The organism is Microcoleus sp. B3-D2 (assembly GCF_036705345.1).
In the GTDB taxonomy this organism is placed as follows: Bacteria; Cyanobacteriota; Cyanobacteriia; order Cyanobacteriales; family Microcoleaceae; genus Microcoleus.
Genome location: NZ_JAUBUG010000053.1, coordinates 1 through 53,131 on the forward strand (window position 1 = coordinate 1; position 53,131 = coordinate 53,131).

Consider the following 53,131-nt stretch of genomic DNA (forward strand, 5'->3'; position numbering starts at 1 on the left):
TCTTGCACTTTATTCTCGCTCGCGCGCTCGAAACCTTTCGCGACGCAATATGCACTCGATTATTCAGCAAGCCCTATATATAGCGTGACACAAGTTACGATCGCCCGTTCAAGAAAAGTGAGCGATCGTCGTAAGATTCAAATTGAACTGCCCAAAGAATCACCGACTTTCCTGTTAAACAAGTACGCAACGTATAGTTGGGTCTTTCAGTTCGTGTTTGAGGTAGTCTGACAGTAATTCCTGCTTTAAGTGGTCTACGGTTTTTTCAACCATTCGCGCTGTTTTTTTTAGGAAGTTATACGCTAAAATTGCACAAGCAATATGATTCCTTTGAATCAATGCTTTGCGGCATTGACAGGCTTCTATACCCTCTTGTAAGTCACTGTAATTGATTAAGTGCGATCGTACCAACTTTGCAGCGCCAAGCGGTGAACTTCCCGCCAGCTAATATTTCTAAGTCTGGCAATTTCCGCGCAATCTTCGTATTCCGGCTGTACGTTAACAATCGTTTCTCCAGACTTCGCAACTTTTATCTTGACTTCGCCGTATTCTGTTTGAACTGTCTGGATTTCCCGCTGCAAAATAGTTCTCTGTTGAGTCGATCGCCTAATTCCCAGAGTAGTAGTTTCGCGAAAGATCACTGCTTCGCAAGCATCCTGAAATTCGGGATGACAAATCGCAGTTAACAAAACCCCCAGCCGCGACTTTTTCATCACAATTGGGGCAGTAAAAACATCCAGAGCTCCGGCGGCAAACAAAGCATCAAAAACATAGCCGATCGCCTGCGGACTCAAATCATCAATTTGCGTTTCCAATACCGTAATAGTTTCTATGGCATTGGGCATTGGGCATTGGGCATTGGGCATCGGGAATGGGGAATTGTTTAAAAACTTCTCTCTTCCTTCTTCCCTCTTTCTGACATCCGTTACATCCTGTACAGTGCTCGTTGCCGAACTTGCTTCTGACTTCTCCCCAATCCAGAGGCGCAAAATATTAGGAATTGCCAGCATTCGAGAACCTGCACCCAAACCGATCGCCTGAATTTGCATCGGCGGTGGCGGGCCGAAAGCAGAGGCTAGAGTACAGGCGATCGCAGTTCCCGTAGGAGTGCACAATTCGCGATCAATCCCATTGCTATAAACTGGCACTCGGTGCGTTTCCCACAACCGCATCACCGCCGGCGTCGGCACCGCTAACTTACCGTGGGCCGCCTTCACCGTACCTGCACCAGTCGGCATCGCCGAAAAGTAAAACTCCTGAATATCCAACCAATCCAAACCCAAACAAGTACCCACAATATCAATAATTGCATCCGCCGCCCCTACCTCGTGAAAGTGAACCTCGCTTGGGGGGATACCGTGTACGGCCGCTTCTGCCTCTGCTAATTTGCCAAATACGGCCAAACTCCAAGCTTCCACGCGCGGAGGCAATTTTGCAGAGACGATGATTTGCTCAATTTGTGGCAAGTGGCGGTGATGAGTGTGGCTAATTTCGGCATCTGGTTCGCCGTGATGGTGAGAATGTTCTTCCCCGTGATGATGGTGGTGGCGGGCGTCAAAAGTCGAAGATTCCGTTTCCGAGGGATCGAGTTCGGTAGCGGAATTTTTGGGTTTTAACCACAAATCCGCAGCTAAATCTACATAAAATTTAGTTGCTTGTTGAGTATTCCGGTGGACTAATTCCGTCCGCAACTGGTACTCTGTCGAAATGCCGAGCAAATTGAGTTTTTCGATTAGGTAGTCTAAAGGAACGCCAGCGTGGATGAGAGCTCCGATGCACATATCGCCAGCAATGCCAGTTGGACAGTCAAAATAAGCTATTTTATTCATTGTTAACAATTAATTTTCAACATTGATTGTTTCACTGGATATTTCGATCGCCCACTTAGCCTGCAATATCTTAACATGGCAACTATTTATGAAGTGCATCCAGTTGCACCCCAAAGAGACCGGATCGAGAAGATTACAAAAGCTCTAAAAGATGGGGCCGTGATGCTTTATCCGACTGATACAGTTTACGCGATCGGCTGCGATATCAACTCCAAGCCTGCAGTAGAACGAGTCAGGCAGATCAAGCAACTATCCAATGATAAGCCTTTAACGTTCTTGTGTTCCTCTCTGTCAAATATCACCGACTATGCGGCAGTCAGCGATGAAGCATACAGAATTATCAAGCGGTTAATACCGGGGCCTTATACATTTCTGCTACCAGCTACCAAGTTAGTGCCACGGTTGGTAATGAACCCAAAACGGAAAACCACTGGAATTCGCGTTCCCGACCAGCGGCTTTGTTTTACACTGTTGGAAGCTTTGGGAAATCCAATTATTTCAACATCCGCTCACATTACCACGGATGATGAAGGTGCAGCACCAGTCGCTGCATCTAAAGCAGAAAGCTTTGGCAAAGCTGAGCTGTTTGACTGTTTTTCAAAGCTAGTGGATGTCATTGTCGATGACGGTTCCGATCCGGGATATCAAGTTTCTACCATTCTTGATTTGACACAAAGCGAACCGATTGTTGTTCGCCGTGGTTTGGGTTCGGAAGCTGTCGCCGTTTGGGAAAAAGATTAAAATTTTAAGGGGCAGGTTAAGCGCTAAATTCGCCCACAACCCGCCCCCTTTTTTTAGTTCTAAACTGCTTTAAGCCTCTACCTTAACTCCTTTCCAAAAAGCAATATATCCGGCAATATTTTTAGCAGCATCTTTCGGAGTAGGATAGTACCAAGCAGCATCTTTATTAACTTGTCCGCCGACTTCGACACTGTAGTAACTAGCAACACCTTTCCAACCGCAAGTAGTGTGAGTGCTGCTGTCCTTGAAATACTCGCGGTTGATGGCATCGGCGGGGAAATAATAGTTGTTGTCTACAATTTCGCACTTGTCGCTCTCGGCCAAAACGGCACCATTCCAAATTGCTTTCGGCATCAGTTTTTCTGCTTAAATTGAGATTCTCAATTATTGTAACTGTATTTGTGCTCAAAAGGCATAGAATAGTTTAGAAGCCAACAACCAACTACTGCAAATGTCAGCGTCTAATCCGCCAATATCTTCTGTGCCGCTGCCCCTGGAACAAGCACTCAAACATTTTTTTGGCTATGACTCTTTCCGCCCGGGGCAGCAGGAAATTGTCGAAGCTGCTTTACAAAAACGGGATATGATGATTGTCATGCCGACGGGCGGTGGCAAGTCTTTGTGTTTTCAATTACCGGCACTGTTGAAACCGGGATTGACAGTGGTTGTTTCGCCGTTAATTGCTCTGATGCAAGACCAGGTGGAAGCTTTGCAGGATAATGGAATTGGGGCGACTTTTCTCAACAGCACTTTGAGCAGTCAGGAAACCCGATCGCGCGAAACTGCGATTCTCGAAGGTAAGATTAAATTGCTTTATGTTGCACCCGAACGCTTGCTGGGTGAGAGATTTTTACCGTTTTTAGATATAGTAGCAAATAAGTTAGGAATTTCGGCATTTGCGATCGACGAAGCCCACTGCGTTTCGGAATGGGGGCACGACTTTCGACCAGAATACAGGCAAATGCAACGAGTGCGCGATCGATATCCCGACATTCCCATTATGGGACTAACCGCCACCGCCACCGAGCGCGTCCGCCAAGACATTATCCAGCAGCTAACTCTGCGAAATCCCTACATCCACGTCGCCAGCTTCAACCGCCCCAATTTATACTACGAAGTCCGCCCCAAAACCAAGCACAGTTTTGCCGAAGTTTTGCAAATTATCCAAAAAAAAGGCGGTTCGGGAATTATCTATTGCCTCAGCCGCAAAAAAGTTGACGAAGTTGCCTATAAATTGCAACAAAGTGGCATCCAAGCCTTACCCTACCACGCCGGCATGAACGATGTCGATCGCGCCACCAATCAAACCCGCTTCATTCGCGACGACGTGCAAGTAATGGTAGCCACAATAGCCTTCGGTATGGGCATTAACAAACCAGACGTGCGGTTTGTAATTCACTACGACTTACCCAAGAATCTCGAAGGATACTATCAAGAATCAGGCCGCGCAGGCCGAGACAACGAACCCGCCCATTGCAGCTTATTTTTCGGCTACGGCGATGTCAAAATGATCGACTACATCATCGAGCAAAAACCTGATCCACAAGAACAACGAATTGCCCGCCAACAGTTGCGTCGAGTAATCAACTATGCAGAATCCACTGAATGCCGTCGCACAATCCAGTTAAGTTATTTTGGCGATTCATTCCCCGGAAACTGCGGTACTTGCGATAACTGTTGCAACCAAAAACCCGTAGAAGATTGGACGATTGAGGCAATGAAATTTCTTTCTTGCGTCGCCCGATGCCAAGAAAAATTCGGCATGAATCACATTATTGACGTGCTGCGCGGTTCAAAAAATCAAAAAATATTGCAATACCAGCACAACCAACTTTCTACTTACGGAATTGGCAAAGATAGAAGTGCCGACGAGTGGAAAAAATTGAGTCGTTCGCTGTTAAACCAAGGTTTTTTAGACGAAAAAACCGACGGATTTCCCATTTTGAAACTGAATGAAAAAAGTTGGGAAATTATGAAACGTCAGCGCACAGTTGAAATCGCCATTGAACCGCAGCGGGAAGTACAGGCGAAAGTACGGTCTTTGGCAGTAGAAGTAGAAGCTTTATTTACCATACTGCGGACGCTACGCAAGCAAATTGCCGACGAACAATTTGTGCCACCTTACGTAGTTTTTGCCGATAAAAGCTTGCGAGACATGGCAGAAAAACGCCCGCAAACTCTCACCGAATTCGAGGAGGTTTACGGCGTGGGTAGCAACAAGCGAGATAAGTACGGTAAAGTTTTTTTGGAGGCAATTCGCACTTTTTGCCAAGAACAAGGATTGCCAAGTGGTGCTGCATCTTCTGATGTCGCTAATCTTCCCAATCTTGCTAACGTTGCGTCTTATTCGCAGATGCAAACCTGGGAATTATACCGACAAGGTTTGACAGTTCAAGGAATAGCTAATGCGCGGGGCATGAGCCCTAATACTATTTCTGGGCATCTGATAGAATTGATGGAAATGGGCAGGGAAGTTGATATAAATTTATTGGTAGAATCGGAACGCCAGCAAGCGATAGTGTACGCTATTGAAGTTATGGGGGATGAGAAACTGAGAGCAATTTATGATTTCTTGGAAGAACGTTATACCTTTGAGGAGATTAAGTTTGTGCGCGCTTGGTGGCGGCAAAATTATGTCGGTTTTTAACCGCAGATGTAGGCAGATGAACGCAGATAAACGCAGATAATTGATGGGAGGAAGGCTACTCTTCGGCGCACATTACGGCTATCATCTGTTGTTTAGTTCACCCTACTTCATGCAGCTTCACCTGAGTTCGGCTAACTCCAACCAACTCGTAGTAATTGAGCAGCCTGCAGGTTACTCATTGCGACTTCCCAAATGCCTTTTGCAGAATAGCTGTAAAAGTTACGAACAGGCAGAAAGCATGAAAGCTACTGGTAAGCTGTATACAATTGATTTGGCTGGGAATCAGTATCAAAACCCTCGCTACTTGCAAAGTCGGGCCAGGATTAACTCGCTCATCGACCATTATATGTCATTGGAAGTTTTGAGCGATCGACTTTCCGATCTGCCCCAGCAATTTTCTGCCCCGCATCCCCGCCCTTGGGAGCCCATAGATTGGCAAGGAATCAATCGCGACCAAATTATTGGTGTCAAGCCAGAAATATTTTTACAAATTTTGGCAAGTGCGGCAGAAATTGAAGCTCCCATCCGCAGCTACGGTAGAGAAAGTTGGTGCTACTTACAGCATATTTACCCGCAAATGGCGCGCTTTATGGGAGGAATGTTTGATGATAACGGCAACATTCTAGAGATAGGTGTCTGGGAAAAAGAAGAACGCCAACATTGCCCGACATTTAGGAAAATTTACCAGCAACTTACAGCAGAAAAACTGCAAGTTAAACCCAATTCTGTGAATGGCTGTCAATCCACAGGTGACGCTTGGCAAGATACCTACAAACACGTGATTAGTCGCCTGAGTACCGAGTGGGGAGCTACTTCTGTTTATTTATGGTTGATGGTACACTCAACAGGAGCGTTGCAACAGGCAATTTCCCAGCCTTTACAGGATGAAATCAATCATTTGGCTAAGTTTTGGGGTTTCAGCCGTTGGGTATTCTCCCAGAGTTATTTCAATCAACTAAAAGGCTCTACCAAAAACCTGATTGCTTTGCTGAAACACCATCAGATTGAACGCACGCACGGCAATGATGTGTTTAATACTTCACTCAGTCTCAAACAGATTTCTTTGGTGTTGGAATTGACTTTTACATTCACGCGAGTGATGGTGCGGCTGCGGCGCTGGAACCGCGAACTCAGTCGCAGTTATCTCAGACATTTGTTTGGCACAGCACCGATGGTGGATGCACCGCGCAAGGTCGCTTAAATAGGACTTATGCAAGGGAGCAATTTTTACACTATTTGTGGGGATAAGGTGCGGTGTGCTTCGCCCTACAGATAGTGTCTGTGGGTAAGTCCTGTTAACAAAATCAAACCCGAATTGCCAAATTAAACGATCGCACTTCAGAGACTATCCAAATTAAAAGGTAGTATAAATCATGCAAATTACGATCGACCTTCCCGACAATCTCCCCCTGACAGAAGCCGAGGTACGGATAGAATTGGCGATCGGACTTTATCAGCAACACAGCCTCAGTTTAGATAAAGCCGCTCAACTGGCTAAAATTTCAGCGGACGATTTCTACCAAATATTAATCGATCGCAATATCGTCACCCCGCCTGCCGCTCCCGATGACGAACCGACAGAACTCATACTAGCGAGCCTTCGCAACTCTATGCAGCAAGTTAAAGAAGGTAAATTACATCCTATTGCCGCACTGTGGGAGGGGATTATCGATCGCGTTTGAAAAAGTAACCAAATTCCTAAAAGTTTGAGCATTTAATTTCAGATTTACCACTCACAGATAGACTCTGGCTTGAGCGGGCAGGTTTTGAGCGCGATCGGATTGTCGATGAGGCGGAGCACAGTCAGTTTAGTCAAGGATGCTAGCGGTTTGATATCGCCGATCACATTGCCGTCGAGGGAGAGCTCACTCAGGTTAGTCAAGGATGCTAGCGGTTTGATGTCCCCGATTTTATTGCCGGTGAGGGAGAGCGCTATCAGGTTAGTCAAGGATGCTAGCGGTGTGATGTCGCCGATCACATTGTGGCTGAGGTCGAGCGAACTTAGGTGAGTGAAGGATACTAGCGGTTTAATGTCGCCGATCACATTGCCGCTGAGGTCGAGCCAACCCAGGTTAGTCAAGGATGCTAGCGGTGTGATGTCGCCGATCACATTGCCGCTGAGGTTGAGCGAACTTAGGTTAGTCAAGGATGCTAGCGGTGTGATGTCGCCGATCACATTGCCGCTGAGGTTGAGCGAACTCAGGTTAGTCAAGGATGCTAGCGGTTTGATATCGCTGATCTTATTGTCGTAGAGGATGAGCGTCGTCAGGTTAGTCAAGGATGCTAGCGGTTTGATGTCGCCGATTTTATTGGCGCTGAGGAGGAGCCCAGTCAGGTTAGTCAAGGATGCTAGCGGCTTGATATCGCTGATCTTATTGTCGCTGAGGATGAGTTCCGTGAGACTCGAAAGTTTCCGATCGGCTGCATCGCAATCATTAGTCTCTGCTTGCTCCAACAACACGTCAACAGTATGTTTGGTTTGAGGACTCAAATCAGCTTTTTGGCGGCACCAATCCGCAAATGTTCGTCTACTATCTTCTGGTTGCGTCTGTGCAACTTCGGCGGCAAGTAGATTTCCACATGATGCTAGGACGATCGCACTCAAAGCAACTACTATCAACCTTGGTAAATTCATCTGTTTCTGTGCAACTATAATTTTCATCATTTTGTATCCCTAATTTTCTAAATAGACAATGGCAAGTTTACAAACTGTCACGATACTGCCACAAAGTTCTAAAATAACTGTGATATTAAACTAAAATCTCCAATAATTTTATCTCCGAAAACTCAGGAAAATACCCTATGAACAGCCCAGCATCTTACACATCGTCTCAAATGACCGATCGCGATCGCGCTAACCTCAGCCGCCTGATCGATTACAGTTCCATTCAATCGATACCCGAATTTTGGGCGATCGTCAAACAAAAATTCGGTCAAACCGTCGCCCTCCACGACCCCCACAGCCAGCCAGAAATCAAACTCACCTACACCGACCTCTACCAGCAAATCCAGCAATTCGCCGCAGGCCTCCAAGCCCTCGGCATCGAACCAAATCCAGGAGAACCCATCCCTCCCCGCGTCGCCCTCTTCGCCGACAACAGCCCCCGCTGGCTGATAGCCGACCAAGGTATCATGATGGCCGGGGCAGCCAACGCCGTTCGAGGCGCCACCGCCGACCCCGAAGAACTTTTGTACATCATCCAAGACAGCGGCAGCACCGCCTTGGTAGTCGAAAACCGGGCATTACTCAAAAAACTGCAACACCGCCTCCCGGATTTGCCCATCCAACTCATCGTCCTCCTCTCCGACGAAGAACCGGAAACCAGCCAAACCCTAAGCACAGTCAAATTTTCCCAAGTCATGACCACAGGGGCAAACCGCCCCCTCAAACCCACCAACCACAAGCCTCAAACCCTCGCCACCCTCCTCTACACCAGCGGCACCACCGGCAAACCCAAAGGCGTCATGCTGACTCACGGCAACCTGCTGCACCAACTCACGACCTTGGGCACAGTTCTCCAGCCCGAAGCCGGCGAATCTGCCCTCAGCATTCTGCCCAGTTGGCACGCCTACGAACGCAGCGTCGAATACTTCCTGCTTTCCCAAGGATGCACGCAAATTTACACCAATATTCGCTATTTCAAACAAGACTTTAAAACTTACAAACCCCAGTACATGGTCAGCGTTCCGCGCATCTGGGAATCGATTTATGAGGCCGTACAAAAGCAATTTCGGGAACAGCCACCTAACAAACAAAAATTGGTGGATTTCCTGTTATCTGCCAGCCAGCAATACATCGAGACCCGCCGCATTTTTCAAGGATTAACTCTCAATTTAAAACCTGCTTCTGCTACTGAAAAACTAATCGCCCGGACCAAAAGCATTCTGTTGTCGCCCGTGCACGCCCTCGCCGAAAAACTGGTTTACCAAAAAGTCAGGGAAGCTACAGGGGGACGCTTAAAATGGGCGATTAGCGGCGGCGGTTCTTTGGCCGCGCATATAGACAATTTCTTTGAAATAGCGAATATCGGTTTATTAGTGGGATATGGTTTAACCGAAACGTCCCCGGTTTTAACCGTCCGCCGCCCTTGGCACAATCTTAAAGGTTCCGCTGGACAGCCTCTAGCCCATACGGAAATTAAAATAGTAGACCCAGAAACCAGACAGCAACTGCCAACAGGCCAGCGCGGTTTAGTATTGGCGCGGGGGCCGCAAATTATGCAGGGCTACTATCTCAATCCCCAAGCGACTGCCAAAGCCATAGACCCCGAAGGCTGGTTCGACACCGGCGACTTGGGCTGGCTGACACCGGGAAACGACTTAATCTTGACCGGGCGGGCCAAAGATACGATCGTCCTCAGCAACGGCGAAAACATCGAACCCCAGCCCATAGAAGACGCCTGCCTCCGCAGCCCCTACATCGACCAAATTATGCTAGTAGGTCAAGACCAGAGATCCGTCGGCGCCTTAATTGTCCCCAATGCAGAAGCTGTGCAGAAATGGGCAGAAACTCAGAATCCCCCCTTACACGAAATTGACTGGAATAGCAAGACCATTCAAGATTTATTCCGCAAAGAATTGAACCGAGAGGTGCAAAATCGCCCTGGATACCGCGCGGACGATCGCATCGGCCCGTTCCGGTTGATTCAGGAGCCATTTTCGATGGAAAATGGAATGTTGACCCAGACCCTTAAAATTAAGCGCCCGGTTGTGACGCAACACTACCGCGATATGATTGACGGGATGTTTTGAAATATTCGCAGGACTTGGGGAATGGAAAAGAAAAAATTATCCCAACACCCGAGTCCCGAGTCCGAGTCCTCAGTCCTGGGCCATTAGTTCATGTTTACCAACTAATGACTAATGCCTAATTCCTAATTGACAAGCAACAACTTTATGGAACCACAATTACTCTTGAAGCGATCGATTAACGTTAAAGTCGTCGTTACTCCCCGCTGGAAAGAAGAAGCTCAACAGCAACTCCAAGCCCAAATCAACCAAATAGACTCTCAGCTACAACAGCTCGAAATGCAAGGGCAGCGGATGGTTTCAGAAATCCAAAAGCAAAATCTGCAGCCCCCAGGCCCGCAAGTAATGCAGCAAATAGAAAACATTCAAGTGCAGGTGAATCAAAGAAAAAGCGAACTGCTAGAACAGAAAAACCAAAACCTGCAACAGCTTCAGCAAGTGCAGGTGCTAGACCTGGAACAAGAAGTGAGTCAAGGTCAAATTGACGGCACATTCACTGTCGGGCTGGGAGAAAACTTGATTCAAAAAATGCAAGTAGAAATTCTCCTCCGAGACGGCATAGTCGAAGAAATTCGAGGTGATATTTAGAAATTGGTAAGTGGTAATTGGCGATCGGTAATTGGCAATTGATTGTGAGTCAACAGTCACACATCAAGAATGCGAGAGACTGGCATAATAATAAGTATTGCCCGTGGCCGATCGCCAATGATCAATTGCCAAATACAGATTACCTATTACCAACACACAAGGACTTTTTACAGATGATTCGCGAAGTTTTCATGCCAGCCCTGAGTTCGACAATGACAGAGGGCAAAATTGTTTCCTGGGTCAAATCCGCCGGAGACAAAGTAGAAAAAGGCGAAACGGTGGTAGTCGTTGAATCCGACAAAGCCGACATGGACGTGGAGTCTTTCTACGAAGGCTATTTAGCAATAATTATCGTACCTGCAGGCGAAGTTGCTCCGGTGGGAGCAGCAATCGCCCTAGTAGCAGAAACGGAAGCCGAAATCGCCACAGCTCAGCAGCAAGGAGCCGGCGCCCCAAGCGCAGCAGCAGCCCCCGCTCCCAGCCCCGCTCCTGCCAGCGCACCTACAACATCAGTAGGTTTGCAGCAAAATGTCAGTCGCCAAAACGGCCGCAGCGTCGTTTCTCCCCGCGCTCGCAAGTTAGCCAAAGAATTTAAAGTAGATTTGAATTCTATCAAAGGCAGCGGGCCCAACGGTCGCATTGTCGCAGAGGATGTGGAAGCAGCAGCCGGCAAAGCCCAACCCGCTCCGGTTCAGCAACCCGTAACAGTCCCCGCAGCACCCGCACCGGCACCCGCAGCACCTGCAGCGCCCGCCCCCGCAGCAGCCAAACCCGCCCCCGCAGCAGTCCCGGCGGTGGCACTTTCTGGTCAAACAGTACCGATGAACGCGCTGCAAAATGCGGTGGTGCGGAATATGGAAGCAAGTTTGAGCGTGCCGTCTTTCCGCGTCGGTTACACAATTACTACTGATAATCTGGACAAACTCTACAAACAAATTAAGTCGAAGGGCGTCACGATGACGGCTATGCTGGCGAAGGCTGTAGCAGTAACTTTACAAAAACATCCTCTGCTGAATGCTTCTTATGTGGAGTCGGCGATTCAATACCGCGCTGATATTAATGTGGCGGTAGCTGTGGCGATGGACGGCGGCGGTTTGATTACGCCGGTGCTGCAAAATGCCGATCGCCTCGATATTTATTCGCTCTCGCGCACTTGGAAGGATTTAGTCGATCGCGCCCGCACCAAGCAGTTGAAGCCTGATGAATACAGCACGGGAACTTTTACTCTTTCCAATTTGGGAATGTTTGGAGTAGATAAGTTTGACGCGATTTTACCGCCGAATCAAGGCTCGATTTTGGCGATCGGCTCTTCGCGGCCACAAGTAGTGGCTAATGAAGATGGTTTGATGGGAGTGAAGCGGCAAATGCAGGTGAATATTACTTGCGATCACCGGATTATTTACGGTGCTGATGCGGCGTCTTTCTTGCAAGATTTAGCGAAATTGATTGAGACAAATCCTCAGTCTTTGACGCTTTAATTAGTTAACTGTTGACAGTTGACTGTTGACAGTTGACTGTTGACAGTTGACTGTCAATGTTTGGCAATCAACTATTCAAAGGAGCTCATCTGGGAAGCTTCCAACAGCTAAGAGTTTATCACTTAGCAGAAAAAATATCAAACTAAATATGGTTTTTTCTTAAAAAGTGGGACGACTTTGCTAAGGATACGATGGGTAAACAAAACAAATAATGCGATCGGCTGATAGTGTTGGTTTTAATCTTGCAGAGGGACATGGACGCTATAGCTATCAAGAGATAATCAGCGTTTTGTGAAAATTGCTCTTGGGTTCATTAAACGAAGCAAGACATTGGTTGAGACTTGACGGATATCGCAATCTTTTGACTCAAGAACAGAGCGATCGACTGCATCCGTTATTAAATGAACTTTCACCAAAACTTAATGCCTATCTTAACTCATTAAAACAAAAACCCAAAGGTTAACAGTCAACCGTTAACACTCAACCATTAACCACCAACTAATTACTCGATCGCACAGTCAAAACTTGCGGCGGCGTCGCATCCGGCGGATACAAGAAATCCACCTGCACCAAACGGCGTTCCCCCGGCTTCATATTCACATTCACCAAAGGTTCCCCCTGCTGTCCCCTGCGCTGCACAATGTGAATGTAGCGCGTCAAAGTCTTGCCCGTATCATCATTAAACATCACCCGCACCGTACCTCGGAAAAATATCCGATTTTCGGGAGGATCGTAAAACATCAATCCCCCCGATTCTGTATTTGCTTTAATCGGTGTTTGCAATTTAATGCTAACAGATTGGGATTCACGAGATTGGTTGTAAAGCGGAAAAGTTAAGTTGTATTGAATCCCGTAATTACCGTGAGCAAAATAAGCAGTATCGGGATAGCGAGCTAACATTTTAGCGCTTTGAACTTGACCAGTTCCAAAAGTACCCGTATCAGTAGTGCTCAAAGCATAAGAAAATGACTCGCCGCGCTTGGGAATAGTTAAATAATCCGTTCTCGAATTGTCCGTAATTTTAGCTTGCCACTGGGAACCTTCAGCTACTCCTGCCACGCGGCCATAAATTTTTTGCACCGGATTTTCGCCTCTCGGAGTTGGTGCTAAATCTCTCGGCCCCGCTAAACCTTTGGTATTTAAAATATTTTCCCACTGTTCTAATGTGGGATATTGCTCGACTCCTCCTTGACTTTTAGGAGCAAACATGGCTAATGATGCTACATAAACCGAATTGCTGCTCGACATTCGCATCAAGGTCGATCGACCATTGGAAGAAGGCGTCACATTCCCCACAGGTATCGGCAAATTCATCAGCATTCGGCTCTCATTCGCCGGAATCTCGATCGCAGCCGGCAAAATGGCTTGTCTGTATCCCCGCAGCACATCGCTCGTGATGCGGCTTCCAGGCCCCGCAAACACAGTGCCAAATCGATTCTCTAAATACGACGGTAAATCGATAAACAAAGCATCCGGGCGAGTTAAATAAGTCGCTCCTTGCAAGACATTTAAAGTAACAGGTTCGGAGTTAGGATTGTGGACAATTATTCCTTGAAATAAGGTGCGAGTTTCTTCGCGATTTTTAGCTTTGGCGATGTGGTGGGCGAAGATGTCAAATCGGCCTTTGAAAGGAAAGTTTAAGTGTGCAGAAGGTACTTGTTTTCCTTCGGGCCCAAATGTGGATAGCAAAATGCCTTCGGTTTGCACAACTTCGGGGCTGTTGCTGTTGAAAACCGGGATGTTGTCGAGTTGTCCCGGTAAAACGCGCACTTGCTGGGGCACAGTTACCGTTTTTAGCAAGCTGCTGCTGGGCTGTGGCGGTAAATCCAGTTCGTTTTCGGGTAGGGGGACTTCTGGCTGGATCAGCAGTTGCTGTTGGGTGGGAGGTGCGGCGATTGTTTGAGCGAGGGGGAAAATTGGCAAAAACATTGCTGTAAGCGCGTTTAACTGAACTTGTGTTGATATTTAGCCGATCCTCTTCGAGGGCTCCGCTAACGGGCGATCGACACAAAACTTTACCACAAGTTGGTTGATGTGTTTGAGGAATGTTGGATTTTAGGTGAATGTTTGCGGTAAATTGGGCGATCGCCCAATTTATGACTTTGGAGAAGTCGCGTCCAAGGAAGGCAATGCAGCGAGCCTCTTCGTCTCGATCGACTACACCCCCACTATACAAGTCCGGTGCAACCGGACTTGATATGACCAATTACCAATTACCAATTACCAATTACCAATTACCAATTCCCAATTCCCAATTCCAAACTTGCGTTATTTCTGTTTTAGAACTACCAACGTAATGTCGTCAAAAACTTTATGTTTGTCAATATGTTGCCGCAGATGATCAATTACTGCTTCTCGAATTTCTTCAGCCGTTTTGTGGCGATTTTCTTTGGCGACTTGGCACAATCTTTCTATGCCGTAATACACTTTATTTATATTTACAGCTTCGGTAATTCCATCTGTGTAAAGCACTACTACATCCCCTGGATTAAGATGCACTTGAACTTGGGAAACAAAATCAGCAATATCTTCCTCTAATCCCACAGGAAAGCCGAGTTCCATTGTATCGATCCGTTCGATATTACCATCAGTACGGACTACAATTATTTCTTCATGTTGACCGCTGATGGTAAAGTTACTATCTTGATAATCTAACAAAGCCAAGGTCATGTTTTTAGACGAGTCGATGCGCTCGATATTGGCATAAAGGGTGCGGTTTAACACATCAAGAAACTTCACCGGATCGGTTTCGTTCATTTGTTGGAGAGTGCGGACGGCGGTTTGCGCCATAATCATTAATACGCCACTTTCTAAACCATGTCCCGTAACATCGCCGATGCTAATTTTTACCTTATCATTTTGGGTTAGCACGTCGTAGTAGTCGCCGCCAACTTCATCGGCAGGTTGCATATATCCAGCTATTTCTAATCCTTTAATTTTATCAAGTTCTGATTGTTTGGGCAAGATCATTTGTTGCAGTCGTTTGGTGACTTCCAACTCAGCACTGAGGCGGATGTTTTCGGCTTTAAGTTTGTTGTTGAGGGCGCTAATTTCCTGGTTTGCTTGGGCGAGTTGGGCAGTGCGCTCTTCTACTTTTTGTTCCTGCGTGTGGTAAAGTAAGGCATTTTCTAGCGAGATTGCTGCTTGAGAAGAGATCAGTTTTAAAACTTCCAGCCGCGTCGGAGTGAAAGCGCTAGTTGCCAAATTATTTTCAAAGTAAAGTAAACCCATCATTTTGCCTTGATTGATGATGGGAATACATAAGACTGACTTGGGTTGATGCGTCCTAATATAAGGGTCTGTTCTAAAAGCTCCTTCAGCCTTAGCATTATTTAAAACGACAGTTTTGAGAGTCTTTTCCACATAATAAATAACGCTTAAGGGAACAACTTGCTCTAGTTCAATCTGGGGAGATAACAAGACATTAATATCGCTGTCCTCAACTTCCCCAGCGGCTGCGATCGCAAAACCTTCTGACTGATTCAAAATCAGAAATCCTTTTTGAGCGCCAGCATTATTGAGCGCAATTTTCATAAATTGTAAAATCAGTTCGCTTAAAACAATTTCCCCAGAGATGATTTTGGAAAATTTAAGCACAGAAAGTAGCTCTAATCCTTCCAAGCTACCTCCTGTTGTTAATGTCGTGGTATTAAAATCAAGACCGAGATTTTTTTGAGCTGTTATTCTCCCAAATATTTTTGGATACCTTGACTCTAAATCTTGGGCTTTTGCCGTAGCTCCCCAGCGAATATAAGCGTAGTAGGATTCGTTCAGATAGAACCGACTCATATGTTCGCGATCGCAAGCAAAATGAAATTCTCCAGCCAGTTCTTTAGCAATAGCTTCATCTTCCATGCGTTCGTAGTCTATCGCTCCCGATATCGCTCTTTCGTACAAGTTAATTGCTTGCTCATTTTGCCCCAAAATCCGCGCTTTTTCTGCCTCGATCAGGTCGTACTTGTGCTGATAGTTCATCGGCGCGTCTTGCGCCCAGCATTTCATTTTTTCCTGATGAGATTCTACCAATTCCAGATATTGCTGTTGCTCCCTCGGCGCAGCGCTGTTGTAATTAGCGAGCAGGATCAGCGAATAATAGAAGTAGTGAGCGGGAAACGTCATCATGCCGCTATCGCCTCTGAGGTGTTCGTGAGCTGCCAAAATGCAGGCAAGAGCCTGGGAATAATCTTTAAATAAATAACAGAGAAAGGCTTTGGCCTGGTAAACTAATAACAGCGTTGTTGCATTTTTCGTTTCCTGCAAATATACCAGCATCGCTGCTTCATCAAAACTTTTGCCTTGCAGCAGCATTTTATCTGATGATAATCCTTGCAAATTTAAGGTCAGTTGATGCCATACCTTAATGAAATTGAGCGGAAATTCCTGTTTGATTTTATTTAAAAGTTTGATATAGTCGCTAATGTTTACATCGACAATTTCTAAGCGTTTGCCGCTCAAGAATAGGTTGGTACAATAGTGGAGTACGCAATAGCCTGCATATTGGTAATCTCCCGTTTCCAAACCAGCTTGAATCGCCTCTTCTAACGGTGCAATACTTTCCTTAGCCTGCTCTTTCCAATGGGATATCAAACCGTAAAATGGCGCATAAACTCGACATTTGAGTTTGTTGTCAGGAAAAATATCTAGGAGTTTAATCGCCCACTGCCCGCAGTAATATCCCGCCTCCAAGTCTGCCATCGGCCCGCACAAAATTATGCCGTAATTTGCGTAAGCGATCGCTGCCAGAGCTGAATAACCCCGTTCCACACAAAGATTGACCTTCGTTAAAACGATCTGAACAAAGGTTGAAGGCGCTGAGATCGAAGCAGCTGCCGTTGCCGTTATCAAGATTCGCAGAGCTGCTAGCAAATAGGGATCGGTCATTTCGGGAAGGTTTTCTAACTCTTCTAATCTCGGCATCTGCACGGAACTGCTGCCCTCGCTGGGCAGAGGAGCTAGGGAAACTCCGAGCATCTCTACCGCTTGCAGTCCGGTTTCAAGGGCTTTGGATAGCTGGTTTTGAGCGATATAAAATTCAACTTTTAGCTCGTAAACTTTCACCTTTTCGAGCAGGGTTGTTGCCTGTTGCAGCGCTATTTCTGCCAGTGCAGCAGCTCTCTCGAAGTTGGTACACAAGTATTCTGCTTCTACAGCTTCTATATAGAGGTTGAGCGTGAGTTCGTAATTGCTTTGCCAGCTAGAAGCTGCCAGGAGTTCCATGCCCGCATTAAAATAATTGGCAGCCGCTTCGGAGGCTGTTGCTGCTTTAGCTTTCCGACCTGCGGCGAGATTCAGGGCAGCGAGTTGGTTTTTTTCTGACTGCTCGGTGATGAACTCGCTGCCGATATTCAGTTGATTGACGATCGCAAAAATGTTTTCTTCTTGCTGAGATGGGGTCGTATTTTTCAGCAGCAGTTGACCAATTTTGAGGTGAGTTAATTTTTTTTGGTCTTCGGCAATGAGAGAATAAGCTGCTTGCTGTACGCGATCGTGCAAAAACTTGTAAGGAATTTGCACAGATGCAGTTTGACGGCTGGCGATATCGTCAAGGTGCATCTGTGCCAATTCGCGGTCAAAAAAGAGCGGAATTTTGTAGGCGTCGTTCAAGGGGAGAATCAAACCTGCCTCTAGGGCAGACCACAGTTGATTTGCCGTTTCTACAGGAGATTCTTCATTGACGATCGCCAAAACATCTAAATAAAATCTGCTGCCGATACAAGCTGCTAACTGCAAAATCTTTTGACTTGCTTCCGGCAGCCTTTGAATCTGCTTTACCATTAACTCGACAACGTTATAATCCGCAATTCCTATCGCTTGAATTTCATCTATTTCCCACTCCCATTGGCGACTATTAAAATTGTAAGCTAACAGCTTTTCTTCATAAATATATTTTAGCAGTTGATTTAAAAAGAAAGGATTGCCTTGAGTTTTATTAAATAGCAGAGCGGATAAACTTTGGGATTTTTGGCTTTCCTTGAGAGTGTCGGCAACTATTTGATTGACATCTGTACTACTCAAAGGTGCGAGAGTAATTGTTGTTAAGTTAGCTGAATTTTCTTGATTATTTTTCAAAGTTTGCATCAAAGGATGCGTCGGACTAACTTCATTATCTCGATAAGCACCAATCATCAGTAGATATTGGCTGTCGGGGTTAGTCACTAGCAGTTGAATTAACTTGAGCGACGATAAATCAGCCCACTGCAAATCATCTAGAAAAATAACCAGCGGGTGTTCTGGTTGAGTAAAAACTTGAATAAAGCTGGCAAACACCCGATTAAATCGATTTTGAGCTTCAGTTGCTCCCACTTCTGGCACGGGCGGCTGTTCGCCAACGATCAGTTCAACTTCGGGAATAACTTCTGTAATAATTCGGCCTTGCTGGCCTAATGCGTTTAAGAGTTTTTGTTTCCAATTCTCTATCTGTTGCGGACTATCCGTTAATAGTTGGCGCATCAGATCCGAGAAAGCTTCTATCAGAGAAGCGTAGGGAATGTTGCGCTTAAATTGGTCAAATTTACCCGAAATGAAATAGCCATGCTGCCGGACAATCGGTTTGTGAACTTCATTAACTACAGCAGTTTTCCCAATGCCTGAATAGCCAGCTACTAGCATCATTTCCGCTGTCCCATTACTGATGCGGTCGAAGGCGGCTAGGAGTGTCTGAACTTGTTCAAATCGACCGTAGAGTTTCTGCGGAATTTGCAATTGACTTGATAAATCTTCTTGACCAATTTGAAAGTTGTCAATTTTCCCTGTAGTTTCTAATTGAGTTAAACACTGTTCTAGATCGAATTTCAAACCTTCAGCACTTTGATAGCGTTCTTCAGCAGTTTTAGCCATCAATTTCATCACAATTTCTGAAATTGCTTGAGGAATCTGGCTGTTAATTTTTGCTGGTGGTACGGGTTGAATGGCAATGTGGGAGTAAATTAATTCGAGGGCGTCAGTGGTCGGAAAGGGCAGTTTCCCTGTTAGCATTTCATAAAACGTGACGCCTAAAGAGTAGAAATCCGTTCGGTAGTCGATTGCTCGATTCATCCGACCTGTTTGTTCTGGGGATAGATAGGCAAGAGTTCCTTCTAATAAGTTGGGGTGGCTGAGGGATTGATTCTCTTTAGACAGGCGGGTGGCAATACCAAAATCGGTAATTTTTACTTGATTTGTGGTAAAATTGACGATGATGTTTTGGGGTTTGATATCTTTGTGAATAATGCAACGATCGTGCAACTGAGCGAGGGTAGATGCTAGCTGAATCGCGATCGCTAGAAAATCTCGTATTTGTGGCTGCTTAAATTTTTCGCTATCTGAGAGAGCAATTCCGCCAAAATCTTCCACAATTAGGATAAATTTGCGGTTCCCCAATTCTTGTAATTCTAAAGGTTTAACTATACCCTCTATATTAAGGTTTTTGGAAACTTCATATTCCTGTCTTAAACGGGTAATTTCTTCTAGATGAGGATACTCGTTTTTGAGGATTTTAAATATCGCTGGCTGTCCGTCTGACTCTTTGATCCCTCGATAAATAACAGTATTAAACCCTTGGTAAATTTGTGAAGTAATTTTATATCCGCGAATTGCTAACATAGGTGTCTTAATCTTGAAGTGATCTCAGTGCCATCATATATAAAATACAATATAGCGATCGCGCCAACTGCTAGTCAGTTGAAACAGCGATCACTTTTGAGTTAGCAATCTGACTTGCGGAGCTAACTAAGGCTACAGTCACCGCTGTCTTTTGGTTCTCGCTTCGGATATACCCACTCGTTAAAGAACTCCTGAATTTCTTGAGGTTGCTGTTTGACTAAATATTCGTAATCTTGTTTCACCGGAATATTATAACTAGCCGTCCGTTTGCCAATCTTGGACAACCAAGTCGTGTGTACGGAAATCCCAAAATTAAGTTGTGGATGCCAGAGTTTGCATAGGGGGCCGCTCTTCAAATCCGCAGCGTCGAAAATCCAGATTTCATTGCCGTTGTCAGGTTGCTCATCTGTACCATTATAAACTACACATACAATATAGCCGTCTGTTGAGCCGCCTGTTCCGCCCGCGCGGGGGACAAATTGCGGCGAGTTGCCGAAATAACCTGTGTCAAATTCGTATGAGTCTTGAATCTGCAACCGATTTTCATTTGCTTCAAGGGTATCCAGATCTGCTATGTGCAGTCGTAACAAGTTAGATTTGATGCCTTTTTTGGTCAGATGGCGCACTTCATCGGCTGGTATTTCCCGATATTTATAGTTTTGATACATTTTGAGTCCTTCTTCGGTGAAAATATCTTCCCAGCATCCAAAAAAGCTCCAGTATATATTTTCAAAGTGTCCAGAAGGCGGATTTTCACGGTAAGCATAAAGTGCTGGTCCCCAAGTGTATTTGCAATATTCTTTACCGTTGGTCTGAGTATCCTGGCAATATTTGTTAGGCTGGTTGTCTGCATAAACTCCTGTCAAATCGCTTCTGGCAACTTTGATTTGTTTGGCATCCTTAGCATCGAGTACGTAGCATCCCATGCGACTAATATCTAATGGCCCTACTGTCATCCCAAACATATGGGGTAAGCCTCCATTGTTGTCTGAGTTGCTGAAATCGATCTTGCGAATCCATTCAGCTACATCCCAAGCGCATACGTGAGCTAAGTGCAGCGTGATTTGATCGTTCGGATTTTTATAGTCTGTGAGAAAGTGCGTGGTTTCCCGGGGAATGACAACCTGTCGCGCTACCACTTTCTTGACATCTGATTTCAGGTCAGTGCGGCGGACAATGTAGATGGTACTGTCGGGTAATTGCGGGCGATCGATTAAGTTTCTCAGCCGTTTTTCTATTTCTTCATATTTGGGCTCGTTTGGCGCCGGAAGTATTTCTTCTAGTAAGAATTTAAAGGCAGTGTCCATCAGCACCACGTAGTCTTCAGTCAATCCTATCTGGTGCATACTCTGTTTAATTGCGATCGGGCAACCATTGGGGTGCGTTACCTGCCATTTATTAATTTTTTCTTGGCCATCCCAGGAAATCACATAGACAAAGTTGGCAAATATATTAAAACTTTGCAGCAGACTCCATAATAAATGAATTGTTTTTTTAAAGGCTGCTGCTAATCTTTGGAAAAAATTTTTTTGAGCGGGAACTTTCTGAAATCGTCGCTGGGAGGGATTTCTGATGCTGTCAATCAAACCGAATGCCCAATAGATGACTGGACGCAATTGAGCAATAAAAGTAGAGAGCGATCGCCCGCTGTTGACAGTAAACATTTCCCCTGTGTTCTCGTCAAAACAAGGATGGGCTGAAGTCTGAACTAATTTAAACGGAAAAGGCGGTTGTAAGGGAAGGTTGGCTAATAGCGGATTAAAGGCTCTCCAATCTCGATCCCAACCCACGGGCGTGACTGCTTCCAGCGTTTTTGTATCAATTTCGTAGGGACGCCCTATATCCCAAGTTATCAGCAGTCTTTCGTTGTCTTCCTGAAGAAATTTCATGGGCAGAAATCCGGTGTTTAGCTGATTGCGAATCCCTAACTGGTCAGACATTCGCATGATGCCGCGATTTTTAAATTTCAGGTTAGGCTGGCATTTATTTGTGGCGGCGTCGGCATAGTAACAGGGGGTTTTAGCAATTCTAGTTGTGAGAAATACTCCTTCCTCAAGATTGTCAAAATCAAAGCGATAAACCATACCGTCGCCGTTGTAGAATGGCGTGAAACCATCACTGGAAGGAAATACAATATCTTTGTTATCATCGCGAGATTTGGAGTCAACAGAGCCTGTGGCTGAAATAATAAATACGTGACCTTGCAATCCTGACGGAAGTTGTTTTCCGTCCTTAACTAGCAGTTTTAGCGGGCAATACTTGGCCTCTGGGTTATCTTCTCTTAGCCCAAACTCTACTCGACTAACTGACAATACTGATCGCGGGAAACTACTATTTTTTTCAACCTTATCGTCGTTTTCTACAGATTGGTTCATAGTTTTTATAGGGTTAAATTTGAGATGAATGACACCTGCACTAATTGCTCTTAACTTAAGTTGCTAGTTATCTCAAACAGGCGGCTAATGGCTGCTAATTCGAGTAAAAAACTTGATTAGCAAGCTGGCAATTAGCAACACCGCAGTTTATAACTAGAAACTTGCGTTATTAGTCACCGTAAGCGATTCAGCGAAAATCAACTCGACTTAAATAGTGAATTATAATTATATCATATATTTTCTTCTCCCGTGTGGCTCTCTCGTACTTATGGTGATAACGTAAGCTAATAATTTAGCACGATCGAGGGTTTCAACGTTCAGTCTCAGATAGTTAGTATCATCTGCTACTTTTAACACCAAGCATCGGGGAGAGCCGAGGAAAAAATTATGTGATTAGATGTTTGCATCGACACTGATGTCATGAATGCTGCACTGGGGCAAGCGTAACAAGTCGCTTTAGCTGTCATATCAAGGTGCGACTGGGCTAAAATGTGGCGCGCCACATTTCTGGGGCAACTGTTCAATTAATGCCATGATATAAATGTGTGGCAATGCTCATACTGACGATCGCCACCAACCAACAACCAATTTGGGCTAGAACTACCAGAAGGTTGCCAGCCTCTGCGCTCTCAAATCGGTTCTATAAAACCGACACATAATGACGATAATTTTAACCAACGACGACGGCATCGACGCTCCAGGCATTCAGGCACTTTTGCAGGCTGTAGAAGGCAAAACAATTATGGTGGCTCCGCAGGGGCAATTGTCGGGCTGCGGGCATCAAGTGACGGCTCACAGTCCGATTCATGTCGATCGGCGATCGTCCGTGGAATATGCTGTAGGGGGAACACCGGCCGATTGCGTGCGTATTGCTCTTCATCACGTTTGTGCGAAACCGGATTTGGTGCTTTCGGGTATTAACGCGGGCGGCAATTTGGGGGTTGACGTGTACATTTCGGGTACGGTTGCGGCTGTGCGCGAAGCAGCCATGCACGGTATTCCGGGAATCGCAATTTCCCACCGGATTAAAAGGCCGCTCGAAATTGACTGGGATGTCGCTACTCGGTGGACATCGCGGGTGTTGGCGGATTTGCTGAATCGGGAACCAAAGTCGGGGTGTTTCTGGAATGTGAATTTGCCGCATTTAGCGCCGGGAAGTGCGGAACCGGAAATTGTGTTTTGCCAGCCTTCGACGCAGCCGTTGCCCGTGGTGTACCGGATGGAGGGAGAATACTTTTATTATGCCGGAGAATATGGATCGCGCGATCGGGCGGCGGGGACTGATGTTGACGTGTGTTTTGAGGGTAATATTGCGGTGACTGAGATATCGCTGTGATAGATTTGGGCGATCGAACTATATTTTTTTTCAGCAAAGTTTAAATAGCCGATCTTAAATTCGATCGGCGACAGAATGTTTTATTTTCATGGCGAAAAACAGATTTCATTATACTTTGGGTTGAGGACTGCATATACCCTAGGTATAATAAACCTGTTTTCCTATTATCCAAAAATAGGATATTGTAATTTATTCAGAATTGATACTACTAAAACTTAAACACAATTAATCACAGTGCTGAGAGTGGCAGCTATCTCTACTTGCGGCCCTCGCTGCTACCATAATTTTTTTTGTCATCCTTCGGCTTAGCAACACCATCAGGTTGTTTCTTTGGCTTTTTGACTTCTTTGTTGCTTTTTCTTTCTTTTGACATAATCCTTCCTCAATTGTGACTCAGCATAACATAGATTGACACATTTGCCTAACTGTCCGTAGAGGGGGTGATCCTATACAGATACTACTTGCTGTTAGTTTTGTATCATCTGCAGTATATTATCTCCTAGGTTTTGAACGAATACCCTCTACCGTTAGGCATATCGATAAAATCCTCAGAAGTACAAGGTCTGAAATTACTTTTCTCCCCGATGACTTAAGGAAATATTGAAAAGCACGATCGTATAACTGCTGCGAGACAACCGAAAAAAATTCTCGCTGATTAAGCTGTTGTTCCACCTCTAATTTTTATGAAAAATGACAGTAGATAAAATATGGAGCTATGACCAGGCCAGCCTTCGGGACACCTGAGGCAAACACAACTAACAAATTTGCAGTCTCCGTTTAAAAAAGCTGTTAGTCAGAGTGGACAACAAGAATATTGATTTTAACTATTGATTAACAATTCGGACAGTGTTTGATGGCTTACCTACTGAGAATCACGGTTTCACGGATCTCAGTACGATCGCAACGCTTGCCGAAGCACACTAGAGATCCACGATAAATCAAGGGTTTCAGACTATGACCTCAAAAAGGTCGGGACTCTGGAAAAAGCACAAACTATAGCAATCCTCGCATCATTTGTGAATTTCTTGCTCCCGAGCGAGCGGGTTCGGGGAGGGTTGGGGAGGGGTAAAAATTTACGACTCCTGCAAGGATTGCTATATATGTATAAATATAAAGTTAATTGTCAGCTTTCTTGAAAGTGCGAGCGCCTCCACTCCATTTGAGATAAAATATCTATAAAGAGTGTTTATTTCTAGATAAATTTCTGCTATTAGGAATCTGACCCGTATGGAAGTAACCGAGCTGCTCAAAGAGTACGAAAATGGAAACAGAGACTTTGCTGGCGCAAACCTCAGCGGAGCAAACCTCAGCGGAGCTATGTTGGTTGGCGTAAATTTTTCCAGGGCTAACCTGTCGGGAGCTAACCTGAGTCGGGCGCATCTCACTAAAGCAGAACTCAACGACGCAAACCTTTACAGGGCAAATCTGAGTTTTGCCAAAATGGGTCAAGCCAGACTAGCGGACGCAGATCTCACGAAGGCCAATCTCAGCGGAGCTTTCCTCGTCAAAGCAAAACTGCCCAGGGCAAAGTTGAGTGGCGCCCAACTCATAGGTAGCAACCTGGCGCTCGCCATCCTCTGGAACGCCAATTTGTGTACAGCCGACCTGCAATTCATCAACCTGCGGGGCGCAAACCTCACGGGAGCCAACCTCAACTGGGCCAACTGCGGAGGGGCAAAACTCAGCGGTGCAAAGCTTTTTGGCGCTCAACTAACAGGCATCTATCTCAGCAAAGCTTACATCAATGGCATCGACCTGAGCAGGACGGATCTCAATGGCGTGAACCTGAGCGAAGCCAAACTGAACGGGGTAAACTTGGAAGGCTCGAACTTGTTAGCCTCCAATCTCGCCGGGGCTCAGTTGCGGGGTGTCAAGTTGATGGGAGCAGATTTAACCAGGGCAAATCTGGTGGGAGTTTCTTTGGTGCAGGCAAACCTTGATTGGGCTAGGCTGTGCTATGCAGACTTGAGCGAAGCCGACTTGAGCGGGGCAACATTCACGGGAACCAACTTTGAGGGTACTCAGTTAGCCGGCTCAACAATGCCCCCATCTTTGAGCAATGATGTCTACTTAACAGCAGCACGTGGTGTCGCAGCTTAGGCAACGAACGCCAAAAATTAATTTCGCATCCGAGTGGACGACTCTCGCATTGGTTTAACTGTTTGATGCAGACATCATTACTTTTGTGAGAGTGTTGCACCGGCAAGAAATTTACTGATATTTGCGAGAGTTTGTAGCATGACCATTAAGCTCACCCAATTAATTTCGCGACTCGCAAAGCAGAGGTAATGGCTCCTTCGTGCAAACCATCACCCAAATAAGCTCCTGCATGATAAGTGTTGTTTTCGCCATTAGTCTCGATAACTTCATTTCGATAGCGAAAAGACTCGACATTATATAGCGGCGTGTGATGTTTCTGAATGTGAATAATGTCTTTTTTGGCGATCGACTCCTCCAGGTGAAAAGCTAAACTGTACTCTCGTGGCGATGAGATGCCGCAAAGCTGATTCAAGCTCGCATTATATCCCCATCCCTTGTCCGTCTCGAAAAAATCAAATTCTGATAACTTGCGGATACCGTAGCGATCGTACATTGATGTATCCGAATGCAGCACAGTCGTTGCATAATTGGCTTTCCACGCCGAAAACCGCTTCGTTTCCGCCTCCGTCGGATCGGACAACAGCCTCATCACTTGGTCTGGTGGCATCGCAAAAACCACCTTATCAAATTCCTGGATTTCCCCATCAGAAAGCACAATTTTTACAGCATCCGCACTTCTAAAAATATTGGCAATCTCCACATTTAGCAGTATATCGCCCTTAAATCGCTCCAAAATCTTTTCAATGTAAGAATACACCCCGCCTTTAATCCTCACCCAGTTGACCGAGGCATATTCGCGTAGAACAGGCATCGCTAACTCTGCCGGAAAATTGTCGAGCAATTCAAACGGTATCGAGTAGCTGTACATTGTCAGCAACTTCAGCCAATAATTGCGGACGCACGAGCTTTTCAAAGACTCCGAAAGCGGCACATCGTAGAAATCGTGCTGTTTAGCAAACCGCATTTTTAAAATAAATGCAGCCGAACGAGCGTAGAGACTATCAAGTCGCAAATACTCGATCAGGCGTTGGATTCCGGTGAAATTCTTTTGGATAGAAACCGCAGACAAAAAGTGAGTGCCATCTTTAAAAAACAGCGCTGAACCAATCTGCACGGGTTCTAATTCAACGCCTAGCTCCTGCATAAAAGCCGCGAAATTGTAAAACACAGTGGGAAATTCTAGCACCCCATTTTCTAATATTTCATTGCACTCAGATTGATTTGGCGCAACATTTTTGTTAAGCGTCCGAATGTGTCCGCCTAAAATCGGCTGCTTTTCCAACACAGTGACGTGATGCCCCTGTTTATCGAGCCAGTAGGCTGCTGCCATACCGCTCGCTCCGCCCCCAACAATTGCAATTCTCATAGTTCACTCCTAGATTGATAGAAGGAAGAAGGAAGAAGGAAGAAGGAAGAAGGAAGAAGGAAGTTCGGCAACGGATTGTGTAACGGATGTAACGGATGTAACGGATGTCAGTCCGATGTCCGTCGGAAGAAGGAAGAAGGAAGAAATTCTCGTTTCCAGGTTCTACCTGGAAACGCATTTCAGTCTTGCTGTGCCTCGTCATTTTTAAGATGAGGCAGAGCCTCCAGAAATTCATTCCTTGGCAGAGCCCAGGAACGAGATAATGAGAGCAGAAACGAGAGATTTTTTAGATGAGGCAGAGCAAGAGTGAAATTCATTCCTTGGCTTTGCCAAGGAACGAGAGAAACAGGAAAATAACCAATTGCCAATTTTCCTTAGCCTAAAATCGCATCGCCGGATAAACGTTGATAAAGCAGCGCCCCCGTCCAAAATGTCGGTGCAAAGCCTGGATAGCCCGAGGAGGCGTTGCAGAAATAGAAATTGTTGAGGGATGTTTCATGATTTAGTCGATCGACCCCCATATTGCGCGGCGTCAGGCTGGAACCGTAGGAATTACCGTTAGGACACCAACAGAAGCGCTCGTTAGTCGTCGGACTTCCGGTAACATGAAAGACCATGTGTTTGCGGAAATTCGGAACATAGTGTTTTTCAACTACATCTAAAATCGAGTCCAGAATCTCTTGTTTCTTCTGTCTGTAAGCTTTGCGATCGCTATCCCAAAGCTGTTTAAAATAGCTGTAATTAGCAACAGTCAGAAATTCGACAATTTGACAATCTTCTGGACAATCCCCCCGCGCTTCCGTCAGTAAAGTTGGCGTTGTAATGGCAAAGCTCGGACGAGAAAAATCATTTTGCTCATACATTTGAGCAAAAGCTTCATTTAGATCCAGGTGTTCCGAATGAAACGTATTCCACTTGCCAAATCCATAGTCTCGGAGATCGATATCTTTGACAACGCAGTACACCATGTAGTTAGATGCAGAATACTCATAGTTGAGTTTCTGCCGCACTTTTTTAGAGAACAGTTCCTCTCCAATCATCTTGGCCGCTCTTTTCGGGTCAAGGTTGCAAATCACCGTGTCGCCCGTGAATTCATGGGTTTGATGGGTGGTCAAATCCATCGCTTCAACACCAGTTACTGTTCTGTTTGTTACCCTAAAATTCGTGACTTCATGGTTTAGTAGAACTTTCCCCCCGTTGGATTCAATGACTTTAACTAAAGAATTGATGACATCTTCAAAATGCTGCGTCGGGTAAAATGCACCTTCTTGATAGCCTCTAAATAAAGCAATCCAAGCATAGAAAGAAAGCTGATTTGGAGGCAGCAAAAAGTCCGGCCATTGCAGGGCTAATAGGGTTTGGGCGGCTTGCGGGAGTTGGAACTTGTCGAAAACGTCCTGAAGTGTACTGTTGAGGTGTTGGACGGCACAGAATACGTCACCGAAATTTTTGAGCAATTCAATTGGTTTGACGGGAGGAGCGAGTTTTCTGAGTCCCTCGCCGGTTTTCTCGACTTCGTTGACGAATTGGCGAATTCTCTCGCCGGCTTCGGGAAACAGCGCCGACAATCTGCGGATCAGTTCCTCTGGTTCCGAGGGAATATCCAGCGCATACCCAGGCATTCTCATGTGGTCGTAGCCATTCGGATCGTACCGTTCAAAGGTGACATCTCGATCGAGACCGAGTTTTTTGAGAACTCGATTGACTGTATGTCCTTCGCCGCAGTCCCAAACGTAGTGGAATTGGGCATTAAAGGTGTATTTTTTGGCCATCGTAAAGGTGTGACCAAAGCCTCCGGGATGCTCGTGAGCTTCGAGGATGTGTACGGTTTTGCCGGAGTTTGCCATCAAAGCTCCGAAAACCAGTGCTGATAAACCACTGCCGACGATGAGGTAATCTGTTTTCATGGGAAATTTCCTCGATCGATTGAATCGGGCGATCGTTGTCTATTTAAACTAACTCTCAATTCTGAGAAAATTGTGAAGTCCAGCAACAATTTTTTGAGGCGCGCTGGTTTAACGATGGTATTAAAGTCTGATGGCGGTTGCTGTTAAGCTTAATTAAGCTGTGGTGGATGGAACTTATAGCTGCGGAGGCGGACTGGAAAGCCCGCCCCACAAGGGCAGAAATCGGGTTTATACCTTTGTTTTTAGTCTTAAGCTAGAGTAGTCTACCTCATAGGAGTATGTTAATTAGAGGCGCGATCGCTTATTTGTGCGGTACAATCACATCAAAAAAAGCATCCTCCAAATCATAACCAAACATCTGCGACATCGCCATCAACTTCGATTTACTGGGAATTCCCTGCTGATTCAACCAATCAGTCAACACAAAAATTTTGTTCATCAAAAACATTTCCAAAGCTTCAGGATTGTACTGAATACCTTGAGTGCGGTGGAACTGGTGCGGCACCAACATCGCCGCATAGCGCGCCAATTCTCCCGCTTTCCAATCCAGCAAAAATGGCAGCCAAGGATAACAAGCATCCAAGCGAATAAACCACAGCCGCACTTCGGGAATTTCCGAAATTTCTCGCGGATCTAACTCTTCGCGCGGATACTCAATTTCAAATTGTAGCTGTTGTTCGTTTTGGGCGATCGCTCCTTCGGCCAGCCACTTTTCAATCACAGTCCGCACCGGAGACAAATCTAAACTGTTTATGCGATCTGCATCTATCGCTATCATAATACTCATAAAATTTCAACCTTATAGCATTAAGTTTTATCTATAATACCACCAATCACCAATCACCAATTATATCAAATCCCTTAACTTCCCTACACCAGAACTCTTGCACGCATTCGCAAAATATTTTGAAAAGCATCGGCGTCAATCCCGGTTAATCTGCGGTTTCGGCCTTACCTCAAAGATTTATGCAAGATTTTCTACTACTCGTTGCCCAACCATCACCCATTTTTCCCAAACTTGCTATCCTGCAAAGAATTACCAATCCCCTGGATAATTCCCCGCCCGATCAAACCAATTCCCCGCCCTATAACCTGAGTCAAAACGTAAACAACCCCAGCACCCAACAGCGAAATAACCGCGCGAACTCTAGGTGCGATCGCATCCCTGGTTTCCAGCAGCAAAGTCAAGGCTAACTGCCACCCAGAAAGCTGTGCTAACTCCAGATTTCGCGGAGAATAAATAGAAATTTTCTTAATTCCAGAATCGCCTAAAACAAACAGCCAAAACCTACTTTCAAAAATAGCTTTTGGTTCCCCAAAATATCTATCCCAGCTATATCTCCACGACAAATCATTCCGAAATCTCTCAATTTCTCGCGTCGAAATCAACTTACCATCGTAAAAAATTTGCTTGATTTCTTCAATATTTGCCAAATTATTTAGTAGAGGCTGTACCACTCCGCTAGCAACTTGTATTGCCAAATTTTCCAACAAAGCTTCAGCTCGCTGCATTGCTGCCGGGCTGCCAGAAACACAAGAAATATTGTCAACTGTTAGAGGAATTTCAAATAGCAAATGTGCAAAAAAATCAACTGTCATCGGTATTTTGTCAAGAATTTCTGCTGCAACTACATCAGCATCTGCCAGCAGCATTGGCACAACTTCTACGCCGCTGCTTGCCAATAGATAAGCAGCGCTTCCCTCTTGACTTTCTCCCAGTTTTAAGCTTGCTTGACTGCCATCAAACACCCGAGTTTCTCCCGTTTGCAGTGTATAGTATCTGCCAAAAAAATCTATGATTGTCGCCTCCCACAAATCCCGTAAAATAGCAGGCATTTTTTGCGACAATTGAGTTGGCTGCACTTGCGAAAAGCGCAATTCCTCCAGCAAATCCTTTAACTTCCGCAGGATGGAACTCATCAATTCACGCTTTTTGGGCGATCGCAAAATATCGATTTCCAAAGGCAAGCCAGTCAAATTCACCAACTCAAACTGCAATTTAGCCGCCACCGAGTCAAACAAGCTACCTTGCCAATTAGTTGCAACCACCAAAGATGCAGCCGAAACTTGGGAATTCGCTAATTGCGATTGAGAATTATTTAACAGATTCTCGCTTCTAATTTCTTCTTTCTCCCCTCTGCCTTCTGCCCTCTGCCTTCTGCCTTCTGCCTTCTCCCCTTTTCCTTCAAATAATAACTGACTGACAATCCAGCGAGCTGCCAGCAATTCTCTGCGGCGCCCGCTGAGTACAACCCCATCTAAAATAGAGGGCAAATCTGTCGGCTCTGCGGCTCTGATCTCTTGCAAATCAGCTTGGACAACCGCCAAAGTTGCATCTATTTCCCGTAGTCCAGACTGACAAAAATAAGCCAGCATTTTTTTGTGTACTGGCGTATCAATTGTCCGATCATCTGCATTTTTATCTGCAATTGCTGCGGAGTTTTCTACTGTTTGAACCCCCGCTGCATTTATTTCTATTCCGGAGTTAGCTGCCGTATCCGTCGCCCAATAAGTGCGACCCGATGCCACCGTGCGAATAGCTTCGATTGTCAGGGAAATATCTCTACCTTTAGGACAATAGCCATTCGCGCCCGTAGCCTGTACCTGGACCAACAGCTCCGGTGCCAGCGGCCCGCCTAGCAGCAACAGGGGCAGGTTGGGGTACAAACTTTTGAGTTCGCGACAAAATGCCAGCGCCTCTGTTTGACCCGATCGCAAATTTAAAGTCTCAACAGCCAAAATTACCAAATCTGCGGGTTTCTTGGCTGCTACCGATTCGATCGAGCGAGCTTCTAGAACTCGCAAAGCTTCGGTTCCCCTTGAAACCTCTGCGACAACTTGCAAGTCTGGATACTGCTCGCAAGCGACTCGCAGCCCCAGCCGGAAAATGGGGTCGCTATCGATCGTCAGCAGTTGGAAATTACTCACTTGATTTTAGATTGGAGATTTTAGAGCTCGATCGCGCGAAAACCCAATTACTCGGGGAGCAAATTACCATCAGGAGGCCCAGCCGATTCTGGAATCGAGGGCGGCGCTGGTTCCGGAGCCGGAGCCGGAGGAGGAGCTGGTTCCGGTTCCGGAGCCGGGGCCTCTTGTCTCGCGGGCGGATAGTAAGGTTCCGGCTCTGGAGCGGGCGGATAGTAAGGTTCCGGTTCCGGCTCCCGGGCGGGCGGATAGTAAGGTTCCGGCTCGGGAGCGGGCGGATAGTAAGGTTCCGGCTCGGGAGCCGGGGCCTCTTGTCTCGCGGGCGGATAGTAAGGCTCGGGAGCCGGCGCATACTCCTCCTGTTGCGGAGCTGGCGCGTACTCCTGTTCCGGAGCTGGCGCATACTCCTGTTCCGGAGCTGGCGCATACTCCTGTTCCGGAGCTGGCGCGTACTCGCGAGCGGGTTCCGGTGGCGGTGCAGTATTGGCTCTAAGTTCGGCACTCCAGCGCCCGATCGCACCTGCCGCCTCTGAATACAGCGCCCTACCGTAACCGATTTGGGAAGCCGTATCGATCGCCGCTCCTAGACTGCCTTGAGACGCCAATTCCAAAGCTCGATCCAGAATCGGTCTGTCTTGAGCAACTTGCAGTTCGCTCACCCACTGATAGACATTATCCTGAGCTTTCGCGTACAAAGTCCTACCGCTCTTAATTGCCGAAGCTTTTTCAATAGCAGCACTAAGTTTTCCTTGCTTCGCCAGGGCTATAGCTTCATCCAACAAAGGCTGATCTTGAATAACTTCTATGCGTTTCGTCCACTGAGCCAAGAGAGTTTGCGCCTCTATCCTGCGGGGGCGGTTTAGAGCGATCAGGAGTAGCTGAGCCATGCCGCCCTTGAGTCCTTCAACCGTTTGCGGTTCTGCCAACTGCTTCGCCAGAGTCAGAAAAGATTGGTCTTCGATCCGCTGAATTTCCCGACGCCAAGCAGCCACCAAAGTTTGAGCGTGAACCCGCCGCGGCTGCTTAAGTCCGATGGTTTGCGCTTGCTCGATCGCGAGTGCAAACGTCCCTATCTGACCGACACTAGCGATCGTGCTCGCCACTTGCAGGCGCAGCAAATCTTGAAACTGCACCTGCAAATTTTCAATTTGAACTTGAGCTTGCTTGTACAGAGGGCGACCCGGAGCAATTTGGCTAGCAGCCCCCTGCCCTTCCAGCAAGCTAAAAATGTGTTGCGGCAGCGGAGTTGATATCGACTGGTTCCACGTCACTGCCTGAGCCCTACCCAACTGCATCAAATCTTGAGCTTCCGCAAACAGCGGCGAATCCTGCGGCACCACAGAAGCAGCCTCGATCGCCCCCGGCAGGTCTTTCGCCCCCAACCGCTTAGTAGCCATTGCCAGCAAAGTCCGGCTCCAGCCCTCAATTTCCTTCTCAGCTTTAGCGCGGGCAAAAAGCTGCGGGTCTATTTTACGAGCCAGGACGATCGCCTCAGCGAATTTTTGCGGAGTTCCCTCCGTCGCCAAATCTCTAGCCTCTTGCAAGCGCTGCCAGCCGTTTCTTTCCAAAGAAATCTGCTGGATCAGCTCGTTGTACCGTTTCTGACTCCAGAAAATATTTTCCAGCTTGAACAGAGCTTGAGCATAATCCCAAGCCTTCCTTAAATCCTCACTTTTCAAAGCTGCTAGGGCTGTATCGTAGAGTTTTTGGCCCTCCTGCCAATTTTTTTCCCAAGCAGTAACAGCCTCCTGTACCTCGGGGTAAGACGGACTGGTTTTCGGAATTTTCGCCACAATCTCCAGAGCACCCTTCAAATCGCCCCTCTCAATTTTTGCCCTGGCAAACCCCAGAATGGCTTTCGACCATTCTCCTATCAAATGTTGACCTTGCGAGTATAGCGGATGTTCTTTCGGCCAAGCCTGCACCAATGCCATTGCCGATTCTAGCTGTTCTAGCTTGCCCGACTTAGCAGCTTGTTGAGCGCAGTAAAGTCGCTCTCCGTCCGCCGCCAGCGGCGACAGTTGCTGGCAATTCGGCGGTGGCGGCATCGTCAGCAACCACAGAAATGCAGCGGCACCGGTTACTCCAAATCCCACCAGGAGACTCAGCCAGATAAGCTGCCACTGCCAAAAAGTTCTTTTTCCCTCTGTCGGCAGCGCCGTTACTGAGGAACTCGCATCGCCTGTCGCCTCTGCACTGAACTGTGCCGTCGGTTTAGGGGATGGGTTGTATTGCGGTGGTGTGTGGAATTGGTCAGATTGTCGTCTCGCCATTACTTCAGCCTGTCCTGTAATGCGCACTCTTCATGTGACACTCCCACATCAAATCTATAGATTGTGATGTCGGCTTCTGACTCCTGTTAAGGAGATCGAGAACTTCCTTCAAGGTACTGGCAATCTTTCCCTCTACGGCGTTTTATAGTGAGGTTCGTGTCTGGCCCCACTGGTTGCTTCCGAGTATTTTAGGCTCTCGAAGCACGTAAATCATACCAGTTATCAAACAGTTATTGACAGATCCCGGGGCCGTTTAGCAGAAAAAACAGTATAAAGCCCCGTCATTCCATCAATTTTAGATTTTAGATTTTAGATTTTAGATTTTAAAATTGACTCTGCACATGAATTGTGGGAGGGATTCAACTAAGCTCTCATATTAAATCCGGGTCAGAAATTCCACTATCGGACTCAGCGGTTGAAACCGCAACTGCACAAACTTTGCTCCGCTCCAAGCCCATTAAAAAATAAAGGGGGTATAAAGCCGGATTTGGTCTACACTTTTACCTGTAGGGGGTAGGATTGATTTTTTGGGTTTAGTCGTAAATTTTATTCCCGATCGCCAAACTTGCCGATCGAGTTTCATTTTTCTGTTTTCCTTTTTTTCTACTGTTTTTTATACTGTGCCGAATTCCGGCGGGCGACGCAAAAAAACCGATCGAGCGCAGCTAAATACTTGAATCATTTTATACGATCGACCGGCCGCTCACAAAGCTCTGTTTTGCTTCCAACAGCGGCGGCTTTATCGGTTACGAAGCCTTTGGCGTATCGCTGACACTCGATGCTTGCGTAGCGGACTCGGCCGAGCGATATCCGTAGAAATCTATCCGGTAGTCTACAATTCTGACACCTGTTTGCTGTTGGATTTGCTCGATCAAGTCGATCGGCAATTCCACATGAACGTCCAGAATCTGAGCCGTATCAAGACAATTGACGTGAGAGTGAGAGTCGCTGACATTGCCGTACAAGCGTCCCTCCGAGCGTTCTATGCACTCAATAATCCCTTCTCTCGACAAAGCTTCTAGATTTTGATAGACAGAAGTATGACCGATCGAATGCGCTTGTTTGTTGAGGCGATCGTAAATTTCGCGAGCCGAGAGGTGTTCTTTTGCCTCCCACAAAAGTTCTAGAATAAATCGACGCTGGCGGCTCAAGCGCATTCCCATCGCCTGACAGCGGTTTAAAGCATCTTCTAATGAACGTATTGGTTTCACAGCTACCGCCTTATAAAGCCTGCTCGATTTTTAATTCTGGTACAATATTGCACGCCTACATATCCACTAATTCTAACGCAGGGTTGCCCAACAGTAGAAGGTAGAGCGCAAAAATCTCGAATGAGTGAATTTTTTCGAGTTGCTGCTCAACGAGCGGCTGCCAGCACCCACCAGAAAATTATCCGCCTCACAAATATTGCTTTGACTCTATCTTCTACTGCAACACCTCCTAGTTCGAGGATTTGATGGCGTTAACCAGTAACTTGGCAATTTCCGAGAGTTGCTTTTTGTTGAAAGTTTTGAGCAAAAGCTTGACTACCGCCTTCGGTTCGGCTGGAAGTGCTACTTGCTTCGACGCGGCTGCTGGGGCTGCTGCGGCGCTTGTCTCTGCTGGTTTTGGGCTTGCTGCCAAAAGTAGCAAATTTTTACTCGGAACGATCGTCTTGACTTTCCCCCCTTGTACTAAATCGCCAGCTTCCTTGAGTTCTTTGATAATCAGCGGAGCTAAGACTTTATAAGAGTTTTTGGGATTAACGATCGCTGCTCTAGCGGTTTTTACTAAATTTTGCCAAGTCTCTATTTTACCTCCCAACTTATAGAGGCGAACGCACACAGCCGTTAACTCAGAGCGACTAGCAGCCGATTCTTTCTGCTTGAACACCTGCAACATTTCTTTGAGTAAAGTCATCACTTCAACAGCAAAATTCGCCGGCACAGCGCCCGCTGTTGGAGCGGCGGGCGTACCAGACCCAGCAGCCTGCACTTTGCCCGACCCCAATTTATTGAGGTGAGTTTCCAGTTGAGCAAAAACAGGCATCACCTGCTGCACGAGTTTTTCTCCCTCCTCATTCCTCAAGCCGAAAGGCCCCTCCAGTCGCCCCAGCAAGTCCTTAAGCGTATCAACTCCCTTTAAAAATAGGGATTCTGCCGTTTGGTCAACCTGCTTGACGGGCCCGTCCTTGAGCACCTTAAAACAATCTTCCAAGCGGTGAGCGGTTGTTTTAATACTATCTAAGCCGAGCATAGCCGCCCCTCCTTTCACGGAATGGGCGGCTCGAAACATCTCTTGGACGCTTTCGGGGTCTTTCATCGTGGACTTTAAATCCACTAAACCATTTTCTAGAGTATCGAGGTGCTCCTTAGCCTCCTCTATAAACAAACGCATAATTCGGTCTTGCTGATCTGACACGACAGTCCTCCTAACAATCTCAGCACCCTCCAGAAAGCACCCTCTTCGCGGGAGAAAACGCGACTCCTGGCTAAAGTCGGAAGCTCCCATGCAAAACATTCTAGCCTGCCTCAGCTAGCAGACTCAAAATACTGGTGTCGGGGCAATCTTAGCCCTAAAACTGGTGCGGTGGAGATTGAGCCTAGAGTTCTGAGGGAGTATCTGGAGCGACTTCAATACCCATTCCTTGTTTCATCATCTGCTGAGCTGTAATCAAGTCGCTTAACTCCTTGACTTCGACGCCTATGTCTTGGCAAGCCTTTTTCAGTTCCCGCTCGAAGGTGTTGAGGTCGCCTCCGTAGCCGCAAAGGTTCGCGGCTGTGGCGATTCCTTGTTGGGCGTTAGCTTTGGCGCAGTCGATCAATTCAATGCCTTTGAGGGGTTGGGAGGATGCCATAATTTCAAGCCACAATTTATCTTTTCTCCCACTGTAGCTAGAAGGTTGAGGTCGATCGATCTATCGAAAGGCATGAAAAATCCTATCTGTACTGCGTGTTACCAATTCATACTTCTTTTTTGGGATTGCCTGCCAAGATAGCAGTAGTTGAGATTTTCTAACCCCCATATTCCCCGCAGAAACCAGGTTTTTGCGTAAGTCCTCATATTTATTGACAACACGAAGTCATAACGAGTATGATTTAAAAAGAAGCAAAACAGACCAACGCCATGAGGATCGAAGAAATACGCCTCAACCAGATTCGCCGCCCCCTGCCGCGAGTCAACGACCAAACCAAAGTAGCCGCCCTCATGGAATCCATCCGCGAGGTAGGTTTAAACGAACCCATCGATGTGCTAGAAGTAGATGGTCAGTATTACGGATTTTCCGGCTGCCACCGATACGAAGCTTGCCAGCGTCTCGGTTTAGAAACTATCCGCTGTAAAGTACGCCGAGCTACCCGTGCCGTGTTGCAGATGCACTTAGCCTGAGCCTCTCAACAGAAATTCACAACAGTCAAATATTCTCTCGCCCAAAGCTTTCTAAGATCTTCGATCGACAATCACTAATAACAAGCTAAAAACCTATGACTACCAACAATCACAAACAACATCTTTACCCCACCCGCATCGATATGTCAGCCGCCACCCGCTCTCAAGTAGTGGGGCTGCTAAACGCCACGCTGGCAACGACTCTGGACTTAAAAACTCAAGTCAAGCAAGCTCACTGGAACGTTAAAGGCATGGACTTCTACCAGTTGCACTTGCTGTTTGACGAAATGGCCACAGAACTCGAAGAATACATCGACTTGGTTGCCGAACGGGTCACAGCTTTGGGCGGTTTGGCTGTAGGAACAGCCCGCACAGCGGCTGCTGATTCGATTTTGCCAGAATTTCCTTTCGACATTATAGACGGCAAAGAATACGTGACGGCTTTGGCCGATCGCTACGCACCCTACGCCCAACACCTGCGAGTCGCCATCGACAAAACAGACGAACTCGGCGATGCCGATACAGCGGATCTGTACACCGAAATTTCGCGGGCAATTGACAAGCGTTTGTGGTTCCTAGAAGCGCATTTGCAAGGTTCTGCGACAACTGCAACAGCCGCCCGGGAAAAAGTAGCCGTCAAATAGCAAGCTTTCAATAATTGAACTTGCATCGGAATAAATTGCGAAAGTCTTGTGGGGCGGGCTGTTGGGTCCGCCCCAAAAATGTATTTCGTTAATGCTCCTGACAGCTTAGGATCGAGAATATGTCCATTTATTAATTTGGATGAGTTTTTCGTGGCAGCTAATATTCCAGATTATTCTCCTCAACTGCAACGCCTGATGCAACAGGCGGGGCTTTCGAGCGATCGAGAACTCAGCCAAAAAGCAGGAGTTCCCGAAATTCAGGTCATCCGCCTGCGTCGCGGCTTAGCTTTGCAAACCCGAGCCGACATCCTGCTCAAAATTAGTCAAGCTTTGCAAATTTCCTTAAATGAACTGCTCGCAACCTTGGCGCCAGACTATGTAGAGTTAGAACAGGCACCACCGACAGCCCTAGAACAAGAATATCAGCGCCTGCAAGCTGCGATCGAACAGCAGCGAGAATCTTTGCTGCAGGAATTCCAGCTCTCCTGCGTGCAAATTTTAGAATCTTGGATGTTGCAGTGGCCGACTGCTGCGAGCAAAGCTCAGGAAAATCACAACTTGCGGGCTCAGAAACTACTACCCTTGCTGCGGCCCGTCGAGCAGTTATTGGAGCATTGGGGAGTGGAGTCGATCGCCCCAGTTGGAGCCGAGATTCCCTACAACCCCCAACAGCACCAGCTCATGGAAGGAACAGCCGAGCCCGGAGAACCCGTCAAAGTCCGCTACACAGGCTACAGACAAGGCGACAAACTCCTCTACCGCGCCAAAGTTAGCTTGGTTTGAGCTATTGTAATTTGTCAATTAGTTGTCATTCTGAATAACAAGGAGAACCCAATGTCTCAACTAATTGTAGCCGATATGGCGGCCCCTGTCGTTGTCTCACAAACTGGTAATATCTGGGTTTTTGTCAGCATTATTCCCGTTGAGATGCTAGTTATTTTTTTGTGTTTGAAATCGTCGGAAATTGCTATGGGTTTTTCCAGGCTGTTCGTCGCAGTTTTAGTGGCAAATATTGCTACCTCTATTGTAGGACTTCCTCTTTTATTATTTAACGATCCGTTTTCTCTAGATGGGAGTGCAATAATAATTTTACTAATTAGCTTCCTGCTTTCTTTTTATATTGAATCTGTAATTTATAGCATTTTTTTTAAAAATAAAAAGATTCATAGCATTTTTTTCAAAACTAAAAAGATTCCGAGAGGCAAAATCGTCCTATTTTCTTTCCTCAGCAATTTGGCGAGTTACATAATTCTTTCCTTAGCCCTTATTTCTAGTTGAGGCTATAACAATGGTGGAAGTCCATTTGTAACATCTAATCCTCTAATGATATCCTGGGAAGTTAGAAGTGACATACGAAGTTATATTAGCTGGCAGAGAAATTTCTACTATGAGAAAACCGCTTGACTAATAATTGGGAATAATTAAAATTACGCAAAAAAAAAAACTAGATATGGATGTTATCGATATGATTTTCAGGGAGATGCAACGAAAGCTAATTTTACAGCCACGAGCAAAATAAAGGATCTCAAAAGTTACCAAGTTACAATATTTATTGTTAAATACAAGGACAATGACAAATTCATTCAAGGCATTTGTGAAACTGAAAAGCCATCTATGAAAGCTCCTGAGATATCGCAATTGGTTGATGGTGCTTTTCAATGTCCTCCTGGTTCCTCAGATAAAAGCGATCGATTTTGATTGCGCGACCGATAAGAAATCGACGGCGCAAAGAAACGAGGTTTATGACCAAAACTGTCAAGTGCTATATCTAATCCAATGCCAAACTATCAACATAAATTTCGGTTGCACCAACCAACTATTTACCTTTCTGCTATTTCCCTCTCCTTAATTCTTGGTATTGCTCACGGTTTAGCTGATGCAGCCGCGGGGTTTGTGTTAGGAAGTTTGCCCCGCACGATGTCTTTAGAGCAAGCAAGTTGGCTGATTATTCTCTACAACATTCTGGGTTTTGGGTATCAGCCATTGGCGGGAATGCTGACCGATAAATTCCAACGTCCTCGTCTAGCTGTTTTGGGGGGATTGTTTTCGCTTTTATTGGCATTAGCGATCGCTCAATGGCATTTTCAACTAGCTGTAATTTTAGCAGGAATTGGTTCGGCGGCTTTTCATGTAGGTGGCGGCGCTTTAGCATTAACTGCTACTCCTAATCGTACTACTGGTCCGGGAATTTTTGCCGCACCCGGAGTGATCGGTTTAACATTAGGTGGTGCGTGGGGATGGACGGGTTACAAAGTTAGCTTGCCGATAGTAATACTACTCGGTTTAATGATGGCGATCGTTGCCATAATTGACTTGTCAAAATATGATATGTTCTCCCATGACCAGGCTCTCTCTGGGAAGGAAAAAATCGAATATATCCAATTAGATGACTCGGTTTTATTGGTACTACTAAGCGCGATCGCGCTCACTTCCACCGTCTGGACTAGCTTCCAGTTCCTCTTACAAAGGCATCTCTATCAGCTCGTTGCGATCGCCTTTGTCGCCGGTATTGCCAAAGTCTTTGGCGGTATTCTCGCACAGCGCTGGGGCTGGAGGCGCTACACAATTGTTTCCCTCACAATGGCCGCAGTTTTATTATTATTTTATCCACCAAATTACCTCACTTTAATTCTTGGTTTAGCACTACTCCAGTCGAGTATTCCTGTCACCCTCGCCGCCACAGCCAAAATTATGCCACAACAGCCAGCCACAGCCACAGGTTTTGCACTCGGACTCGCAATTATTGTGGGCGGTATTCCAGTGATGGGTGGTTTGAGCCAGCTCGCTGGCATACCGGCTGTTTCCGCTTTGATTGTTATGGTATCTGCTCTGTCGCTGTGGTGGGTGTTGAAATCGAAAATTATGCTAAGTCGATGAAAAGTCGAAGATGTCAATCTCCCCCTATGGAATGCAGACAGCCCCAATACCTATAAATTCAGTCGCAAACGTATCCATTGTGGACTTTACCGCACAGCTATTGGGTGGGCAGTCAACGCCGATGCTAAGGGCGCTCTGAAGATATTGAGGAAGCATACAACTAAGCTGAATCAGTTTCTTGGACTGTTTAGAGGCTGCTGGGCGCTGCCTTTAAGAGTGAAAATGTCTTAGAAATCCCACTCTATTATTTGGATCGGAGTCCATCTCGCAGCTATACTAGCCTAGTCTGGCTAGAAATTCTGACATTCCCACCGCAAAATATGAGTCCTGTAGTTAAAATTATTCAGCCCTCTGGCATTTTAGACGGCACCAAGGCAAGTCAATTCCGCCAAGAGATTAGCGACCTAGTGGAAGCGGGAGCCGATGTGGTATTGATAGACTTCACTGATGTGACATTTATGGATAGTTCTGGTTTAGGCGCTTTAGTCTTGGCGCTCAAAACAGTCCGGGCCGCTGGGAGTCAATTAGTTGTCTGTTCTATCAACGAGCAAATCCGCATCTTATTTGAACTCACCAGCATGGATCGAGTTTTCGAGATATTTCCGACCCGCGATGCTTTTAATAGCAAAATTCCTTCAACTAACTAAATCTTTGGGCTGCTGCCTTCTTGCTATTTTGTCGCAGATGCAATGCAAGAAGTCAGCTAGCCAAAGTTTACCTTGAGTAAAGACCAATCATCATCAAAAACTGCTTTAGCGTTCAACTTTTGAATGTAGTTCAAAACCAGCTCTAACTGGTCGGCACTTGCACCGTTGTAAGCTGCTAACAGGTCGACGAAAGGGTCAAGCCCCCAGATATTGCCGTCAGGTTGGTGGATCTCGTATACCCCGTCGCTAAAGATGTAGAGAGTGCTCAAATCCTCGACATCGCAGCAATTATCGACATAGGGGGCGTCGGGGAACATCCCGACAGGCATTCCGGGGGTTTTTAATCGCTGGATTTTAGCAGTGCTCGCAGGGGACTGGGAAATCAACACGGCCGGTGGATGGCCGGCGCTGGCATAAACTAGCTGGCGAGAAATGCGGTTGTAAACGCCATACCAGATGGTGAAATACTTGTCATTTTGGTAGCTCATCTGGAAGGTGGTGTTCAGGGCGCGCAAAACGTCGCTGGGTTTGTAGTAGTCTATGTTGGGGAGCGCGCGCGATCGCAGCAAATTCAGCACTGCCACAGAAGGCAGCGCCGCCCGCAAACCGTGACCGGCTACGTCGAGCAAGTAAATCGCCAAATAATCGGCATCTAGCCAGTTGTAGTCGAAGCAATCTCCCCCCAACTGCCGGGAGGGAATAAATTTTGCCTCAATGCTGATAGGTTCCGTCATCGGATCTGGCAGCAGCGATTGCACGTACTCGGCCGCCTCGGCTAACTCTGCTTCCAGACTTTGCTTGGCTATTTTTAAATCTCGGCTGAGTTGGTGCAGCCTCAATCCCGCGCGTACTCTCGCCTGTAACTCGTTGAGTTCGATCGGCTTCGAGATAAAATCGTCGGCACCTGCGTCGAGGCCTTTGACTCGATCGGCGATCGAACCCAAAGAAGTCAACAAAAAGAATTGTGTAGTTGACAGATCCGGATCTGCCTTAACTCGACGGCAGACATCGATGCCGGTCAAGCGCGGCATGATCCAATCGCAAATTATCAGGGCCGGACGCAATTTTTGCGCCTGGGCTACACCGTCTTCGCCATTGCTTGCTACTGTTACTTCGTAACCCTGTTTTTTCAGGGTTCTTCTCAGCAGTTCTTGAACAGCCGTATCATCGTCAATAACCAGAATTTGAAACATGGGCACTTAGGTACTACAAGTTTTTCAAGGTCTGGGGGTCATTTAAAATATATCCTGTCAGCGCCCTTGTCTGAGATTGAGTATAGTTGATTGACATCGCTTTCGAGGTAATTGCTTTTGAGGGCGGGTCGTTGAGTTCAATTTACGTTAAAATTTGATGGAAATTTGGCGCGATCGAACTTCACTCAGTTTATACTCAGAATATAAATTTTTATAGACTTTTATTTGCCACAGGCGGTGGTTGACATGAGAATGCTATTTATGGTATAGTGGCTAGCCGATGAGTGGATTAGACATTGATCCACGGCCCACCAAAGCTAGTATCCTCAAACTACCATTCAATTTGGCCGCCGTTATACTTGGTCTCGTTGTATTTTATCTGGTTGTATTTTGTCTCGTTGTATTTTGCCCACGGGCCGATGAAGAACTTCTGTGGTGAGCGTGATTGAATTAAAGGGTTCCGAAAAGTTGCCGATGCTAAAAAAAGCGGATCTTCAAGTCAATACAGGTCTGAATGGATTAAGCTGGGTTTTGTCGTGGTTTGGACAATTGTACGACTCGCGAATTCCTACAAGTGTGTGGATAAGGTGTCAGTTGGCTTTGGCTGAGGGTTTTACGAATGCGGTGCGTCACGCCCACAAGGGCAAACCAGCGGATTTGCCTGTTGACATTCAGGTGGCTGTGTTCGCTGAATCTTTAGAGATTAAAATTTGGGACTCGGGCGATCCGTTTGATTTAGAGAAAAAAATCAAAGATATTTCGGAAAAAGTCGATATTCACTCTCCGGGCGGGCGGGGTCTAAAATTAATCAAAGACATCGCAGACAGTATTAGTTACGAGAGAATGGCTGATGGCCGGAACTGTTTGTCGATCGTCAAAAATTATTCGCCCTGTATCGACGATCGAAAATAACACTAATATTTGTAGCGGGTAAGGGTTGAGGGTAGCCCCTCAACTCTTCCCTAATAACCCTGCGTGACTGTTAAGCTGCTACGCAGCTTACGATCTTTTGATTTGACTGCACCGCCCTAGACAGTGGCAATTCCCATAGCATCGGTATTCCCGATTCTTCGGTACTTAGTCTGCTAAAATATTATCGCACTGCCGTATGAAGCCGGTTAACTGGCAAATGAGGTAATCTCGGTGAGAATTTCTATTGGCTTAGATTTTCTCAAACGCTTCACAGGCTGGGATGAGGCAGAAGTCTGATTTTTTATTTGAGCAAATTAGTTTGCTTGTAATCTGGGTAAGATTAACGAGAGAGCGGATTAGCTGGAGAACCAATGCGAAAAAGGATCGTAAAAACATTATCATTCAATAATAAACGATTCCCAAAAACATCATCACCATAATCATATTGCTTCTTTTGCCAATTGAGGGATAGGGTAGGACTGTTGTAGTTATTTTCCAGTTGCCAACTTACACTAGCACCGTAGAGAGAGCGAGTTGAGTTTTTATCGATGGGGGCGATATAACCAGACAGAGTGAGAGTGCTTAGAGGACGGATGGTTAACTCAACGAGTAAGCGATCGTCGTAGGAATTGGGTAGGATATCACCAAAATAGTTGGTCAAACCCAGAGAAATAATTCCCCAATTTACGCGAGCGCTAACGGCAACTTCACTAGCTGGTGAAATACTAAGTACATCACCAATTCTTGTTTCTCGATCGAGAGCATAATTAAAGCCAGTTGATAAGGTTAAATTTGCCTGCCTACTGAAGCGAAAGGTTTTGGCTACACTCCCCCAAAGTTGGCTGTAATAATCGCGATCGGGGTTGAGATAACCAATCGCACCGCCGCGAAAACTCCAATTGTTTAGCGTGTTTCTCGTGTAATCAGCACCGAGGTAGAGTTTGGGCTTTTCTGAAGCAATCACACCCGTATAGTATCGCAGGATATCTTCGCCTCCTGTCCAGTTTCCGGTAAAGCTGAGATGAGGATAGTAAGAGGTTTTTTCCCCATAGATACTTTCTCTAACAAAGTTGACATCTTGCTGTAAAAAGCTTAAATAAACTTGGGCATAAAAATTCTGCAAATTGGCCGTAGAATACTGATTTTGGTTAACCGCAGAGAATAACTGTACATTGGTATTTGCTCCACCTTCTGCACCAGCATCCACAAGGGTGACTTGTGGCCCTGTTGGATCGTAAAAGATTCGACCATCTTCAATATTGCGATCGATCACGGGAGAAAGACCGAGCCAAAGGCTGTTATAATTCGCTCTAGGAACTTGATTTAAGCTGGTGACATTAGGCGTTAAACTTTCTGCCCGTCCGAGTCCGGCGGAATATATCGTAAAACTACTGGTGGGTAAACGAGTATTATTAGCTGCTAAAAATAAGTTGCGGTTGATATTAGTATTAACTGGATTTTTACTGCCTTCTAGGTCAGGAATGAGATCGGGTAAAAATTGCGCCCCCGCTTGAATTGCCGTATTGAGCCAGCGATTTTCATCATCAACAAAGAGAGTAAATCCTCGAATAGTCCGCCCTAAAACGGCTTCTCTATCATTGGCTTTAACAACTTGACGAACTCGGGAAACAGTACCTGCAATCGTATAGTCAATTTCTTCTTTTCTCTCAAGTTTTGTTTTTTGGGATTGGCTGTTTCCCGGATAAGCACCCGAATTGGGAAAATAAAAATCGACGCCAATCGGTTGACTGCTGGTTCCCCCTTGAAAGCCGGGAATCTGCATAAAAGCCAAAGTTTCCGGTTTGACAACTTCCCCAACCTGAGACGTTTGAAAGACGCGGGTAGGTACGAAAAACTCGGGATCTATACTATTGCGATCGATAACTAAACCTGGGGTATAAGTACATTGTTGGTCACTGGGAGTATTGGGAAAAATACAAGCCGCCGTTAAACTCATTTGAATTTCTAACCCCGTCATGGTTTGGGGTGCGGTAGTTGTGGTTGTAATTGTTCGTTCTAGGGGAACAGTCCGCAGTTGCAAATAAGTGCCTTTTTGGTCTACTCTATAAATATTATTTCTGCTTAAGCTTTCACTGACTCGACTGTTAAGTTTGAGAGTGCCATTAAAAAAAATCTCGCTGTCTGTGGTGTCAGCAAAAGTATGGAAACCACTAAACTCCCATTCAGTTAGATGGCTGATAGGAATGTCATTGAGAAGTAAATTGGTCGTGAAGGGGCTAATTTTTTCGTCTGGAGCGATTCGAGGTGGAATAATGTAATCGGGGTCAGTAGATGGCGCAGGAGGTTGGGGCAATCCGTTAGGATTATTAGTTGATGGGGGTTTTGTGGGTTCAGGTTCCGAGGCTAAATTTGGGGATGAGGGTTCCAAGTCTGTAGCATAAGTAGACCAGTTGGGTGTTTCTGATAAAGAGGTGGCTTCTGGAAGGTCGGAAACACTTGGAGCGCTTCGAGATGGAATAATGTAATCGGGGTCACTAGATGGCACAGAAGGTTGGGGCAATCCGTTAGGATTATTAGTTGATTGGGGTTCTGTGGGTTCAGGTTTAGATGCTAAATTTTGGGATGAGGGTTCCAGGTTTGTAGCATAAGTAGACCTGTTGGGTGTTTCTGATAAAGAGGTGGCTTCTGGAAGGTCGGAAACACTTGGAGCGCTTCGAGGTGGAATAATGTAATCGGGGTCAGTAGATGGCGCAGAAGGTTGGGCCAATCCGGTAGGATTATTAGTTGATTGGGGTTCTGTGGGTTCAGGTTCAGAGGCTAAATTTGGGGATGAGGGTTCCAAGTTTGTAGCATAAGTAAACCAGTTGGGTTTTTCTGATAAAGGGGTGGTTTCTGGAAGGTCGGAAATACTCGCAGCAGAGGAATCGAGTTGATTGGATTTGTCGAGTAAATTGGAGCGAGTTTCTGCTATAGCTGGGGTTGAGTAAGCGATGCTCAGGAGAGTCAAACCGACGAGAATACTACCATTGTATGCTGTTGAGAGGAACCCAGTAGGATTAACGATAAATTTGAGGGGGTTAATTATCATTACAAGCGCAGCAATTAGGCATTAAATATATCTGTTAATACAGTAATTATACGCTGATATCCTGATAATTTAATATTTCTTAAATCTATGGCGTTAATATTTTTCTATAGCGCGTATAAATCATTAGTACAAATATGTAGGGGTAGTGCCCCCGTGCCTACCCCCCACGAATGGGGGCAACCAGGGAGAGTTTGCCGCTACAAGAATTACAGAATTCATTTAGGCTCGCTATAGATGGAATAAAAAAATATTTATTGGAATGAAAACTTTTACTTTTTAATAATTATAAAATTAAAATCAAGGGTGCGCTAACGGAAGTTAACGCACCTGATAGTTTAAGAATTGAGACAAACTATTAGACAGGCGCGATAGCGCTAAAATCAGCCGCCCCAATCAAGGCGGAATTCGTGTTAACTAAAGAAGCGAGGGTGACTCCGGTTGATGCAATTTTAATTAAGGTGGAAGTGCCACTTTGGGCAATCTGTAAAGCGCCGAAAGCTAAACCTCCATCTAATCGGATTCTGTCTACGCCATCTTGGAAATTGTAGATGGAATCCAGACCCATTCCTGATGCCAGAACAAAGGTATCAATCCCTGCATTACCATAAAGCTGATCGCTTCCTGCACCGCCATTGAGGAGATCGTCACCATCACCCCCATAGAGGATGTCATTACCCACTTCACCAAGGAGTTGGTCGTTACCCGCATCACCGTAAAGGCGATCGCTGCCATTACCTCCGCGCAACAAATCGTTATCATTGCCACCGTAGACAACATCGTCACCATCGCCGCCATCAATGGTATCGTTTCCGGCATTACCGTAGAGGCGATCGCTACCTGGTAAACCATTGATTTGGTCGGCACTGGCAGTACCATTACCCTGGAAAAGATCGTTATTGGGTGTAAGGTTGACAAACTCGTCGATGTCGTTAATATTGACCACTAAGGGCTTATCGTAAGTCAGTCCTTCAGTATCAGTTGTGCGAACGCGGATACTGTAACTGGACTTAGTTTCAAAGTCGGGGGAAGCGTTGATTCGCAGTTGGTTGCTGACAATGGAGAATGCACTATTATTGGTGTCTCCCGTGCCAGCCACTAAACTATAAGTAAAGGTATTTCCTGTGTCGGGGTCGGTGCTGGTGAAGGTACCGACTGTGCTGTTAGCAGCAACGTTTTCAGCGATGCTGTTGTTGCTGAGAGTAAGGTCGGTTGGTGTTTCATTGACATTGTTAATGTTGACCACCAACGGCTCATCGTAAGTCAGTCCCCCTTGATCGGTAGTGCGAACGCGGATGTTGTAAGTGGACTGGGCTTCAAAGTCGGGGGAAGCGTTGATTTGCAGTTGGTTGCTGACAATGGAGAATGCACTATTATTGGTATCTCCCGTGCCTGCCACTAAACTGTAAGTAAAGGTATTGCCTGTGTCGGGGTCGGTGCTGTTGAACGTACCGACACTGCTGTTAGCTGCAACGTTTTCATTAATGCTGCTAGGGCTGAGATTGAGATCGGTAGGGGCATTGTTTGAACTTAAACCAGATAGTGTCGTAACTGCTCCTCCCATACCAAAAAGAATATTGGCACTAGAAATGGCTTGGTTCAAATCAGTAATTGCAGCAGCAGATAACGTCAGAGAAAAGGGTTGGTAGCCACTCGAATTTTGAAAAACATAGGGTGAGGCAGAATATTTCATGCCCGTAATTAGATCATCATGTATTGGCTTACCAGGACCTACCAAGCCACCATTTTGATAAAATGACTCATTAAAATCAAAGAGTTCAAATGATTCACTTGCGTCCGGAGTGGCGGTTCCTACACTGCTTGGAAAATTGGCAGTAGCACTCGTTACTGTTTTGCCGGTAAGGGAACTTATATTGAAAAGAAAATAGCTGCGGTATTCCGGCCCAGCAAACCCAGTGGCAGTATTTTGATTGTCATTGTCATAGGTAAACGTACCACCTGAGTTAGCCTCTACCCATCCTGCATCATTAGTAGTGATAGATGAGGCAGTCCCATCAGAAAAAGTCAGATTAAGCTGAGGCCAGTCAGTGTAGGAATAACCAAAAACATATTGTGCAGGCTGTGTCCAGTCGTTAGTCTGGGTTAATATCCCTTCGTAGGCTGCTATGACTGAGGGATGAAAGGCTAAGGTGGTAAATGCTTTAGCTGTCGTTACTTCTAGCTCCCAGTTTCCCCCCTTAGCCGCACTCCCGGTCAGAGTCTTAGAAGCGGCAATTTCTGCCCCCGTCAGAGCGTGTAACTTAGTAATAAATTCTTCTCCTGCATCTCCGGCTGCAACGTTACAGCCATAGAGGAGGAGATTAGCAACATTCCACTTTTGGAGTGGCGGGGCGTAGTGGATTAGGTTATCTAAACTCAGTTGGCTATTTCCCAGATACAAGCAACCGGGAGAACCGTGGGAAATAATATGAACTGCATCGATATTCTGACGCTGTTGTAATACCTGGCTAATTTGCTCGATGCCATCAGCCGTCCCATCTAGGACAAAGACTTCAGTAGTGGGAATAACGCCCTCAATGAGTAGATCGGCGTTTTCTACTCCGGCATCTATAAAAACAATTGTGGTGGCTGAATTGATAGTTTTTGAAGTATTTATCATAGGTTTCATCTGGGGAATGTCCTTGTTATTCATCAGAAGGTATTGCGGATAAAAAAAACCCTCTTAATGAGGATCTTTCCTGACTTTCTGTGCGGCGAGTCGCTAAGATCCTCATATCAGATTTGAGATGGGAAAAAATGGCTTGAATTGCTAGGTCAGCTTATTAGCTAACAACTCTCAACATTTCTAGGGAGCCACCGCAGCCGGAGCCGGAGCCGTGCCCGGAGCCGTGCCCAAAGTATCGCCACTAGCAGTACCCAGTTGGATGGTGTATCCTGCTGTGAAGGTATTGCTTTGCGGGGTAGCGCGAGCGCTGTCTTCTATTGTGTTGAGGTTAAAGCCGGCGGGGTCGCCAAGACCGTTGAGACTCAGTGTACCCGCAGTACCAATGGCAAACGCTGAGTTCTGTAAGCCATTTGTATTGGTGCCGTTGTAGTTGAAAGAATGAGCGGCAGCATTTTCTTTACCCACAGCAGCCGAGACAGCCACACCTGTGACGTTACCGCCGTTAACAGTGAAAGCCGCAGAACCTGCCACACCACCTTCACCGGCACGGGCTACGGTAGCAAAACCAAAAGCATTGAGAATAACGAGACCACTAACGAAAGCAATACGACGAATCATAATTTTTCAACTCAAGGGTTGGTTTTTTGTCTTCTATTAGTTAGACGTTTCCCGAAGGCGGTTTGTGAATTATTCAGTCTTTAGATAGATGGCATCTATAACTTTTGGGGGATGACGCGGTTCGAGGGAGGATTTGACAAATTCCTGCTACGCAGTCCATCTCTTCCTGAAAATCTAGATTGGCGAAACCAGGGATGCCGAATTTTTCCATGCCAAATTCCGCCTAGCGCCATATCGCGCCCAGCGCCAGTCATAGAGAAAGCGGGAATATAGGGGATTGCAGCTCGCCGCAGCATTAATGCCACCTGCACGCCAATAGCTTTTGGCTTTCCCAAGACTCAGAAAGCAATCGGCTGTAAAAACTGATTTAAAGCGATTTTCTGCCTGCCTATTTTTCAGATGGAAGAAAGCAAGCCGCCGCCACTGTCTGCCCACATCCTCCTGTACAGTAGAAAAGGCGATACACAAGACGCACCGTTGCGCGATACGCCTCCTGCACCCTGGCGCGATCGCATTTCTTGCGATCGAACATCGGTCAAGTATTGGTTTTCTCTGTTGAGAAACTGGGAATACAGCGGATTGCAGTCGCTGATGGTACAACAGCCCTCTGCGGTCAGCATTAATGCAGCCCCCACACCAAGAGCTTTTTGGCTTTCCCAAGACTCAGAAAGCAATCCGCTGTAGGCGTTAGGCGCGATCGCTTTTTCGCTGTCATTCCCCAGACTATTAGCCAAGATCCGTAGGGGCGAATAATCCTTCGCGCCTAGATGCAAAACACACACCGTCGCTTCTTGAACTTCCCCACCCGCCACTATTTCTCTTTTTCCTATGTCCCCATCAGATTGAGCATTCACTAAAACCGGCTCTTCAACTTCCCCACCGACCACAATTTCTCTTTCTTCAATCTCCTCTGTAACAAGTTTTTTTTCAACACTATTCTGAGAGTTTTTCCCTTTTGCAGACTGAGGAGAAACCCTCGACTGAGGATTAGACAAATCAGAGTCAGTCGCCTCTTCCCCGAAATTTTCATTGAACCGCTGACGCAAAATTGCCCGCGCCTGGGAAATTCGCTTGCGGACGTTATCGTAGGATATAGCAAGCTGTTGTGCAATATCTGGATAAGATAGCCCTGATTCAAAATCGAGAAGAAAAGTCTCGCGCAATCTATCTGGCAAGTCATCTATTGCGTCGCGAAAAAATAATTCTAGTTCGCGCTGCATAGCAGCGCGAACTGGTGTTTCTTCTTGGCTAATTAATTCGGTTTGGCTTCCTAGAGCAATGGTGTCTAAACTGTCAACTCCTACTGCACTTCTGTTGCGCTCTCGATGGATATCGGCGCAGAGGTTATAAGTCAGTTTGGTTAACCAAGCCTTAAAGTTTTTGATATCATCCGTACAATCTCTTACTTTTTCCCAAGCTTTCAGCATCGCCCGACTGAGGGCATCTTCAGCATCCGTTGGGTTGCCCATCCACTTGCGACAGCAACGGTAAATATAATCTTGATTATCCTGCCATAATTTCCAAAAATCTGAATCTATATCTGGAGTGCATGAGGAAGGGATTGATGCAGAACTGCAATTTAACATCTCTGGAGCCTGAAACTCTAAGTGGACAAACAACTTGCAATTAATTTAGGCAGTAATTTACCTAGCCTCAGATGCACCTATCACTATGTTAACTCACCACTCAGGCTCCAGTCAGTCGGAAAAGTCGGATCTTTAAAGTCGGAAAAGTCGGATCATCGTCGCTATGAGTACATAGCTCAGACATCCCTTTAACAATTTAAGAGCACCCGCTAGCTCAAACGCCACTGTATTAATACTGAATTCAGGCTGATATCTAGGCTAAGGGGAGCGTCTGTTTTATATGCTGTCCATCATCCCAACTCCGCTCAGGAGCTGGCTTTCTGGGACGTTAGCTGTAACTTTATGCTATGTGTCTGAATCACCAGCCCCCAGATTTATCCGTGGGAGCACTTCCACAATTTCAAATCTCAAATCTCAAACGCGGGACGTAGGATTCAGCCACAGCAGAATTGTCCGTTTTAATTCATTTAATTCCCGATACACTTCTTGTTTGACCCACTGCCCGATCGCGTCGAAGGGTGTAAAAATTTGACCCACAGGCCAGCTAACATCTTGGCCCAAGGGCGTTTGATGGTTGCCCGCTAGAGTCTGAACGGTAATCATGTCGGGAAACCGTGCTTTTAGCAGTTTGGTCAACAGCAGGGTTTGGTCGATATTGTCGCCGTTAAATTTGACTAAAAGATTGCGCCGGATTTGATAGCTATTTTGGACGAGGCGATTAGTCTCTTGCGGGGACGGGGTAAACTCGACGTTAAAGACAGGGGAAATTTGCTCGACGATCGGGATTGCTTCGGATGCGGCATAATTGTTGAACGAAATCAGAATATTGCCGGCTCGTTCTACGTCAAATACAGAACCGATCAGCAAGTGCAGTTTGCATCCCATGCTGTGTCCCATCCCGTAAATGGGGAGATAGGAAGATTTGAGCAACTTAGTGGCGCGCAGGCGATCGAGGGCATTTTCAAATTTGTTGAGGACATCGCGGGCGATCGCAATATGATCCAAAGTATTGACAAACGGCGTTGCGACTACAAGATATCCTTGGTTCCCCAAAGCCTCTAACAGCCAGCGATAGGTGAGTTGCGGTGCTGTCGCCACAAATGCACCGCCGAGAAAATGTACGATCGCGATCGGTCTTGAGGGAATTAATACCCAATTGCCAGAAATTTCTTGCCAGTCCATAAATTCAATCTAATTCCCAATAAAAAGGCGAGCGGCCTCTGAAGGTAGAAAGCAGAATTTTTGCTAAATTTTTGCTTTTATTTTCTGCTTCAAAAAGGGGTTTGCTACCCATTTTTTCATTCAAAAAACTTGGCTCTTTACTTATATTATGATATTTAGTGTAACTGTTTTCGCAGCAAATAGCACGGTGCGGGAACGCTGCTATTAGCGCCCTGTATAGGCTTGAAGCTAGTGGCACAATAAATCAAGGCTGACATCCGAGCGCGACTTTCAAAGATGTGTATATCGTGCCCCATCGCACGGCTGCAAGCCGCTGTAGCTGGTATTGCGGGTAATTGATCCGACAGGATATTAACAGTCAAATACGGCTCAAAACCCCAATATCGCGTCTTAACCAGTCTCTGGGCGATCGGCTTCGATTCGGCTTTATTGGCAGTACCTAATTTCTTGACTAAACCCGCATATACAGCACTTCCGGCTGTTATGAGGTACAATAAGAAGAGATTCTAAAAATACATCAATGAAAGCATATTCAGTTG

At 46.1% G+C, this 53,131-nt stretch carries 41 protein-coding genes and 1 pseudogene; 20 read left to right on the plus strand and 22 right to left on the minus strand.

From position 1 onward, the window contains the following. Positions 1 to 392: 392 nt before the first annotated feature. Complete coding sequence (larC, locus tag QUB14_RS19660; protein ID WP_333218733.1) at positions 393 to 1,829, minus strand: nickel pincer cofactor biosynthesis protein LarC; 1,437 nt, start codon at positions 1,827 to 1,829, stop codon at positions 393 to 395. A 75-nt stretch (positions 1,830 to 1,904) separates the two neighbouring features. Here larC and QUB14_RS19665 point away from each other — a divergent pair, with 75 nt between their 5' ends. Then, positions 1,905 to 2,570: an L-threonylcarbamoyladenylate synthase gene (locus QUB14_RS19665; RefSeq protein ID WP_333218732.1), complete on the plus strand. Its 666-nt coding sequence runs from the start codon at positions 1,905 to 1,907 to the stop codon at positions 2,568 to 2,570. Positions 2,571 to 2,639: 69 nt separating this feature from the next. Here QUB14_RS19665 and QUB14_RS19670 read toward each other — a convergent pair whose 3' ends face one another. Continuing rightward, on the minus strand, positions 2,640 to 2,924 hold the full coding sequence (locus QUB14_RS19670; RefSeq protein WP_190738299.1) for a DUF427 domain-containing protein: 285 nt from the start codon (positions 2,922 to 2,924) through the stop codon (positions 2,640 to 2,642). Between the two features lie 97 nt (positions 2,925 to 3,021). Between QUB14_RS19670 and recQ the strand changes: the two genes are divergently transcribed. The 3 genes from recQ (at position 3,022) to QUB14_RS19685 (ending at position 6,899) form a co-directional block, all read left to right on the plus strand. Continuing rightward, complete coding sequence (gene recQ, locus QUB14_RS19675; protein ID WP_333218731.1) at positions 3,022 to 5,217, plus strand: DNA helicase RecQ; 2,196 nt, start codon at positions 3,022 to 3,024, stop codon at positions 5,215 to 5,217. A 43-nt stretch (positions 5,218 to 5,260) separates the two neighbouring features. After that, complete coding sequence (locus QUB14_RS19680; RefSeq protein WP_333218730.1) at positions 5,261 to 6,418, plus strand: hypothetical protein; 1,158 nt, start codon at positions 5,261 to 5,263, stop codon at positions 6,416 to 6,418. Positions 6,419 to 6,590: 172 nt separating this feature from the next. Further along, complete coding sequence (locus tag QUB14_RS19685; RefSeq protein ID WP_333218729.1) at positions 6,591 to 6,899, plus strand: UPF0175 family protein; 309 nt, start codon at positions 6,591 to 6,593, stop codon at positions 6,897 to 6,899. A 44-nt stretch (positions 6,900 to 6,943) separates the two neighbouring features. Here QUB14_RS19685 and QUB14_RS19690 read toward each other — a convergent pair whose 3' ends face one another. Continuing rightward, positions 6,944 to 7,882: a leucine-rich repeat domain-containing protein gene (locus QUB14_RS19690; RefSeq protein WP_333218728.1), complete on the minus strand. Its 939-nt coding sequence runs from the start codon at positions 7,880 to 7,882 to the stop codon at positions 6,944 to 6,946. A gap of 137 nt (positions 7,883 to 8,019) precedes the next feature. On the opposite strand from QUB14_RS19690, the gene QUB14_RS19695 reads away from it, so the two are divergent. The 4 genes from QUB14_RS19695 (at position 8,020) to QUB14_RS19710 (ending at position 12,327) form a co-directional block, all read left to right on the plus strand. Continuing rightward, positions 8,020 to 9,969 carry a long-chain fatty acid--CoA ligase gene (locus QUB14_RS19695; RefSeq protein ID WP_333218727.1) on the plus strand — a complete coding sequence of 650 codons (1,950 nt, stop codon included), beginning with the start codon at positions 8,020 to 8,022 and terminating at the stop codon, positions 9,967 to 9,969. A gap of 144 nt (positions 9,970 to 10,113) precedes the next feature. After that, complete coding sequence (locus QUB14_RS19700; protein ID WP_006631983.1) at positions 10,114 to 10,554, plus strand: YlqD family protein; 441 nt, start codon at positions 10,114 to 10,116, stop codon at positions 10,552 to 10,554. Positions 10,555 to 10,727: 173 nt separating this feature from the next. Then, a complete protein-coding gene (locus tag QUB14_RS19705) occupies positions 10,728 to 12,032 on the plus strand; it encodes a dihydrolipoamide acetyltransferase family protein (RefSeq protein WP_333218736.1) in 1,305 nt (434 codons plus the stop codon). Between the two features lie 211 nt (positions 12,033 to 12,243). Beyond that, complete coding sequence (locus QUB14_RS19710; protein ID WP_333218735.1) at positions 12,244 to 12,327, plus strand: hypothetical protein; 84 nt, start codon at positions 12,244 to 12,246, stop codon at positions 12,325 to 12,327. A 203-nt stretch (positions 12,328 to 12,530) separates the two neighbouring features. Here the strand turns inward: QUB14_RS19710 and QUB14_RS19715 are convergent, their stop codons facing one another. Next, the gene (locus tag QUB14_RS19715) at positions 12,531 to 13,961 is read right to left on the minus strand and encodes a DUF3370 domain-containing protein (RefSeq protein WP_333218726.1); all 1,431 of its coding nucleotides are present in this window, start codon (positions 13,959 to 13,961) and stop codon (positions 12,531 to 12,533) included. Positions 13,962 to 14,095: 134 nt separating this feature from the next. On the opposite strand from QUB14_RS19715, the gene QUB14_RS19720 reads away from it, so the two are divergent. After that, on the plus strand, positions 14,096 to 14,329 hold the full coding sequence (locus QUB14_RS19720) for a hypothetical protein (protein ID WP_333218725.1): 234 nt from the start codon (positions 14,096 to 14,098) through the stop codon (positions 14,327 to 14,329). Here QUB14_RS19720 and QUB14_RS19725 read toward each other — a convergent pair. Both QUB14_RS19725 and QUB14_RS19730 read right to left on the minus strand, forming a co-directional pair. After that, entirely contained in the window at positions 14,301 to 19,613 is a 5,313-nt protein-coding gene (locus QUB14_RS19725) for an AAA family ATPase (protein ID WP_333218724.1), read from the minus strand. The two genes, QUB14_RS19720 and QUB14_RS19725, sit on opposite strands and share 29 nt — an antisense overlap. 122 nt (positions 19,614 to 19,735) lie before the next feature. Further along, a complete protein-coding gene (locus QUB14_RS19730; protein WP_333218723.1) occupies positions 19,736 to 21,988 on the minus strand; it encodes a carotenoid oxygenase family protein in 2,253 nt (750 codons plus the stop codon). A gap of 658 nt (positions 21,989 to 22,646) precedes the next feature. On the opposite strand from QUB14_RS19730, the gene surE reads away from it, so the two are divergent. Both surE and QUB14_RS19740 read left to right on the plus strand, forming a co-directional pair. Next, positions 22,647 to 23,324, plus strand: coding sequence for a 5'/3'-nucleotidase SurE (gene surE, locus QUB14_RS19735; RefSeq protein ID WP_333218722.1), 678 nt, complete (start codon positions 22,647 to 22,649; stop codon positions 23,322 to 23,324). 1,227 nt (positions 23,325 to 24,551) lie between these two features. After that, the gene (locus QUB14_RS19740; protein ID WP_333218721.1) at positions 24,552 to 25,424 is read left to right on the plus strand and encodes a pentapeptide repeat-containing protein; all 873 of its coding nucleotides are present in this window, start codon (positions 24,552 to 24,554) and stop codon (positions 25,422 to 25,424) included. 151 nt (positions 25,425 to 25,575) lie between these two features. Here QUB14_RS19740 and QUB14_RS19745 read toward each other — a convergent pair whose 3' ends face one another. The 6 genes from QUB14_RS19745 to QUB14_RS19770 form a co-directional block, all read right to left on the minus strand. Next, positions 25,576 to 26,790 carry an FAD-dependent oxidoreductase gene (locus QUB14_RS19745; RefSeq protein WP_333218720.1) on the minus strand — a complete coding sequence of 405 codons (1,215 nt, stop codon included), beginning with the start codon at positions 26,788 to 26,790 and terminating at the stop codon, positions 25,576 to 25,578. Between the two features lie 374 nt (positions 26,791 to 27,164). After that, entirely contained in the window at positions 27,165 to 28,697 is a 1,533-nt protein-coding gene (locus QUB14_RS19750; RefSeq protein WP_333218719.1) for an NAD(P)/FAD-dependent oxidoreductase, read from the minus strand. A 301-nt stretch (positions 28,698 to 28,998) separates the two neighbouring features. Next, complete coding sequence (locus QUB14_RS19755) at positions 28,999 to 29,484, minus strand: CRR6 family NdhI maturation factor (protein ID WP_333218718.1); 486 nt, start codon at positions 29,482 to 29,484, stop codon at positions 28,999 to 29,001. 212 nt (positions 29,485 to 29,696) lie between these two features. Then, positions 29,697 to 31,625 carry a DUF3685 domain-containing protein gene (locus tag QUB14_RS19760; protein ID WP_333218717.1) on the minus strand — a complete coding sequence of 643 codons (1,929 nt, stop codon included), beginning with the start codon at positions 31,623 to 31,625 and terminating at the stop codon, positions 29,697 to 29,699. 47 nt (positions 31,626 to 31,672) lie between these two features. Further along, positions 31,673 to 33,895, minus strand: coding sequence for a hypothetical protein (locus tag QUB14_RS19765; RefSeq protein WP_333218716.1), 2,223 nt, complete (start codon positions 33,893 to 33,895; stop codon positions 31,673 to 31,675). A 746-nt stretch (positions 33,896 to 34,641) separates the two neighbouring features. Next, complete coding sequence (locus QUB14_RS19770) at positions 34,642 to 35,106, minus strand: transcriptional repressor (protein ID WP_190656145.1); 465 nt, start codon at positions 35,104 to 35,106, stop codon at positions 34,642 to 34,644. Between the two features lie 120 nt (positions 35,107 to 35,226). Between QUB14_RS19770 and QUB14_RS19775 the strand changes: the two genes are divergently transcribed. Then, on the plus strand, positions 35,227 to 35,352 hold the full coding sequence (locus QUB14_RS19775) for a hypothetical protein (RefSeq protein ID WP_333218715.1): 126 nt from the start codon (positions 35,227 to 35,229) through the stop codon (positions 35,350 to 35,352). On the opposite strand, the gene QUB14_RS19780 is transcribed toward QUB14_RS19775, so the two are convergent. Together QUB14_RS19780 and QUB14_RS19785 are read right to left on the minus strand one after the other, a co-directional pair. Further along, positions 35,336 to 36,394: an Hpt domain-containing protein gene (locus QUB14_RS19780; RefSeq protein ID WP_333218714.1), complete on the minus strand. Its 1,059-nt coding sequence runs from the start codon at positions 36,392 to 36,394 to the stop codon at positions 35,336 to 35,338. The genes QUB14_RS19775 and QUB14_RS19780 overlap by 17 nt on opposite strands. Before the next feature lie 82 nt (positions 36,395 to 36,476). Further along, positions 36,477 to 36,746, minus strand: a complete 270-nt coding sequence (locus QUB14_RS19785; protein WP_445251881.1) for a hypothetical protein — start codon at positions 36,744 to 36,746, stop codon at positions 36,477 to 36,479. A gap of 254 nt (positions 36,747 to 37,000) precedes the next feature. Between QUB14_RS19785 and QUB14_RS19790 the strand changes: the two genes are divergently transcribed. From QUB14_RS19790 to QUB14_RS19815, 7 genes and pseudogenes are all read left to right on the plus strand, one after another. Then, on the plus strand, positions 37,001 to 37,261 hold the full coding sequence (locus QUB14_RS19790) for a sulfiredoxin (RefSeq protein WP_333218712.1): 261 nt from the start codon (positions 37,001 to 37,003) through the stop codon (positions 37,259 to 37,261). A gap of 95 nt (positions 37,262 to 37,356) precedes the next feature. Then, positions 37,357 to 37,905, plus strand: a complete 549-nt coding sequence (gene dps / locus QUB14_RS19795) for a DNA starvation/stationary phase protection protein Dps (RefSeq protein WP_333218711.1) — start codon at positions 37,357 to 37,359, stop codon at positions 37,903 to 37,905. 78 nt (positions 37,906 to 37,983) lie between these two features. Next, positions 37,984 to 38,688: a helix-turn-helix domain-containing protein gene (locus tag QUB14_RS19800; protein ID WP_333218710.1), complete on the plus strand. Its 705-nt coding sequence runs from the start codon at positions 37,984 to 37,986 to the stop codon at positions 38,686 to 38,688. Between the two features lie 51 nt (positions 38,689 to 38,739). Continuing rightward, a complete protein-coding gene (locus tag QUB14_RS19805; RefSeq protein WP_333218709.1) occupies positions 38,740 to 39,183 on the plus strand; it encodes a hypothetical protein in 444 nt (147 codons plus the stop codon). Between the two features lie 189 nt (positions 39,184 to 39,372). Further along, positions 39,373 to 39,603 (plus strand): annotated as a pseudogene (locus QUB14_RS28780) (type IV pilin-like G/H family protein); the annotation flags it as partial. A 78-nt stretch (positions 39,604 to 39,681) separates the two neighbouring features. Continuing rightward, complete coding sequence (locus tag QUB14_RS19810) at positions 39,682 to 40,782, plus strand: MFS transporter (protein ID WP_333218708.1); 1,101 nt, start codon at positions 39,682 to 39,684, stop codon at positions 40,780 to 40,782. 320 nt (positions 40,783 to 41,102) lie between these two features. Next, positions 41,103 to 41,429, plus strand: coding sequence for an STAS domain-containing protein (locus QUB14_RS19815; RefSeq protein ID WP_006632013.1), 327 nt, complete (start codon positions 41,103 to 41,105; stop codon positions 41,427 to 41,429). 56 nt (positions 41,430 to 41,485) lie between these two features. Here the strand turns inward: QUB14_RS19815 and QUB14_RS19820 are convergent, their stop codons facing one another. After that, positions 41,486 to 42,622, minus strand: coding sequence for a SpoIIE family protein phosphatase (locus QUB14_RS19820; protein ID WP_333218707.1), 1,137 nt, complete (start codon positions 42,620 to 42,622; stop codon positions 41,486 to 41,488). 432 nt (positions 42,623 to 43,054) lie between these two features. Between QUB14_RS19820 and QUB14_RS19825 the strand changes: the two genes are divergently transcribed. Next, positions 43,055 to 43,534 carry an anti-sigma regulatory factor gene (locus QUB14_RS19825; RefSeq protein WP_333218706.1) on the plus strand — a complete coding sequence of 160 codons (480 nt, stop codon included), beginning with the start codon at positions 43,055 to 43,057 and terminating at the stop codon, positions 43,532 to 43,534. 340 nt (positions 43,535 to 43,874) lie between these two features. Here the strand turns inward: QUB14_RS19825 and QUB14_RS19830 are convergent, their stop codons facing one another. The 7 genes from QUB14_RS19830 to QUB14_RS19860 all read right to left on the minus strand — a co-directional run bounded on the left by QUB14_RS19830 (position 43,875) and on the right by QUB14_RS19860 (position 53,086). Then, positions 43,875 to 46,583 carry a hypothetical protein gene (locus QUB14_RS19830; protein ID WP_333218705.1) on the minus strand — a complete coding sequence of 903 codons (2,709 nt, stop codon included), beginning with the start codon at positions 46,581 to 46,583 and terminating at the stop codon, positions 43,875 to 43,877. 355 nt (positions 46,584 to 46,938) lie between these two features. Continuing rightward, positions 46,939 to 49,200 carry a DUF4347 domain-containing protein gene (locus QUB14_RS19835; protein WP_333218704.1) on the minus strand — a complete coding sequence of 754 codons (2,262 nt, stop codon included), beginning with the start codon at positions 49,198 to 49,200 and terminating at the stop codon, positions 46,939 to 46,941. Positions 49,201 to 49,386: 186 nt separating this feature from the next. Then, positions 49,387 to 49,824, minus strand: coding sequence for a hypothetical protein (locus QUB14_RS19840; protein ID WP_333218703.1), 438 nt, complete (start codon positions 49,822 to 49,824; stop codon positions 49,387 to 49,389). A gap of 95 nt (positions 49,825 to 49,919) precedes the next feature. Then, on the minus strand, positions 49,920 to 50,159 hold the full coding sequence (locus QUB14_RS19845) for a hypothetical protein (RefSeq protein ID WP_333218702.1): 240 nt from the start codon (positions 50,157 to 50,159) through the stop codon (positions 49,920 to 49,922). Between the two features lie 60 nt (positions 50,160 to 50,219). After that, positions 50,220 to 51,410, minus strand: coding sequence for a sigma-70 family RNA polymerase sigma factor (locus QUB14_RS19850; RefSeq protein ID WP_333218701.1), 1,191 nt, complete (start codon positions 51,408 to 51,410; stop codon positions 50,220 to 50,222). Between the two features lie 414 nt (positions 51,411 to 51,824). Further along, the gene (locus QUB14_RS19855) at positions 51,825 to 52,592 is read right to left on the minus strand and encodes a DUF1350 family protein (protein WP_333218700.1); all 768 of its coding nucleotides are present in this window, start codon (positions 52,590 to 52,592) and stop codon (positions 51,825 to 51,827) included. Positions 52,593 to 52,747: 155 nt separating this feature from the next. Continuing rightward, complete coding sequence (locus QUB14_RS19860) at positions 52,748 to 53,086, minus strand: hypothetical protein (protein ID WP_333218699.1); 339 nt, start codon at positions 53,084 to 53,086, stop codon at positions 52,748 to 52,750. Between the last annotated feature and the right edge of the window lie 45 nt (positions 53,087 to 53,131).

Coding starts and splice junctions, on each gene's coding strand:
- larC (WP_333218733.1), bottom strand. CDS start 1,829: ATGAATAAAATAGCTTATTTTGACTGTCCAACTGGCATTGCTGGCGAT.
- QUB14_RS19665 (WP_333218732.1), top strand. CDS start 1,905: ATGGCAACTATTTATGAAGTGCATCCAGTTGCACCCCAAAGAGACCGG.
- QUB14_RS19670 (WP_190738299.1), bottom strand. CDS start 2,924: ATGCCGAAAGCAATTTGGAATGGTGCCGTTTTGGCCGAGAGCGACAAG.
- recQ (WP_333218731.1), top strand. CDS start 3,022: ATGTCAGCGTCTAATCCGCCAATATCTTCTGTGCCGCTGCCCCTGGAA.
- QUB14_RS19680 (WP_333218730.1), top strand. CDS start 5,261: ATGGGAGGAAGGCTACTCTTCGGCGCACATTACGGCTATCATCTGTTG.
- QUB14_RS19685 (WP_333218729.1), top strand. CDS start 6,591: ATGCAAATTACGATCGACCTTCCCGACAATCTCCCCCTGACAGAAGCC.
- QUB14_RS19690 (WP_333218728.1), bottom strand. CDS start 7,882: ATGATGAAAATTATAGTTGCACAGAAACAGATGAATTTACCAAGGTTG.
- QUB14_RS19695 (WP_333218727.1), top strand. CDS start 8,020: ATGAACAGCCCAGCATCTTACACATCGTCTCAAATGACCGATCGCGAT.
- QUB14_RS19700 (WP_006631983.1), top strand. CDS start 10,114: ATGGAACCACAATTACTCTTGAAGCGATCGATTAACGTTAAAGTCGTC.
- QUB14_RS19705 (WP_333218736.1), top strand. CDS start 10,728: ATGATTCGCGAAGTTTTCATGCCAGCCCTGAGTTCGACAATGACAGAG.
- QUB14_RS19710 (WP_333218735.1), top strand. CDS start 12,244: ATGCGATCGGCTGATAGTGTTGGTTTTAATCTTGCAGAGGGACATGGA.
- QUB14_RS19715 (WP_333218726.1), bottom strand. CDS start 13,961: ATGTTTTTGCCAATTTTCCCCCTCGCTCAAACAATCGCCGCACCTCCC.
- QUB14_RS19720 (WP_333218725.1), top strand. CDS start 14,096: ATGTTTGCGGTAAATTGGGCGATCGCCCAATTTATGACTTTGGAGAAG.
- QUB14_RS19725 (WP_333218724.1), bottom strand. CDS start 19,613: ATGTTAGCAATTCGCGGATATAAAATTACTTCACAAATTTACCAAGGG.
- QUB14_RS19730 (WP_333218723.1), bottom strand. CDS start 21,988: ATGAACCAATCTGTAGAAAACGACGATAAGGTTGAAAAAAATAGTAGT.
- surE (WP_333218722.1), top strand. CDS start 22,647: ATGACGATAATTTTAACCAACGACGACGGCATCGACGCTCCAGGCATT.
- QUB14_RS19740 (WP_333218721.1), top strand. CDS start 24,552: ATGGAAGTAACCGAGCTGCTCAAAGAGTACGAAAATGGAAACAGAGAC.
- QUB14_RS19745 (WP_333218720.1), bottom strand. CDS start 26,790: ATGAGAATTGCAATTGTTGGGGGCGGAGCGAGCGGTATGGCAGCAGCC.
- QUB14_RS19750 (WP_333218719.1), bottom strand. CDS start 28,697: ATGAAAACAGATTACCTCATCGTCGGCAGTGGTTTATCAGCACTGGTT.
- QUB14_RS19755 (WP_333218718.1), bottom strand. CDS start 29,484: ATGAGTATTATGATAGCGATAGATGCAGATCGCATAAACAGTTTAGAT.
- QUB14_RS19765 (WP_333218716.1), bottom strand. CDS start 33,895: ATGGCGAGACGACAATCTGACCAATTCCACACACCACCGCAATACAAC.
- QUB14_RS19775 (WP_333218715.1), top strand. CDS start 35,227: ATGAGTGAATTTTTTCGAGTTGCTGCTCAACGAGCGGCTGCCAGCACC.
- QUB14_RS19780 (WP_333218714.1), bottom strand. CDS start 36,394: ATGTTTTGCATGGGAGCTTCCGACTTTAGCCAGGAGTCGCGTTTTCTC.
- QUB14_RS19790 (WP_333218712.1), top strand. CDS start 37,001: ATGAGGATCGAAGAAATACGCCTCAACCAGATTCGCCGCCCCCTGCCG.
- dps (WP_333218711.1), top strand. CDS start 37,357: ATGACTACCAACAATCACAAACAACATCTTTACCCCACCCGCATCGAT.
- QUB14_RS19800 (WP_333218710.1), top strand. CDS start 37,984: ATGTATTTCGTTAATGCTCCTGACAGCTTAGGATCGAGAATATGTCCA.
- QUB14_RS19805 (WP_333218709.1), top strand. CDS start 38,740: ATGTCTCAACTAATTGTAGCCGATATGGCGGCCCCTGTCGTTGTCTCA.
- QUB14_RS19810 (WP_333218708.1), top strand. CDS start 39,682: ATGCCAAACTATCAACATAAATTTCGGTTGCACCAACCAACTATTTAC.
- QUB14_RS19815 (WP_006632013.1), top strand. CDS start 41,103: ATGAGTCCTGTAGTTAAAATTATTCAGCCCTCTGGCATTTTAGACGGC.
- QUB14_RS19820 (WP_333218707.1), bottom strand. CDS start 42,622: ATGTTTCAAATTCTGGTTATTGACGATGATACGGCTGTTCAAGAACTG.
- QUB14_RS19830 (WP_333218705.1), bottom strand. CDS start 46,583: ATGATAATTAACCCCCTCAAATTTATCGTTAATCCTACTGGGTTCCTC.
- QUB14_RS19835 (WP_333218704.1), bottom strand. CDS start 49,200: ATGATAAATACTTCAAAAACTATCAATTCAGCCACCACAATTGTTTTT.
- QUB14_RS19840 (WP_333218703.1), bottom strand. CDS start 49,824: ATGATTCGTCGTATTGCTTTCGTTAGTGGTCTCGTTATTCTCAATGCT.
- QUB14_RS19850 (WP_333218701.1), bottom strand. CDS start 51,410: ATGTTAAATTGCAGTTCTGCATCAATCCCTTCCTCATGCACTCCAGAT.
- QUB14_RS19855 (WP_333218700.1), bottom strand. CDS start 52,592: ATGGACTGGCAAGAAATTTCTGGCAATTGGGTATTAATTCCCTCAAGA.